The sequence below is a fragment of the Marinitoga aeolica genome, assembly GCF_029910535.1.
Taxonomy (GTDB): Bacteria; Thermotogota; Thermotogae; order Petrotogales; family Petrotogaceae; genus Marinitoga; species Marinitoga aeolica.
The window spans coordinates 634388-692058 of the sequence record NZ_CP069362.1; the positions used below are offsets into that span (position 1 = coordinate 634388).

The following is a 57671-nucleotide window of genomic DNA, read 5'->3' on the forward strand; positions in this document are numbered from 1 at the left end:
ACATTCGCAACACCTGAAATACCAAATTTATCTGAAATATATTCTACCATTTCTGGATCAACAAATTCTTTTAAGAATTTTTTACCTTCTTCGTCTGTTAAAACTTGAAGCATTTTTTTACTGTCAATGTCATCTACTAACACAACCGCATCATTATTCATAACGTTATGAATCCATGTAACGTGTTTATCTCCAATTCCTTGAATATCATGTCCTCCATAACCATTTAATGAAATTGTTGGACATTGAACTGGTTCCATAGCTACAACCTTAGTCTCAGGAAATTCTTGTTTTACTCTATCTCCACTTGCAATTGTTCCTGCAGACCCTACACCCAACACTATTGCAGCGATTCTTTCATTACCAATATGATATCTTTTAACAGTTTCTATCATTGTGTTTCCAGTTACATAATAATGGAATCTATAATTTCCAAAAGCTTCGAATTGATTCAAAATCCTTATGTGTTCCGGATCTGATTCATATAGTTCTTTTGATTTATCATAAATTTCTTTTACATTTGATTCACAACCAGGTGTTGGAATAACCTCTGATCCATACTTTCTTATTATTTCAAATCTTTCTTTACTCATTTCTTCTGGCAATAATACAAGAGAATCATAATTCATTCTTGAACTAACAAATGCACCACCTATACCATAATTTCCTGTTGACGGCCATACTAATTTGTGAATAGATGGATCAACTTCGTGTGTAATAGTCTTTTCCATTAATACAGAATATGTTGCTCCCACTTTATGACTTCCAGATGGAAAATCTTTTGCATATAACACGATAATATTTGCCTCTACACCTGTTAATTCCTTAGGCATAACAAAATACCTTATTTCATTATTCTCATCCTTCCAGGATATGTTAAATAAATTAATTGGATGAAGAGGATCTTTCTCTTTCATTTCAATAGCTCTTTGTCTGATTTCTGGATCAATTTTTTCTGGATGTAACATCTCTTCATAAGTTGGTCCTACTATTGGCACTCTTTTCATTCTATCAATACCCCCCTGAGTTTAGATTTTTATATTATGTCTTCCATGGAAATTGGAATCTTTATTATCCTCTTTTTTATAGCATTAGAAACAGCATTTGCTATAGATGGCGGAGCAGTCATTAAAGATGGTTCTCCTATTCCTTTTGCACCAAAAGGTCCATATGGAAATTCTTCTTCAACAACATCAGGAATTATTTCTGGAACATCTTTTATTGTTGGAATTATATAATTGTTGAAATTATCTGTAATTATCTTCCCATTTTTCTGTTTTATTTCTTCCATTATGGCATGGCCCATTCCCTGAACAGCACCACCCTGTATCTGTCCTATAACTCCATCATAATTTATTGCTTTACCTATATCATGCGATATCCACATTTTTTTCACATCAACCTTGCCTGTTAAAGTATCTACTTCAACTAAAGTTAATTGAGTCGAATATGTATAAGTTACATATGCTTCTCCAACACCATTTTCCATATCAAAATGCAATTTAGGAGATCTATACCATCCTGATTCATTTAACTTTACATTTGAATCATTACACATTTTCGCAATTTCATCAAATGAATATTCTTTATCATTTATTTTGTATACTCCTAAATTTATTTTTATATCTTCTGGTTTAACTTTAAATTTATTACATAAAAACTCTATAATATTATTTTTAATTTTTTCAGCTGCATCTTTAGCAGCATTTCCACTAAATACTGTAGTTCTTGAAGCAACTGTTGGGCCACTATCCTGAACTATAAATGTGTCTGTTTGCAATACATTTATTTTATCTAGTTTCTGACCTAATATTTCAGAAACTATCATTGAAATCGCAGTTTTTGAACCCTGACCTATTTCTGTTCCACCAAACATAACGTTTATTGTACCATCTGGGAACACATGAACCTCAGAATTAGAAGCATCCAAATGTTGCCCACCTGCCCCTAAACTTACTCCATATATTATATGTGACCATCCCAAACCTCGTTTTTTTATATTATTATTTTTATTAAATTCCTCGACTTCTTTTTTCAACTGTTCATAATTTGATAATTTTTTTATATTTTCAAGTGTTTTTTTAGCCCCAACAGAAAATTCTAATTTATGTCCTGTTGCTGTTTCGCCGCCAACTTCAAGTGCATTTTTATATCGAATTTCCCATGGATCAATGCCTAATTTTTCCGCAGCTTCATCCATTACAGATTCAATAGCAAATAATACCTGTGGTGATCCAAATCCTCTAAATGCACCACATGGAACTTTATTTGTATATACACCATATACATCAACATACACATTTGGAACTTTATATGCACCAGCAGAATGCGTGAGAGTTCTATACATAACTATTGGTGACAATGTTGAGTATGCTCCCATATCAAGATATGTTTCGCTTTTTAACCCTATTATTGTTCCATCTTTTTTAAAAGCTACTTTATATTTCGATTTTGAAGGATGTCTTTTACTTGTTTCCTTTATATCATCTTCTCTTTTATATATAATTTTTACAGGTCTTTTTGTCAAATAAGACAATAATGCTGCTTTTGATGCAATATAAGATGGAACATCTTCTTTACCTCCAAATCCCCCTCCCGTTTCCATCTGTATTACATCAACTTTATTAAATGGAATATCTAAAATTTCAGATACATCTTCCTGAACATAAAATGGGCATTGCATTGATCCATAAATTCTCATGATTTCTCCATCAAAATTTGCAACTGCACCCTGAGTTTCAAGATATGCCTGCTCTTGATAATCTGTTCTAAATTCTCTTTCTATTATCAAATCAGCTATTTCAAAACTATTTTCTACTTCTCCTCTTCTGATTTTTTTATGAAATGCTATATTAGTTTCTTCATTATTTACCTTTATTTCATCTTTTATAGCTTCCTCTATAGTTAATACAGCAGGCAATTCCTCAACTTCAAACTTTACTTTTGATATAGCTTCTTCTACAGCTTCTTTAGTTTCACCAGCAATTAATGCTATCGCATCGTGCTCAAATCTAATTTTTTCTCCTACTGGAATTAAAAACCACATATCTTTCGTTAATACCCCAAATTTATTTGTTCCAGGAACATCTTCATATGTAGCCACTTTTACAATTCCCGGAACTTTCTCTGCTTCAGATATATCTATGCTCTTTAAAATACCGTGTGATATATTTGAATATACCACTCCTGCATATAGCATTCTATCAAAATATATATCAGGCGTATATTTGGCTTCACCATAAGCCTTTTCTTTCCCTTCTATTCTCTTTACAATTTTTCCTACAACTTTCATTTTATCCCCCCAATTATTGACTTATTATAAATTCTATTTTAAATTTTACCTTATTTTAGCCTTTTTTTAATAACTCGTTTTAAAAAGAAATATAATCTTTTTTAGATATAACTCGTTATAAATACCTCAAATCACTTTTTTTCAAGAACATATAATAACACATCATTTTCTTCTTTATCCTCTTCTATAAATCCTTTGTTTAAAACAATTCTTTTATCTATTTGTCTTTTAGGAATCATATATGTCATATATATTTTTTTCAGTCTTACTGAATAAATTTATAGAAAAGTCTAAAGCTTTTTCATAATTTCCAGAAATAAATGAGATAGAATTTGTATTATATTTTCTCATATAGTTACTTAAAATTATTAAAGACTCAATATTTTGTCTGCTTTCAACATTTTTATAATATTAGGAATATAATCATCTTCCCATGCATATTTAGATATTTCAATTAAATCTTTTTTATCTTCCTTTTTTGCTTTCCTAATGATCATGTTATCTCCCCCTTAAATTTTTTCATTGTTCTCACAATATATTCGTTATTATATTTAATTATTGAAAATAATTTTTATTTATGGTAAAATATCTCTGCTTATCTCAAAAATTTATATGAAAGAGGTGTATTATGGAAGCAAAAATTGGATATCAAATTTTTCCAGATAGGTTTTATTCATATTATAACAGAGGAAATGTAAAGTGGAATACTCCTATTACGGCTAAGAATTATTCTGCTCATACAATGTATGGTGGAGATCTAAAAGGAATACAGGAAAAGATTGATTATCTTAAAGAATTAAATGTGGATTTTTTATACTTAACACCCATTTTTGAATCTAATAGTAATCATAGATATGATGCGAAAGACTACTTTAAAATAGATCCTATACTCGGAGATGAAAATGACTTAAAAAATCTAATAACTGTATTACATAAGAATAATATAGAATTATGTTTGGATATAGCATTAAATCATATGAGCAATGAAAGCATATGGTTCAAAAATGCCTTAAATAATGAAAAGGAAAAAGAATTTTTCAGATATGAAAATGGAGATTTTACATATTGGCGAGATCATAAATCTTTGGTAGAACTTAATTTAGAAAGTAAAAATCTTCGAAAAATATTGTGGCAAGATGAAAATTCTGCAATGAAAAAGTGGACAAAATTAGGCGTTGATCATTGGAGACTTGATTGTGCATATGATTTGGGTTTTGATATTTTAAAAGATATTGTTAAACATATAAAATCTCTCGGCGAAAACCACGATATAATCGGTGAGGTTTGGGCTTATCCAAAAGAATGGATTCAGATTATGGATGGTATAATGAATTATTATTATACAGTAATAATAAGAAACATGCTAAATGGTTCATTAAAACCCAAAATTGCTGCAGAAATACTTAAAAATACTATAAAAGATAGTGGTATGAAAATTTTAAAATCATGGAATATGCTTTCGTCTCATGATTCACCAAGAATTAAAAACACCTTTGGAAACAAATGGAAGTTAGCAGTAATAATGCAATTCACACTACCTGGAAGTCCTTTGATATATTATGGTGAAGAATTAGGTATGGAAGGTGATCATGATCCATTCTGTCGTGGAGTCATGGAATGGGACAAGGTAAATGAAAATAATGAAACACTTAAGTTCTATATGAAATTAATAGATTTATTCAATAATTCAATAGCTTTGAAAAAGGGGAAATATTATGAAGTTATATCAAACGACGAGAATATTTTAGCTTATTATAGGAAATATAATAGTATCAGAGATGGAAAATTAGTTGTCATTAATCCAACAAATGAAGATAAAGAAATTCAACTTTATTTTGAAGAATCATTATTATTGGATGCCATGCATCTTTTTGACCATTTTAGCGATAATGAACTTTACATAGAAATGGGAAGTGTGAAAGGAAAAATACCTGCTAATTCATTTGGTATTTTTCATATGAAACCACGAGAATATAAAACTTATTCCGCTTATAAAAGATTATAAATAGAAATAGAAGCTATCGCTGAAGCATAAAAAATCCCTCCTAGTAGTTCAGTGTTTTTTTATTAATTACACTGTCTACTTTGGAGGGAGCATTTCATTTTTTTTGGAGCTATTTTTTTATCCTATTTTCAGCTGCTATTATTCCTTTTTCTGTTATTTCAACTAATTTTTTCAAATCAAGGTTTGGATCAGCTTTTAATTGCTTATACATGTATCCTATCGCTTGCATATCCAATTTTGCGTAAAATAAAGGAGAACCTTCTTTTTCACTTCTATTTCTTAATAAATAACTTGGATGAAATGTTGGAAAAATATATATCCCTCCATACCATTCTTTAAACTTTCCTCTATGTCTGGTAATTGGAACAACTTGTTTTAAAAAATAATTCAATGCCGTGGAACCTAAAGCCACTATTATTTTTGGTTTTATCACTGAAATTTGAGCCATTAAAAAATGACTGCATTTTTCCATTTCTTCAGATGTTGGTACTCTATTTTTTGGCGGTCTACATTTAACAACATTTGTAATATATAATTTTTCTCTTTCAACCTTTGCTACTTCTTTTAATAGCTTATCAAGCAAATTTCCCGCTCTGCCAACAAAAGGTCTTCCCTGTAAATCTTCATTTGCTCCTGGCCCTTCACCTACTAACATTATTGGAGAATCCGGATTTCCTTCGCCAATTACAACATTTGTTCTTGATAAGCTCAAAGAACAACTATCACATTTTTTTATTTTTTCACCAATTAATTCTAAATCTTCAATTTTAGACATATTATTCCTCCTCAGAAAATATTAATATCCACACCTTTCTCTTCTGTATAACCAAAAGACTTCTCAGGAATATCGGTTATAAAAAATTTTAATTCAAAACTCTTTAATGAAAACTCAGGTAATAGTTTTACATCACCTTTGAAATAAATAGACCAACATACAAGTTGTTTATTTATTTCAAATTGTGTAAAATTCCATACATTATTTTTTATATCATATATAAAAGAAATTTTAGCCCAATCGTATTTAGTCGAGGTATCATAACCCAAACCTGTTTTCAAATATTCATTTTTTATATCATAATCAAGATTTAAAACTAATGATTTTTTTGCTCCTTTTGATTTATATTTTAGATCATAGTGTATATTTTCATAATTATTAAATAAATTAAGATTTCCTTCATATTTTCCACCTTTTGAATCATAAAGCAAATATTTAGATTTTATTTGAGGTATAGTTTCCTTAAATGTTGTTTTCTTCAAATAATAATCATAATTTATTTCTATTTTATTTTTACCAAATATTATTTCATCTTTATTATTTACGAATGAAATATGTTCATCTTCAGCTTTATGATTATAATCAAATTTATAATTATGTTTTAAAATAGCTATTTTCAAAAAACCTGTAAAATTAGTATTTATAAATTCAAATTTTTTTTGTTCTAGTGTTGTCTTAGTATTATTTTCTAAACTTAAAATACCATAATTAAATGTATACTTTGAAGTTAATGAATGACCAACAAACTGTTCTTCAAGCTTTTCCTTCATAAAATCATATGTCCTATTATATCTTAAATCAAAATAATTCTTCGTTTTTAATAAGTTTAAATTAAATTCCATACCTGCAAAATCAGTTAATTTGTTTGTATGTGTTGCAGGATTTGATATCCATTTTGGTTCATTTACTAAAACTCTATAATATTGATAATCAGAAACTCCATATTGAAAAATTAAAAACTTACTTTTGAAATTAGCTTTTAACCCATAAGCATAATAATTGTATATTTTATCAGGAAATCTATTTCTAAAAGCAAATTTTAATTCTGGTGTAATTGATGTATCTAGATACAATGAATTTTTATTATATTTTATAGGCTTATAATTATCCGAGATTTCATTTTTAATATACAAATTGTAATTCTTTAATTCATTTTTTTCATAAAAACTTGAATAACTGAGCTTTATTGTATTTTTTTTATTATTACTATAAATCTTTGAATCTAAAGATGTATTTATTGATATATTTTTTGTATTCCATGATTCAAAAATTTTTGTAGCTGGTCCAGTAATATTTACTCTTGTAGAATTTAATTTGAAAAATGTTTTTTTATACTTCTTGGTTAAAGATGGTGTGGTAAGATTTAAAAAATTTACTTTTATAATTTGTTTATCTTTCCAGGAAAAAGCTGATGAAATAGAGAATTTTCCTAAATCTGTTTTTATATCTTTAAAATTAAGAGAAAAGGTATCACTATTTGATGAAAAATTATGTGATAATGATGAATAAAAATTTAAATACTCTAATTTCTTAGAAAGATTTATTTTCAAATCAGAAAACGTATTATTTTTTATGCTATTTGAAATGGACAATGTTCCTAAAATAAAAGGTATTGAATATGTATAACTCAAAGATTGTGAAAGTGTGTCTTCCTTAACATTTCTTGCATATTCTTGGGAAAAAGATAATGACGATTTATTTGAGAAAGTATGATTAATTTTAATAGAAATGGTTACAGTATCTTCTTTAAAGGCAAATGCTGCAATAAACGGGGCTTCTTTTTCGCCTGAAAGACTTTGGAAATAAAAAGGGAAATAAAATACAGGTATCCCAAAAAATTCAAGCGTAACATCACGTGCCACTAAAAATTCTTCCGGGTATATTGTAACATGCGAAGCTTTAAAATAATATGTTATACATTCTTTACATGTTGTCATTTTAACTTTTTCCGAAAACACTACATCTTCATCAGTTTTTTTTTCAGAAATTTCAGACCAAACTCTTACCTTTACATTTTTTTTCTTTTTATTTTTAAATGACTCAATCGAATATGTATTGTTTAATACAACATCTTTACTTTCAAAATTCACTTCCATCGCAGAAGCCTCTATTGTTCTTTTATTATATATATACGTTACATTTCCAAACAAATTCGCTTTTAATATTTTATTTTCATCATCTAAAACTCCAAATCCCTTATTTGTAGTTATTATAGAATCTTTATATTTAATAGTAGTACTACCTTCAAATGTAATTTTAGTTCCTTCGAGAGTTATGTTTGGAGACTCAATATATACTTTTTCCGAAAATCCATTTGTACTTAAAACAATTAATATAATAATAGCACCCAATACTCTTTTTAATGGTTCTATTAATTTATATGCAGTTCTTGTATCCAACAATCCAAATAATATTATACCAACAAGACCAAAAATAACATTTGGAATCCATGGAGCAAAATATGGATTGATTATTTTTTCTTTACCAAGTGCACTCAACCATGCTCCTGATCCCTGATATAAAACTACAAGAACAAATGTCGATATAACACTCCATGATTTACTTCTAAGATTAATAAAAAGAGATAAAGCTACTCCAAGTAACGCGATAACAATGGGAGCTACTGAATTAGAAAATTTTTCTTGATACCCAACTATTAATGCTGAAGCATCTCCTCCAAGCTTTTGAGTTATCTCTATTTTATGTTTTAATTCTTTTGTTGTCATATCATTTGGACTCTTTGAAAATCTCAAGTATTCTTCAACATTTTTCGAAATATCTAGCTCCAACTTTTTAAAAGTTATATCTAATTTTAATAATCCATCATTTGTTAATCGAAATATACGGCCATTTTCCATATACCATTTATCTTTATCTTTAAATGCTTTTTCAGCATGAAAAACCGTAGTTTTAGAATAGTCTACTTCATACAACAATATGCCATATAATATTCCGGAATCTTTGTCTATTTTTCTAACATAAAGATATTTTTTATTTTTTTCCACTTCAACAAATTTATTCATTTCAATATTGGCTTCAACATTTTTATATACATATTTTGATATTGCTTCTTTTGCTTTCATATTGGATTTAGGAACAATTGTATCATATAATGCAAAAGTTACAACAGAAAGAATCATAGCCAAAACCAAAAAAGGAATAACTATTCTTTTTGATGGGATTCCAAGAGATTGTAAAGCTATAATTTCGTTATCATTGGATAATCTGGATAATACCCAGAATATAGAAAAAAGTATTCCTACTGGAATACCCATAACTAAAAAATATGGTATGTGATACATAATTAATATAAAAAGTTTATCAATCCCAACTTTATTTCTTACAATTATATCCGAAAGTTGATACAACAATTCAACACTTACAAAAACTATAAACCCCACTAATCCCATAAAAAATGGTGCTGTAAACTCTTTTGAAATATATTTTATTAATTTTAACATTAATTACTCCCCCAAAGAATAAAAAATATTAAATCCCTCTTTATTACATTTATATCTATCTCCCGTAAGGATAAATATTGAATATTCAGCTATATTTGTTGTTAAATCAGAAAATTTCTCTAAATTTGATAAAATTTCTATATTTGCCATAATAGATCGAAAATTATCCTTTGTTACCTTACCCATTAAATTTCTTTTAAATGCACTATATAAACTATCTACTTCTGTATCTGTTTTACATATCCATTTAGCAAGATCTATAGATTCTTTTACTAAATATGAACTTTTACTTTCAGCAATATTTGAATACAACCTTAAAGACTCTCCAAGCATATTTTGTGATATCTCAAATAAATCCTCAAATTGATATGGATTAATTGAATTTGGATAGGATAACAAATCAATATTATTTTTAGCCATTGTTTCACACATATCTGCCATACTTTCTAAAATTCCAATTATCTTATTTCCTAAGAATACTATTTTAAAATATCTACCATACAAATTATTAATAGCCAATATTTCCATAGATTTATACTCCAATCTGGCTTCAATAAAGTCAACTCTCATATCCTGTTGAATTATTTCCTTTGAAAGTTTTACATTTTTTTCAAAAAAAGCGTCTTTAAACTTTAAGAACATCCCCTGAACAAGACGCCCCATTTTCAATATTTCATTATGATAGGATATAACCTGTCTTTTTGTTTCTTCAGATAGTAACTCTATCATATAATTCTCCTTCCAAACCCCAATTTATTATTTAACACTTTAAAAAAAGAATAATCATTCTTTTGAGCTAACGTTACTTTTTTCTCTGAAGAAGAAACAACTACTGCCATTCCCGCTTCTATCCTATGAACAATATCTCCATCTACAGTTACATAAGCATTACCTGCATCTATATGATGAATAACAATTTCAACATAATTATCAGGAGAAATCACAAGCGGTCTTATATTTAATGAATGCGAAGCCAAAGGATTTATAGTTATTAGATTTAATGTTGGTTCAACAATAGGTCCTCCCATTGATAAAGCATATCCCGTTGAGCCTGTAGGTGTAGATAATATTACACCATCTCCAGAATAATTTAATACACTTTCACCTTTTATAAAAATTTCAAGATCAACAGTTCCTATAGGCTGACTTTTTTGAATAGTTATATCATTTAAGGATATTAACTTTTTACCTCCAACATAACATTCCAATAAATATCTATCCGAATAGTGCAAATTATTCGAAGCTATGTCTTTTGCTGCTTGTTCAATTTCTGTACTATCATATGCTGTCATAAAACCTAACGTCCCAAGATTTATTCCTATAATTGGTACAGAATTTTCTGCAGAAAGTTCCGCTACCCTTAACACTGTCCCATCTCCACCAAGAACAATAAAAATATCTGCTTCTTGATATAAAGAATTATCAGCAAGCGCTGATCCTGCAGGCATTATCTTTAATATTTCAATATCATTATTGTGAAAGATATCAAAAAATTGTTCCTGAATTTCATCTTTTCTGGCTTTTAGTGGATTAAAAAATAAAATTGCTTTCATTTTATCACCTCAATACGCGCGCAAGGTCAAACAAGGTGGCAACAAGAAAATTATCCAATAATATCAATAGTAGAATTGCTACAAAAGGTGTAAAATCAAACATTCCAAAAGTAAGATTAAAATACCTTCTTATAGGCCTTTCTATTATGTTAGAAACTGAATCAAAAAATTGCCTAATCGGGTGATGATAATTAAAAGAAATAAAGCTAAAAATTGCCGATATTATTAAAGAAATTTCAAAAAAGTTTATCACAATTCTTAACACCACTGCTAAAGCATAAAATAAATTACCAAGTATAAACAATTTTATCATCCTCCTATATTATAGTTTCTTTTTCCAAAAATACTTGAACCTATTCTTAGCATTGTTGATCCGCATTGAATTGCTACATGATAATCGTTACTCATTCCCATTGATAATTCCTTTAAATCCGGATAATTTTTTACATATTTTTCTTTTATTTCTTTTAAGCCGCAAAATACTTTTTTTATAACTTCTTCATCATCTGTATATGGCGCCATTGTCATAAGACCAGTAACTTTTACATTATCATATTTTTTTGCTATTTCTAACAAATCTTCCAATTCATTTTCTGATATTCCACCTTTTGTTTCCTCGCCAGAAATATTCATTTCAATTAATATTTTTTGTATTTTATTATGTTTTTTTGCTATTTTATCTATCTCTGCTATTTCTTTTTCTCTATAAACTGAATGTATATATTCTGCAATTGGAACTATGTATTTAACTTTATTCGTTTGTATTCTTCCTATAAAATGCCATTTTATATCATATTCTTTCAATTCTTCTGCTTTTTTTCTCAGTTCTTGCGCTTTATTTTCCGCAAAATCTTTAATACCAAAATTATATGCTTCTTTTATATATTCAACCGGGAATGTTTTAGAAACTGCTACTAATAAAACATCTGAATAATTTCTATTCGCCTTTTCTGCATAAATTTTAATTGATTGAGTGATTTCTTCTAAATTTTTTTTGATAAAATCCATCTCAATTCCCCCATAACGAATATAATTTTTTATTATTTTCCCTTGTATATCCCAAATGTTTTAAAGCTTTTTCTGTGACTACTCTACCTCGATGCGTTCTAACTAAAAAACCTTTTTGAAGCAAATATGGTTCATAAACTTCACTAATACTATCTGATTCAATACCAAGAGATGCTGCTAATGCTTTTAATCCTACAGGGCCTCCTTTGTAAAATTCTATAATTGTTTTTAAAATTCTTCTATCCATATCATCAAGACCTTCAGTATCTATTTCAAGTAACGTCATTGTCTTTTCTGCAGATTCTCTATCTATAACACCATCATTATTTATTTGCGCAAAATCTCTTACTCTTTTCAATAATCTATTAGCAATCCTTGGTGTCCCTCTTGAGCGTTCAGCTATTAACAAAGCTGCATCTTCTGTAATTTCTACATTTAACAATTTCGCACTTCTAGTTATAATATCTTTTAATTCTTCTGGTGGATAAAAATTCATTTCCATTATTATTCCGAATCTACTTCTCAACGGAGCTGCTATTAATCCTGTTCTTGTAGTCGCTCCTATTAATGTAAAATGGTTTAAATCAATTCTTATTGATCTGGCTCCTGGTCCCTTACCTATAACAATATCGAGTTGAAAATCTTCCATCGCAGAATATAATATTTCTTCCACAGACCTATTAATTCTATGAATTTCATCAATAAAAAGCACATCCCCATTTTGCAAATTAGTCAAAATGGCTGCTAGATCACCTGCTCTTTCTAAAACAGGACCACTCGTTATTTGAATATTTGCTCCCATTTCATTTGCAATAACATTTGCAAGTGTTGTTTTACCCAAACCAGGAGGACCTGCCAACAAAATATGATCAAGCGGCTCTTTTCTCTTTTTAGCCGCATCAATAGTAATTTTTAATTTTTCTTTTACCTTTTCTTGACCTATATATTCATCTAATTTTTGAGGTCTTAAATTAATTATAGTGCTTTCTTCTGTTCTTTCCGAAGGATCTAAAAGTCTTTCATCCATAAAATACCTCCATTCTACTTATATTATTATAACATATAATTATTTTAAATAGGTAATTATTAAATGACTAAAAATTTTAATTATGGTATAATCAATATACAAATAAAATTGCAACAAACTGGGAGGAACTATATGGAAAATGAAACAAAAGGTACTTTATTATTAAAAGGTGATCCAAAAATCGCAATAAGAAAATTATCATTGCCTATGATTTTAGCAATGTTAGTACAAACATTATACAATTTAGTTGATGGTATTTGGGTTGCTGGTTTGGGATCTAATGCTTTAGCTGCAATAGGATTATTTTTTCCTATATTTATGATAATTATTGCTTTAGCATCTGGTCTTGGTATTGGTGCAAGTTCCGAAATTTCCAGAAAAATAGGTGAAAAAAACAAAGAAGGCGCTGATTCTGCCGCCATCATATCTATATTATTGGCAATAGGTTTAGGATTAACTACTGCAATTATTTTATTAATAACAATAAAACCTATACTACAATCTATAGGTGCTGATGGAAAAACGCTTAAATTAACATTAGATTATGCTTATATTTTAATAATATTTTCTCCATTACTTATGTTTAATAATGTATCGAATGGTATTTTAAGAGGCGAAGGTGATGCTAAAAAAGCTATGTATGCTATTACCGCTGGCTCTCTATTAAATATATTCTTAGACCCTCTATTTATTTATGGATTTAAATTAGGAATAAAAGGTGCAGCTTATGCTACAGTAATATCTTTTAGTATATCATCATTTTTAATAATCTATTGGATGTTTATAAAAAGGAACACATATTTAAATATTACTTTTAAAGATTACACATACGATAATAATATACTAAAAAATATATTAAAAGTTGGTATACCCGCATCATTATCTCAAATTTCAATGTCTATAGCTATATTTGTTCTTAATGTTTTTGCTGTGAAAGCTGGTGGGGATTTAGGAGTTGCTATTTTTACGAGTAGTTGGAGAATTATAAACTTTGGTACTGTCCCATTAATCGGAATAACAATGGCTGTAACCACAGTAACTGGAGCGGCATATGGGCAAAGAAATGGAGAAAAATTATCCACTGCGCATTTATATTCCATAAAATTTGGATTAATAATAAGTTTTATCGTTATGATAACTATTTTTATATTCGCACCTCAAATTGCAAAAATATTTACATACTCAAAAGATGGTTCTCTTATATACAATGACTTAGTAAAAGCGCTAAGAGTAATGAGTCTATTCTTACCCGGAGTTCCATTTGGGATGTTCACATCTTCCATGTTTCAAGGAATAGGCCATGGAGCAAAAAGTCTTATAGTTTCCATTAATAGAACAATAATAATGCAAGTATTGTTTTCTTGGTTATATGTTTTTATATTTAAAATAGGACTTTCTGGTGTTTGGTGGGGAATAGTTACAGGAAATGCGGTGTCATCTGTTATAACATTTACATGGGGAAGAATGACCATTAAAAAGTTAAGACAAATAGAAGGGATATAAAAATCATAATATCATATTATTGACAAACTCTATATTTAAATACAAAAATTTATAAATCCTCGAAAATTCACAAAGATTTTCTCATATTATTTTTTTTATTTTGACAACAGTCTAAAAGGCCATACATTATTAAGGTCTTTTTTGGAATGTATATGTGCTTTTTCAACATTAAGTATCACTACAATTTTATTTTCAGAGTGATTAAAATTCTAAAATTGTTCTTATTCGTCAAAAAGAGAAGTGGAGTTATTATAAATATATTTTGTCATATCAAATTAAAAATAATTTTTAATAGTTAAAATTTATATAAATAAAAATTTATAATGATTTTTTTAATAAAATATTAACCATAATAACTTATCACATGATAATATAATCATGTAAATTTATTAAATTTAAGAAACAATAATTTTACTGTATTTTTACTTTGATGTTATTTTTTTTTTTTTTTTTTTTTGATAAAATTACTATGAATAAGTGAAAATATTAACTTTAAACAATTAATAATAAATGTATAATAAACATGATAACAATAACTTCCATAATTATTTAAATCTCATCATATTTAATGTAAAATGGAATTTATAATTAAAGGAAAAGTTATTAATATTTATAATTTCAGAAATAATAAAATTTCCAATAAACTTTTGAACAGTCTTTTAAATGATATGCCGTCTCTCTATAATAATTTTTATACTAATTAAGAACTTTTTCTGATATTAAAAACATTAGAGGAAGTGAAATTAAAATAATTTATTAAAACATATAATTTAAAGAAAAACAAGAACATTTTAAATATTAAAATTTCATCAAATTATAATGTGAAAGTAGCGCTAATATTTTTGAAAATAAGCAGATTCTTAAACATAATATACTTATAGAAAATGCCTTTAATAGTATCTTCAAAAAACACTAAATTTATTTTATAAATATTGATATAATCAAAAACTAAAAATACAGTTTTTAGATTAAAATTCTAACTGTGAATATATAAAAACTTTTATATTTCTTGAAAACAAAAACACTTTATCTGGTAATATTCAACTTATATGTTAGTTAGTCAATTTTTTTATAATTTTTTACATATAAAATTGACAGAATTTCTATAATTAAACAATAATTTTGGATATATACTTTCTAAAGATCGTTTCATATTATTAATTATACGAGGGGGGTGATTATATGTTAAAAGGGTTCTACTCAATATCAAAAGAACCTATTATTGCTTCAGAATGCTATTTTTGTCAAGGAGCAATTGTTGTATGCGCAGTTACTTGGTAACTATGAAGGAGGGAAGAAGTTATGTTAAAAGGATTTTATTCTGTAAATAAAAGTAACACCCCATTATTGTTATGTGCATTTTGCCAAAGTGCAATAGTTGTTTGTGGTGTTGTATGGTAATAGAGTTTTTAGAAATTTTATATTTTGATTAAAGTAAAATGAAGCACCTTCTAAATATTTATATAAAATGATTTTTTGTGAAGGTGCTTCTATGTATTATAGAAAGCATTTTATAGAATTCTTTAAAATTTGAAAATAATGTTAAAAAGGGGGATATTATGAAAAATGATATATTACTATTATCACCAAAAATTGATTTAATAAAAACTAATAAGGGTGCCATATTAAAGTATATTGGTGGAACTAATTTAATCTTTTTAACCCATACAGAAGCATATTTTTTGTCGTTATGTGATGGAACCAAAAATGTTGAAGAAATAATATTAAATATTTCTGAATTATATGATGTGCCATATAATATAGTTAAAAATGATCTAACCGATTTAATAAATAAATATTTAAAAGCTAATATAATTAGTATTTTACCTCAAAAATTAAATAAGAGATTATCTAGATATAAAAAAGATGAATTTATATTTATCCCTGAAATGGATAATCCTGTAATAATACCTAAAAAAATAAATAGCATAGGTTTTTCATTAACTGATTATTGCCCTTTAAATTGCGACTATTGCTTTGGTAAATTTAATCCAAATACTTCTAGAACATATTTACCTACAGAAAAAGTTATTTCTATAATAAAAGAAGCTGAAGAATTAGGGAAAGTTGAATATGTATCATTATCCGGTGGTGATCCTATTGCGCATCCTGGATTATCTGAAATAATACGTTTTTTAGAAAAAAGAAGAATAAATTACGAACTTTCAACAAAAGGAACATTGTTAACTAAAAATAAAATTATTGAATTAGTTGAAGCTGGTTTAAGAAACATTCAAATTAGTATAGATACATGGGATCCTCAAAAATGGGCGAAATTAACTGGACTAAATAAAGATGAATTTGAAAAAGTAATAGAAGCATTTTATTGGTGCAATGTGTATAATATAAAGACTCGAGGAAGAATAACTTTAACAAAGGAAAATTTATATGATTTAGAAGAACTATTTAAAAATCTTCCAATTTTAGGTGTTGAAGAAATAAGAATTGTTCCTTTATTACCTATTGGAAGGGGAAACGTCTCTGAAACCCTTGAGAAGGACGATTTAAATTATGCTATAACTTTAGGAAAAAAATATGAAAAAATATATAATAAAAATATTAGAGTTGTTTTTGGATTGCAAACATATACTTTAAACATAACTTGTGGTGGAGCAAAAATCTCTATGCAGATTTGTGCCGATGGGGAAGTTGTATTATGTGATGTTGTGGAAGGGATAGACAAAAAGGCTTTTAGTTATGGAAATATATATAAAAATACAATAAAAGAAATATGGTTTTCTCAAAAAGCTAACGAATTTAGATATAATGGGAATATTGAAGATTGCATTGATTGTGAAAAATTTAGTATGTGCAATGGTGGTTGTAGAGCAGTATCATATAAATATTATGATGATTTTTATAAACATGATCCAAGATGCTTAAAGTTTGCGAATAAAAAAGAAGGTGAATTATTCATATGGCAGAAAAAATAAAAAATGAAAAATTAGAAAAAAGAGAAATAAACCATTTTTTGTTTGGATTGTTTAAAAAGTATTGGAAAAGACAGGTAATCGCCATTATTTTTATAAGTTTAATGGCATTATCAATATTGATTTTTCCAATGTTGATAAAATATACAATAGATACAGTAATACCATCTAAAAATATAAATATTTTGTTTAGATACATATTATTGATGATAGCAACTCTTTTTGGAATTTCTTTAATAACATATTTTGGAGAAGTTATTTTTGAATTTAATGCTTTAAAAGCAAAAAAAGATATTAGAAAGGAAATAATTATAAAACTAACAAGATTGCCATATGAATTTTTCATGAAGATAAATTCTGGAGAATTAATTTCAAAATTAATGTCTGATCTTGAAATGGTTGGTGTTGTAGTTTCTCAGGTATTTCCGATTTTTGCATTATCAGTTTTGCAAATAACAGGAATAATAATAATGCTTTTTTATTTAAATTGGAAATTAGCATTAGTACCAATTATTTTAACAACATGTTCTTTGTTAATTTTAAAATTAATTAATAAAAAAGCAGAAAAACTTTCTATTCATGAAAGAGAAGTATTTGGAGAAATATCGAATATGTTAATTGACATTATAAATAACATGAAAACAATTAAATTAATGTCATCTAATATGTGGATATCTAATATGATAGATAATTATCTTGATAATCACTATAAAATAGGCAAAAAATTTACTAAATGGATAAAATTAACAGGTGCATTAGGGAATTCTATAAACGGCATGATAACAGTAGGTGTATTCAGTTATGGCGGTTATTTAATAATAAAAAATGAAATAACATTGGGTACATTAATTGCTTTTTGGACATATATACAGACATTAATGAATCCATTGCAATTATTGATGAAGGTAAATACTGTATTAAGAAGTTCCTGGGGAGGTATTAAAAGAGTTGTTGAAATAACAAAATATGAAGAAGAAAATATTCCAGAACTCAAAGAAGAAAACAATATAAAATCTATAAAACTTGAAAATATTGGATTCAGCTTTGATAATAAAAAGATTTTAGATTCAATAGAATTAAGTTTAGAAAAAGGTAAAATCACAGGAATAATTGGGGAAAACGGTGCTGGAAAGACTACGTTATTTAATATTTTAATGGGTTTATATAAAGCTAATAAAGGAAATATAAAATTTAATGATACTGAAAATGCAAATATAAGCCTTTTAAGAAAAAATATTGGATTTGTTGAACAAGAACCTGAGTTATTTAAAAATTGTACTATAAAAGAAAATATATTAATGGGAAGAAAAATATCAAAAGAAAAATTAAAAGAAATTTTAGAGGTAACCGGAATAAAGAGAATAGCATCAAAATTTGAAAAAGGGATAGATGAAAAAATTAAAGACATAAAATTATCTGGAGGTCAAAAACAAATAATTGCTATAGCCAGAGCTTTAATAGATGATCCACAAATTATATTACTCGATGAGTTTACTTCTGCAATGGATTCAAAAAATGAAGAATTAATTCATAATATTTTGATAAAACTAAAAGAAAAAGGAAAAATAATTGGGATAATAACTCATAAAGATTCTACTCTAAAAATATGTGATGAAATATATGAAATTAAAAAAGGGATATTATTAAAAAATAAAAGCAGAGTTTAAATCTATTATGAAAAATGAAAGAGTCAATATAAAGTTTTATGCAAATAAAAAAATAATCCCCTCTTCTTGGTATGGTAAGCAAAACCAAAAAGAGGGGTATTTTTTTATATTTATATTCAAAATATTTAGATTATTTAATTATGGATATACTCTATATAACGTTCTTGCAAATGGAATTGCTTCCCTAATATGTTTTAAACCACAAATCCATGCAACAGTTCTTTCTATACCAAGTCCAAATCCACTATGAGGAACAGAACCGAATTTTCTTAAATCAAGATACCATTGATATTCCTCAACAGGCAAATTATTTTCTTTTAACCTTTCTATTAATACATCTTCTTGCCAAATTCTTTCTGAAGCTCCTATAATTTCCCCATAACCTTCTGGAGCAATCATATCATCACATAATACTACATCTGGATTTTCTGGGTCTGGTTGCATGTAAAATGCTTTAACAGATTTTGGGTATTTTTCTATTATTACAGGTTTATCAAAATCTTCAGCAACCATTGTTTCATCATCTGCACCAAGATCTTCACCCCATTTAATATCTGATCCTTTTTTATTTAATAATTTGATTGCTTCTGTATATGTAATCCTTGGGAATGGGGCTTCAATTTTTTCCAATTTTGATATATCTCTTCCTAATGCAACTAAATTTTCTGATGCATTTTCTAATACTTTTTTCACTACATAAGATACGAGATTTTCTTGTAATTTCATATTATCTTCGTGTGTATAATATGCGACCTCTGCTTCATTCATCCAGAATTCTATTAAATGCCTTCTGGTTTTTGATTTTTCTGCTCTAAATGTAGGACCCAAATTGTATACTTTGCCTAATGCCATTGCAGCAGCTTCAAGATATAATTGACCAGTTTGAGCTAAATAAACTTTTCCATAGTCAAAGTAATCTATTTCAAATGTATTACCTGCACTTTCTCCAATTGATCCAGTAAATATTGGAGTATCAACCAAAGTAAATCCATTGTTATTATAAAATTCTCTTATTGCTCTAATAATTTCGTGTCTTACTTTTAAGATATGGAATTGTCTTCTTGATCTTAACCATAAGTGTCTATGTTCCATTAAAAAGTCAATACCATGCTCTTTTTTTGATATAGGATAATCTTCTTCTGGATTATGAATAATTTCAACATCATCAATATGCAATTCAAAACCTACTGGTGACCTTTGATCTTCTACAACAGTACCTCTAACAATTAAGGAACTTTCCATTTTTAATTTTTTTACTTTTGCATATTTTTCTTCTCCTAACGTACTTTTTTCAACAACACCTTGAACAAAACCTGTTCCATCTCTTAATTGTAAAAATGCGATTTTCCCACTTGCTCTTTTATTCCATAACCATCCTCTAAATTCAACTTTTTGCCCTATATATTTCTTCATATCTTTAATATACACCCATTCCATAATTCTCCCTCCCAAAATTCAATTTTTATATATTATAACATATTATATGTTATAATTAAATTAAATAATCATTGAAAGGGGGCTTATAATATGGATAAAATTAAAGATAGATTCATCGGTGCAATGTTTGGCTTAATTATTGGAAATACTTTGGGGGCTCCCTATAAAAATATTGAATTTGATGAAATTAAAGATTTTGCAAAAGGCGGTATTTATAATTTAAATACTGGCGAATGGACTGACTCTGCATCAATGGCTCTATGTTTAGCTGAAAGTTTAATAGAAAATGGTTTTGATTTAAATAGTCAGATAAAGTATTATTTAAGATGGATAGATGAAGGGTATTTATCTTCTAAAAATAAAGCATTTGGTATAGATAATCAAACAATGGAAGCATTGATATATTTTGAAAAAAACAACAAATTCGTTGATATTACAGACAAAGATTCAAATAAACCATTAGCAAGATTAGCCCCTGTACCATTATATTTTAAAAACTCTTTTACAGATGCTGTTTATTATTCTGGTCAAAGTGCTTATACTACTCATAATAATATTTATACTATTCATTCATGCAAATTAATAGGCGGCGTTATTCAACAAGCTATTCACGGTGAAAATAAGAAGTTTTTGATAGAAGAAGTTCATAAACATATGGATTTGATATATGATGTTAAGCTAAAAATAGTAGATATTCCATATAAGACAAAAAATGAAATAAAATCTTCTAGTTCTGCTTTAGATTCTTTAGAAATAGCTTTATGGTCTTTATACAATACAGATAATTTTAAAGATGCTGTTTTGACAGCTGTAAATTTTGGTGGAGACACTGATACTATTGGAGCTATTATAGGGCAAATAGCAGGAGCATATTATGGTTTTGATAATATTCCAAAATTATGGACATTAAAAATTGTAAAAAGAGATAAAATAATGGAAATAATTGAAAAATTGTATGAAGTATCTAAAAAATAAAAACAATTACATCTATTAGTGCCTCAGGAAAAGAGGCACTTTTTTATATATTCTTAAAATAAAAAAATATTTTTTTGTAATACAAAAAAAGAAAATTTATTATATAATATAGCATATATAATTTCAAAAAGGAGAGGAGTTATATGAAAATAGGATTAATGCATTTCAGGGTTGGCGAAACAGATGGTGTTTCTTTAGAAATGAAAAAGTGGAAAATTGTTTTAGAAAAACAAGGACATGAAGTACATTTTATAGCTGGTACTTTAGGTAAAGAGGAAGGAATAAAGATTCCATTATTGGCTTATGAAGAACCCAGAAATCTCGAAATAAGGCAACGAGCATTTCAATCTTTAGAAGATTGGGCAAAAGATAAATTAAAAAATGAAATTGATAAATTAGCTGAAGATATTTATATTGAATTAAAAGAAAAAATGGAAGATTTTGATATTGTTGTAGTAAATAATATTTTTTCCTTAGCTCATAATTTATCTGCCGCAATAGCTTTGAATAGATATTTTAAAGAAAATAACACTAAAGTTATAGGACATCATCATGACTTTTATTGGGAAAGAGATTTTTATTCAAACCCTACATCAGAATATGTAAAAGAAATTTTAGAAAATATTATGCCTCCAAGGGAAATTAAACATGTAGTTATTAATTCTCTCGCCCAAGAGAGCTTAAAAAATTTCAAAGGCGTTGATAGCACAATAGTTCCCAATGTTTTCGATTTTGAAGCACATTTATGGGAAAAAGATTCATATAATTCAAAAATATTAGAAAAGACTGGAATAAAAGAAAATGATATAGTATTTTTACAAGCAACAAGAGTTGTTAAAAGAAAAGCAATAGAATTAGCTATAGATACTTTATCTGAATTACAAAAAAATATAAAAAATTATGTTGGGAAAGAAATTTATACTGGCAAGAAGATATCCGAAGATTCTAAAATTATATTATTAATGCCAGGATTAGATGAAGAACCATCATACAAGGAATTATTAATAAAACATACAAAAGACAAACAAGTTAATACAATTTTTTGCAATGAATTATTAGAAGAAATTAGAGATGAAGAAAAAGGAACTTTTTCATTATGGGATTTTTATGCAATTAGCGATTTTATCACCTATCCAAGCGTTTTAGAAGGTTTTGGTAATCAATTTTTAGAAGGTTTATTTGCAAAAAAACCCCTTCTTGTTTATGAATACCCTGTATATGAAAAAGACATTAAAAAAAATGGATTTGATATAGTAAGTTTGGGTAATAATGCAACATATATAAACAATAAGTACGAAATTGATAATTCCATTATTAAAAATGCTGCTAGTAAAATTTTAGAAATATTATTTGATAATGAAAGGGCAAAAAACATTATTGAAAAAAACTTTGAGCTTGGTAAAAAATTTTACTCCTATCAAACATTAGATATAATATTGAAAAAAATATTTGATTTATAAAATATTTAGATTTTTATATCTAATCAAAAATATATACGTAATATGATTTTTAATTAGATATAATATCGAATATTCGAATTGATAAAAATATTTTTTTATAGTATAATTAAAAAGAAAATTTTCTTTTTAATTATTTCAAAAAAAAAGAATTCTCTAAAGGGGGTATTTATATGAAAAAGTTTTTAGTATTGATGTTGGTAGTAGTGCTAGTATCTGCTGCTTTCGCAAAAATTACATTCTGGACAACAGAAGTTGAGTCAGACAGAATGCAAAGGATCAGAGCATTGGCAACAATTTTCAAAGCACAAACCGGTATTGACGTTGAAGTTGTTCCTGTAGAAGAAAATGACTTATTAAAACAAATTCCTATTGCTAAAAACGCTGGAACATTACCTGATCTTTTAGAAGGCGGAATTGAACCAATGTTATTATTAGGTTCTCAAAACTTCTTAGATGAAGATCTAGCTACAAAAATTATAAATGATTTTGGGGATATTTATAACGGTGCTGCAAGAATGTTAAGTAATGGAATGGGAAAATATTATGCAATACCTTTCCACGCATGGGTACAAGGTATATGGTATAGAAAAGACATGTTTGCTTCACAAGATTTAGGAGACCCAGTAACTTGGTATAATATTGCTTTAGCTGCAAAAGTTTTAAATAATCCTAAAAAAGGCGTATACGGTATAATCTTACCTAAAAAAGCCGATGCATATGCAGAACAAGTATTTACAGAAGTTGCTTTAGCAAATGGTGCAAGACCTATTGATGAAAACGGAAATATAACATTCAATACACCAGAAATGATTGAAGCATTTAGATTCTACAAAGAATTAGGAAAATATTCAAAACCTGGATTTACAACTGTTTTAGATGCTTTAAAAGGTTATTTAAATGGTGAAGCAGCAATGATTTTCTACTCAACATACATTATGGATGACATCGCAATTGAAGAAGTTCAAAAAGGAAGAATAAATAAATTTAATCCTGAATTAGTTAAAAACACAGGTTTTGCTAACAAAATGATTAATACAAGACCTACATCATATGGTCAAGTTGTAGCTTTAGGTATTACAAAGAATGCTAACAAAGATGAAGTAGAAAAATTTGTTAAATTCTTAATGACAGATAAAAACTATGTATATTGGGTACATATGGCACCTGGCGGAATGAACCCAACAAGGAAATCTGTAGCTGAAAGTGATGCATTCTTAGACAATCCAGTATTAGAAAGATATGGAAAAGCAAAGATTGCTGAAATCGTAGGTGCTTTAGATTCTGTTGAAAGATTCGAATTCATTCACGGAAAAGTTATTACTGATATGAGCAAATTAAGTGCAAACTTTGTAATTGGTAAAGCAATTAATTATATGTTTGCTAATGATTGGACACCTCAACAAACAGCAATGTGGGCACAAAAAGAAGCAGAAAAAGTTTTAGGTAAATAATTTTATTCTTTTTCATAAAGGGGGATTCCAAATCCCCCTTTTTTTAAAAAGGAGGTTTAAGAATGGCTGTAATGTCTTTAAGAGAAAAAGAAGCAAGATTCGGTTGGAAATTAGTACTACCAACAGTTATAATTATAGCTTTGTTGATTTTATACCCCGTATTCTATAATATATATTTAAGTTTTTTTGAGGTATCTATTTCAGATGCCCCAAATAGATTTGTAGGATTGCAAAATTATAGAGAAATATTGGCAGATTCTTCTTTTTGGAAATCATTCGGAATTACAATATTATTTACTTTTACAACAGTTATCGGAAGCATTCTTTTAGGATTAGGCGTAGCCTTATTAATGAATAGAGAATTTCCTGGAAGAGGTATTGTAAGAGCTTTATTACTACTACCATATGTTACGCCTTTAATAGCTATTGTTTTTGCATGGAAATATATTTTTTTGCCAATAGATGGCCCTTTAATGAAATTTTTAGCAAACTTTGGTATGAATCCTGGAAATGACTTTGTAAATAATCCAAATAATGCTTTCTGGGTTGTTTCAATATTTAATATTTGGAGAAATTTCCCATTTGTCTATTTAATGCTATTATCAAGATTGCAATCAATTAATTCAGATTATTATGAAGCAGCAGAAATAGATGGAGCTAGCGATTGGCAAAAATTTGTTCATATTACTTTACCTGAATTATATTTTGTTATTGCTTCTGTGGCATTATTAAGAGGAATATGGAATTTTTATAAGTTTGATGAGGTTTATCTTATGTCTAAATTTGCCAATACTTTGCCTGTATATATATACGAAAAAGCATTTTCAGGAATTCCTGAACAAGGAGTAGCTGCTGCTATTGCTACTATTTTATTTGTAATAATGATTTCATTAATAGGTGTATATGTAAAGAAGGTGCTAAAATGGTAAAGAAAAAAAGTTTTTTAAGAACTCTTGGATTTTGGACTTTAATTGCTGCTTTAGTTATTTTTGTTACATATCCATTTGCATGGATGGTATCTGTATCTTTTAGATATGATACAGATGCTTTTGAACCTGGTATAATACCCAAAAGACCGACATTAGATACTTATGCTATACTACTTGGCTTTAAAAAATCTGTTCGTGAAGAACTTAGTAATGAGCAGCAACAATTATTAGATCTTGTAAAAACACTTCCAGAAGAGCAACGAAAAGCTGTATTAGCTCAAATAGAATCCCAAAGAAAAAAGGAATCTTTTCCATTTTTAAGATTCTTTAGAAATAGTCTGTTATTAGCAGGATTAAGTGCTTTTGTTAGCTTAATATTATCTATATTTGGTGCATATGCATTTAGTAGAATTGATTTTAAAGGAAGAGGAACTATACAGCGAGGAGTATTGATTGTATATCTTTTTGGTGGTACAATTTTAGCAGTTCCTCTTTATCAAATCTTTGTTAAAATTGGATTGACATCATCTGGAATATCTTCAGCTTTTGCTTTATTTATAATTTATATTGTTCAAACAATACCTGTTTCACTTTATATGCTTGGAAATTATTTTAGAACAATACCAAGATCTATTGAAGAAGCCGCTATTATAGATGGAACAAGTAGAATGGGCGTTATCACAAAAATAATAATTCCTTTATCTTTACCTGCTATAATTACTGTATATATTTATGCATTTATGATTGCATGGAATGAGTTCCTATTTGCATCTATATTTGTAAGACCATTCCCAGAATTTTATACACTACCTCTTGGTTTAAACGAAATATTTAATTCTGAACACGCTATATGGGCAAAAATGATGGCAGCATCTGTTGTTACTGCTGTTCCAGTTGTTGTTATGTTTATGATGATGGAAAAATATTTAACAGGTGGATTAACCGCCGGTGGTGTAAAAGAATAAGAGGTGAATTTTATGATTATTAATAAAATTAAAGGAATTTATAATTCATTAACAAAAAGAGAAAAAAAGGTGGCCGATTATATTATAGAAAGAGCACCCGATGTTATTCACTATAGTATTACTGAATTGGCTAATTGGTCTGAAGTAAGCGAAACTACTGTATATAGAGTAATTAAGAAATTAGGATTTACTGGTTATCAGGATTTTAAAATTGCACTTGCTAAAGAGCTTTCAGAACCATCTTTTAAAGTAACTGGTGAAGAAGATCTTTTCTCTAATTTTCATAATAAAATTTGTAATAGTTTGAATGTCATTTATAAAAATTTAAATAAAGAACTTTTAAATAAAATTGCCGATAAAATTTTACAATCTGAAAAATTAATATTTTTTGCTGTAGGCAGGTCTTTCCCTGTAGCTCTTGATAGTTCATTAAAATTTGCTGCTTTGGGATTACCAGCTGCAGCTTATTCTGACCCACATATGCAAGTAATTGTAGGTGCAAATTTAAGCGAACAAGATACCGTTATATCAATTAGCCACTCTGGATACATTAGAGACGTTTTTAAATCAACACAAATAGCTAAAGATGCTGGTGCTTATACTGTTGCCATAACTTCTGGAGTAGATTCACCATTGAGCATGGTAGTTCATGATGTAATTTATACTACACCAAGTGATCCCTCAGAAAATGAATTTACACATGACAGAATTGGAGAAATGTATATAATTGAATTATTGTATAATATTGTTGTTTCTAAAAAATTTAACGATGAGCATTTTGATAAACTAAAAGATGTTATAAAACCAAAGAAATTTTAGAATAGAGGTGTTTTTTAATGAGCCAAAAAATTTATGAAAAATTAGAGTTCTTGTATCCAAATAATACAAATGAGCTTTATGAAAAATTAATGAAATTAATAGAGCAATATAAAATTTCTGATAAAGACATTGATTTAACAGAAAAAGATGTTATTTTGATAACATATGGTGATTCCATAAAAAAAGATGGAGAAAAGCCTCTTCACACATTACATAAATTTTTAAATGATCATGTTAAAGGCATCATTAATACCGTACATATACTCCCATTTTTCCCATATTCATCAGATGATGGTTTTTCTGTTATTGATTATAAAAAGGTAAATCCTGAATTAGGTGATTGGAAAGATATAGAAAAACTCTCAAAAGATTATAATTTAATGTTTGATGCTGTTATTAATCATATTTCTAAGAAAAGCGAATGGTTCCAAGAATACTTAAAAGGGAATCCAAAATATAAAGATTATTTTATAGAACAAGAACCAGTTGAAGAATTAAAATATGTAACCCGACCAAGGGCCTTACCTTTATTGCATGTTTATGAAACAAAAGATGGCAAAAAACATATATGGACAACATTTAGTGAAGATCAAATTGATTTGAATTATAAGTCAACAGATTTATTTTTGGAAATAGTAGAAATATTATTATTTTATGCAAAAAAAGGCGCAAAATTAATTAGATTAGATGCAATTGGATATTTGTGGAAAGAAGTTGGTACCTCATGTATTCACTTAGAACAAACACATAAAATGATACAATTGTTTAGAGATATATTAGACTTAACTGCTAAAGATGTAATTTTAATAACAGAAACAAATGTGCCTCATAAAGAAAATATATCTTATTTTGGTGATGGATACAATGAAGCACAAATGGTATATAATTTTTCATTACCGCCATTAGTTTTACACTCATTCCTTTCAAAAAATGCTCATTATATTTCACATTGGGCAGATACATTAGAAACACCAAGTGATAAAACTACATTCTTTAATTTTTTAGCTTCGCATGATGGAATAGGATTAATGCCAGCAAAAGGGATTTTAAAAGATGAAGAAATTGATTATTTAGTTGAACATACTTTAAAAAATAAAGGGTTAGTATCTTACAAAAGTAATCCGGATGGTTCTAAATCACCATACGAATTAAATATTAACTATTTTGACGCATTATATGAAGAAAATGAAGATATAGAATTAAATATTAGAAAATTTGTTTCTGCATATGCTATAGCTTCTTCAATGAAAGGTGTTCCTGGAATATATATTCATAGTTTGTTAGGTTCTAGAAATTACTATGAAGGTGTAAAAATAACTGGAATGAATAGGACTATAAACAGAGAAAAATTAAATTACAATCAGTTAGAAAAAGAAATAAATGATCCGAATTCTTTAAGATATAAAATATTTAATGCTATGAAAAATATGTTGAAAATAAGAACTACTCATAAAGTATTTAATCCTAAAGCAAAACAAAAAGTATTATTCTTAGATGATAGAATATTTTCATTTATCAGAGAATTTGAAGATGAAAAGGTTTTAGTTTTAACTAATGTATCAAATGAAGAAATAAACCTTGAGTTAAAAAATAATTTTTCAGAAAATCCTATAGATTTATTATCTAATAAAAATATAGAAATAGAAAATAATAAATTAAAAATTAAATTAAAACCATATGAAACTTTATGGATTAAATAATAGGCCCAAATGGGCCTATTTTGTTTGTGATACAAATAAAATTATGGTAAAATAAAGAAAAGTATATTTGAAAGGATGTTTGTATGTATTATGGTGATAGTTTATTAAGAAAATTTCTAAAATCTATTATAGCACCTTATATTATAAAAAAATATAATATTAAAGTTATTGGAAAAATTCCCAAACCACCATTTTTATTTATAGCAAATCATACGCATATTTTAGATGGTTTTTTTATTCAATCAGTAATTCCATATCCTATTAGTTTTGTAATGGCTGGAGGAACATATTATAATAAATGGGTTTATCCTTTTTTCAAACATTTCAAATTTATTCCAAAACAAAAAGGTGTTCCAGATATAAAAACCGTGAGAGATATTTTTAAAGTTTTAAAAAATGGTGGAATAGTAGGACTTTTTCCAGAAGGTTCTACTACGTGGTCTGGAAATTATCAACCTGTACCGTCTGGAACAGATAAATTATTAGATAAAATAAAGGTACCAATTTTAGCTGCAAGAATTCATGGAGGTTATTTGTCTAAACCAAGATGGGCAAAAAAGGAAAGAAAAGGTAATATAATCATTGAATTAAAAACTTTTAATGATTCAGCAGCTTTAGAATATATTAAATATAATGAATGGGATTGGCAAGAAAAAAATAAATGGAAGTATTCTGGTAATAAAAAAGCGGAAGGTTTAGAAAGAATTATATGGTTTTGCGATAAATGCAATTCATTTAATTCAATAAAAGCTAAAGGTAATGTTGCAAAATGTACTAATTGTTCCAGGGAGTATGCTGTTGATGATTATGGGTATATAAACGGAAAAAGAATAGATAATATTATTTATACTCAAAAAGAAAAATTGATAAATTATATGAATAATAACAAATATATGGTTTTAGATATAGGAACTTTGGAAGAGAGAGACTTATTTAAACCCAAATTGTTGAATAAAGAAAAAGGTAATATAGAAGTTTTCGACTATGGAATAAAATTCAATAAAAATATATTTGAATTTAAAAAAATAAAAAATGGCGTATGTTTTGTATCAACTATTTTTGAGTTTATATATGAAGAAAAGGTCTATAGAATTAAATCGGAAAATTATAGTTACTTGTTATACAATATCTACAAAATAAGGAGTGGAAAAAATGTACATATCGATGGTTGATGATTTCTTTTGGATTTCCCTTTTCTTTGGTATTGCAATATTATTAAAAAGATTTATTCCAGCACTACAAAAATTTGTCATTCCGAATTCAATACTTGCAGGATTTATTGGTTTTTTAATGGGGCCTAACCTTCTCCATTTAATAGATTTAGATATTGATGGATTAGGAAGAATTATTTATCATTTAATGGCAATAGGATTTATAGCTTTAGCTCTTAGAACTGTTAAAAGCAGAGGAAAATATGGAAAAGCTGGATTTATAATTGTTTCTACATATTTATTTCAAGGAATTTTAGGAGTATCTATAGCTAGTTTGTTTTATTTATTTGACAAAAAAACACCTATTCCTATAGGTTATATAGTTCCATTAGGTTTTGGCCAAGGGCCAGGTCAGGCATTTTCTATAGGTTCCCAATGGCAATTATTAGGTTTAAATAACGGAAGTGCTGTTGGATTAGCTATTGCAGCTGCAGGATTTGGCTGGGCAACGATTGGTGGTTTAGTGATATTAAACATATTATTAGCTAAATGGAAAAAAGATAAGTCAAAGGTTATAGTTCACAAAAAGGAATTAGTCGTAAAGGATTACGAATTCTCTGATATGGATGGCTTAACTATACAATTTGTTTTAATTGGTATAGTCTATACAATTACATATTTTTTAATAAAAATACTTACAGAATATTTAAATACGTTAGGTAATATAGGCCATACATTTGGAACAGTTTTATGGGGCTTTCATTTTGTTTTTGGAGCTATTGTAGCTATGATATTTAGAAGTGTATATGTTAAATTAAGAGAAAAAAATATAGCTAAAGAAAATTATATAAATAATTTTTTATTACAAAGAATTTCCGGTGCAGTTTTTGATTTTATGGTTGCAGCATCAATTAGCGCAGTATCTTTAGCAAGAATTAGAGAATATTTTTGGCCAATATTCTTTATCACATTAACTGCTGGCGTATTAACTTATTTCTATGTAATGTTATTAACTAAAAAAGTTATTGTGAAAAATGAAGTAGAGAATAGAATTGCATTTTTTGGAATGTTAACAGGAACAATTTCTACAGCTATGGCGTTATTAAGAGAAGTTGATCCTGCTTTAGAAACAGGAGCTGCAGAAAATTTGATTTTTGGAAGTGGAATCTCTCTAATGATAGGATTTCCATTAATTGCTATATTAAACTTACCAGCTTTGTATTTAACATCTGGAAAAATTATATACAATTTCTATGGTTTAGGATTAATGATAGCCTATAATCTATTATTATTCTTAATTTTCTTTAGAAATCCAAAAAAAGTTTAATGTTCAAAAATTTATATTCAGGGAATGGTGATATAAAATGGAAAATATAAAAAATTTTTTTGAAAAACAAAAACTTAATTTTGATATTAATAGATTATTTAAAAATCATAATCAGAAAATAGCAGTAATTTGTTATGCAGAAAATGAAGAAAAAGAAATTTTAATGCTTGAAAGAATTAAAGAACCATTTTCCGGAAAATTAGTTCCACCTGGCGGAAAGGTTGAAAAGGATGAAGATATAATACATGCTATTAAGAGGGAATTTTCAGAAGAAACAGGTTTTGAATTAAATGATTTAAAATTAAAAGTATTTACTTCAGAAGAAGGTCCTGAACATTATAATTGGATATTATTTATATTTTTGGGTAAGGTAAAAAAACAAGAATTACAATATTGTAATGAAGGAATTTTAAAATGGATAAAAAAAGATAGTTTGTTTGAAGAAAATTTGACAAATATTGATAAGAAAATTATTCCATATTTATATGAAAAGGATGGAATCTTTTATATAGAAATAATTTACGATAAAAATAAAAATGCTGAAATTCTTAATGTCGAAAAAATAGGTAGCGTGTAATTTGGTAGCATGTAATTTTTTGTGTAAATGCCTTTCTTAAATAGTATGGATTAACAATTTTTTTTAATACAAATTTTAACTTATTAAATTTATTTTGATTTTTAGTATCGCTTTTGTATTTTGATAAAAAAATAATCCAGCATTACTGCTGGATTATTTTTATTTAGAAAGTATATTCAGTATCATTTAATGTTACTAATGTTTTTGAAACTGCTACATTATATTCTTTTCCATTTTTCATATATGTTCCTTCAAATACTCCATTACTATATGTTCCTGTAAATACTCCTCCGTCTATTTCTAAATTATTTACATTTACATTTGTTCCATCAAATGTGAATAATACTTTTTCATCATCTAATGATTTTTGTACTTCTGTTTTATTACTATAAGTTAATGTATACCATGGTGCTTGATCTGATTTTACTATGCTTATTTCCCATGTAACTTCTATATTTGTCTCTTTATCAAAACTTGTTCTTGTTCCTGTCCAAGTATCATTAGCTACTTCATCTATTTCTATAGTTTCATTATAATCCCAATTATTTTCTGACATATTATCGCTATCTTTCCATAATATAAATCCTAATTTTTGATAATCTGTTCCATCTCTTTCATCTCTTACATATTCATTTACATATCCTACTCCATCACCTTTTACTTTATCTTTATTATCAACTGTCTTTTCTATTGATATCTCTTTCAATTCTATATAATTTGTTTCTAGTTTATTTCTTTGAACTGTTTTTGTTTGTTTGTAATATTTCCCCTGATCTGGCATTTTTGTATAAATCTTTAAAAATTCTGTTCCTACATTATCTTTTTCAGAATAGAATCTTTCACTATTTTTTTCATAGTTCCCATTTAAATATGATGGATCAAATGTAGATGTTGTATGTATCCAATATACTCCTGTACTTTCTTTTGTTGGCTCATAATCATAATCATATAAATCTAAATGAGAAAGCACATCTGGCACTTCTCCATTTACTGTAAATAATGGATAACCTGGATCATTTTCAATATCCTTCGCAAAATCTACAACTGTTTCTAATTCTTTAATCCAGCCATTTTTACTAATAACCTTTTCTCCTTCAATATAATATACTTCATTATTATCATAATAATTTACTAAATACCATGCATCTTCCCTTACCATATATCTTTCTACACGCTTATATAAATTTACATTCATTTGAACTTTTGGATATATATGCAGTTCTATTTTATATCCTGGAACATCTAATTCATTATCATCTGGATATACATCATCTACTGGTTCCATTGTAAAACCTACCCAATAATTATCGTCTCCATTATACCCTTCTAATAATTCATCGAAATTAGGATTTTCAGGATCAAAGTTTTCTGGAACACTTATTTTATCATTTGTTTGATTTGTTTGTGATTTATAAGTATTATAAAATACTGCTGGTGTTGCGTCTTTAATTAAATCTGAAAATGGCACTGCTTCAAAATTAATTGTTTTAGTAACGTTTTCTTCTTGTGAAATTACAAAATCACTATACATTTTTGCTAATGGTTGTAGTTGATTTAAATCATATACGTTATTAGCTATTTCTTTATTTGCATCAACCTCTGGCTCTGTTTTCACCAAACATCCACTAAGTACAAATACCAATAACAATAATGATGTTAAATATACAATCTTTTTCATATTAATCCCTCCAAGTTTTCTTAATTCATATATGTATTATATCATATTTTTAAATTAATTACAAATTTAAAATAATTAAAAATTAATTATCTTTTTATTCTCTACATTACCTATTGACAATAAATTATTTTTCACATTTCTCTAACTTCTTTAATACCAAATCTAACTGATGCTATAATTAAAGCAGATAATAATACTAAAGCCCCTATTATTTGTTGTGTTGTCATTGTCTCACCTAAGAAAACATATGCAGATAACATAGCAAATATAGGTTCTCCCACAAAAATAAATGCCGTTGTATTTGTTGATACAACTTTTTGATATTTTAATTGAATTAATGTAGCTAATGTCGAAGCAAGAGCTGCTGTGAATATAGCTGTTCCAATCATCGGTAATGTAATATGTACTGGTTTTGTAAATGCTAAAGTACCATTTAAAACAGCTACAACTAAAAATTGGTACCCTAATAATGACGTTTCTTCAACTATTTTAGAATATTTAGTAATATATACCATTGATAATGCAAAAGCTACAGCACATATAAATGTTAAAATATCACCTAAATTTATTCCATTAATTCCACCTGATAAAAAATAGGATCCTATAGCGGCTAAAGGTAATGCAATGATATGGTTTATGTGGGGTTTTTCCTTTTCTACTAAATAAGAAAATAAGGGGGTTAATATTATATATAATGAAGTTATAAATCCACTTTTTGATGCCGTAGTTAATGTTAACCCTATAGTTTGAGTAATAAATCCTAAAGCAATAAATAACCCTATTATTGCACCATACTTAAAGTTTTGTTTCTTCCAAATAAGAAAAGACAAGAATGATGCAATTGCAAATCTTATTGCAAGAAAAATATATACGTCATCTCCACCAACTGTTACTTTTACCAAAGGAAATGTACTTCCCCAAATAAAAGTAACTGACAATAACAAAATATACGCTTTAAACATTTAATCCCCCCAATCAATATTTCGTATTACTAATTATTTTATCATTTTTCTTTTTTATTGTCAAAAAAAATGATATAATAAAAATAAGAGATTATGGAGGTGAAATTATGCCATCAAAGGTTTATTTTACTGATTTAAGAACACGACCAGGAATGAATTTACTTGATAAATTAGAAAGATTAGTTAAAAAAGCTGGTATTGAAAATATTGATTTTAAAGAAAAATTTGTTGCTATAAAGATTCATTTTGGAGAACCTGGTAATTTAGCATATATTAGGCCAAATTACGCTGCGAGATTAGTAGAACTAATTAAAGAATTAGGTGGAAGACCTTTTTTGACTGATGCTAACACTCTTTATAGTGGAAAAAGATCGAATGCTTTAGATCATTTGGAAAGTGCATACGAAAATGGATTTAATCCTTTAGCTGTTGGGTGTCATGTTGTTATTGCTGATGGTTTAAAAGGTACAGATTACACCGAAATACCAATAAACCTCGAATATTGTAAAACTGCAAAAATAGGAACAGCTATTGTTGATAGTGATGTGATTATAGCAATGACTCATTTTAAAGGACATGAACAAGCTGGTTTTGGCGGAACTTTGAAAAATTTAGGTATGGGATGTGCTTCAAGAGGAGGAAAATTAGAATTACATTCTACATCACAACCTAAAATTGTAGAAAAAAATTGTGTAGGGTGTGGCATCTGCGTTAAAAATTGTGCTCATGATGCTATTCACTTAAATGAAAAGAAAATTGCATATATAGATTATGATAAATGTGTGGGTTGTGGTCAGTGTGTTGCTGTTTGTCAATACAATGCTGCACAGGTTGTTTGGAATGAATCATCAGAAATAATGAATAAAAAAATAGCTGAATATACGTATGCAATTGTTAAAGACAAACCTGCATTTTATATTAATTTCATTATGAATGTTTCACCTGATTGTGACTGTTGGTCAAATAATGATTATCCAATAGTTCCAGATATAGGTATTGCTGCATCATTTGATCCTGTTGCTTTAGATATGGCAAGTGTTGATTTAGTTAAAAATGCTCCGATATTACCAGGAAGTAAGATATATAAGGATCACTCTCATGATTTTGTAGGAGAAGATAAATTTAAATTCGTGCATCCTAATGCAGACTGGGAAGCAGGATTAAATCATGCAGAAAAAATAGGCCTTGGAACAAAAAATTATGAATTAATAAAAGTATAGTAAAGGCAGCCATTTTGGCTACCTTTACTATATTAAAACAATTGATGTTCCCCATATAATAATGGTTGATCAAATTTTAATAGTTCTTGATTTACTACCTTACCTATATATACAATATGATCTCCTGCTTCAGCCTTATTTACTATCTTGCACTCAAAAAAAGCAACAATGTTTTTTATCTTTGGAATTCCACTCTTTGTTAATTCAAAATCCACATTTTCAAATTTATTTATATTTCTTCCACTTTTGCTACCAAATATCTTCGCTAAATTTTTTTGTTCTTTTGATAATATACATACACCAAACTTATCTGCACTTTCTAATAATTCATATGAATATCTTTGCTTCCCAATTGATATTGCTATCATAGGTGGTTTTATAGATACTCTTGTTATCCAGGCTACAGTTATACCATTTAATTTATTATTTGAATTTATAGTAACAATAGAAGCAACATTATATATTTTTCCTAAAGCATCCATATTTCCCCTCCTATTAAAAAAGCGCCTTTCGGCGCTTTTTTTAATTGTTATCTCCCATCATATTCTTCAATGTTGTTTTAATTTCATCAATAATTTTTTGTGATTCTGTTTTTATTTTTTCATCATCAGTGGTTGATACTATTTTTTCAAATGCTTGCAACATTTTTTCTAATTCTGGTTGAATAACATCTTTTGGTTGTGAAGCTATATATTGTTTTATATATTGATAATATGTATAATTGTATTCAAAAGAAATTTGAGGATCGTCAGGATTTAATTGATACAATCTTATTAAGGTATCCATATCTTTATTTTTTGTATACATTTCTTTTAAAATATTAAATTCTTTCATTTTTAAATTGTTTATATATTTCTGAGTCTCTTGAATATTTATATTTTTATCAAATAATTCTGGATACATAATCTTTGCATAATACAAATTTTCCAAATCTTTTTTTAATGCTGTTTTTTCCTCTTTCCCTTTTTCATCTTTAATGTTTTTTAATTCTTTTTCTAATTCGTCTATTTTATTGCTTATTTCTTTATCATTCATTTTTACATATTCAGTGTTTTTATATTTAGAAATTGTTTTTTCTAATTCAATCATTTCTGGCAAAGTTTGATTTAATTCTTTCACTAAATTTAAATAGCTCATTTTCCACAACTCTGGCGCTTTTTCATTATCTTTTATAGCATCATATAATTTTCTTTCAACATCCATTTTCTCATCTAACGTTTTTGCTTTTTCAATTTTATCTTCATATATAAGGGGCTCGTACTTTATAGCATAACTAAAATCTTTTGAATAATTAGAATACCATTTATATAGTTTATTATTTTTCAATTCTGATTTTAAATTTTTCATTAATTCACTATCAGATTTTATATCATCAATAGTGTTATATACTTTTTTACCTTCAACTTTTATAATATGATAACCATAATTTGATTTTACTGGTCCTACTATTTCTCCAACTTTCGCTTTAAATGCTGCATTAAAATATTCTGGTACTACTTGATTTTTTGCGACCCAGTCAATACTACCACCATTTTTAGCTGATTGAGTATCAATAGAATATTTTTTTGCTGCATCTTCAAATGTAATTTTCCCACTCTCAATTTCATTTAAAATCTTATTAGCAGTTGCTTCATCTGTAACTAAAATATGTTTTGTTAATACTTTTTCATTTCTTAATTTTATATCTTCAAAATTATTTTTTATATACTCATCTAATTCTTTATCCGTAACATTTCCTATTGTAGAATCTATATATTTATAATATTCCTCCGTAGATAATGCTTCTCTTAAATATTGTTTAAGTCTATCTTCTGATCCAAAGTAGTTGATAATTTGATCTTTAGTTTGCGGATTACTCAAATATTGTGAAGCTAAATCATTCACCTGTTGATTAATCTTGCTTGCATCTGGCGTATAACCGTTTTCTTTTGCATAATATTCAAGTATCTTATAATTCAATATATCTTTTATTGTTGATAACATATAATATGGTTCTTTCATCTTATCATATTGTTGTCCGCTTTGCTGTAAGGAATTGATTCTATTCACATATTCAATTTCAAATCTTTTGTCATCTAAAGAATAATCTTTTAAAACTTTCCCCTCTTTGGTCAAATATCCAATAACTTCTGAAAAAGCAAAAACACTAAACACAACTAATAGTAAAACTAAAACTACTTTTTTCATACTACACCTCCAAATTTAGATATCTATTTTTGACTTAAATTCGTTCTTATTCATTTTTGAAATAGGAACTACATTAAATAAACTTTCATTAAAACACATTGTTAAATCTTTGTCTAACCCCATTTTTTTTAATTTTTGCGCATGAATAGAATATTGTAATATTCTTGCATGTGGAATATTTGCCATATTAAGCGCAATATATGATTCGTCATTAAAATATGTAATATCCTGTTTAGATAATACACTAAGAAGTCTTCCAGCTGTAAATACATCTTCTAAAGAGACATTACCATCCGTTCCACTACAAATTATTCCTATATCATCTATTTTTCTTGTAAGTAAATACTGTAAAACAGCTTTTAGGTTTATTAATGACGCTGCAATAGTTATTCCTTTAGAGTTAGCTAATAATAATGATTTAGAACCATTTGTAGTACACAATATAATTTTCTTATTTTTAAAATGAGCTGCATTTTTTAATATTTCTGAAGGAGAATTAGAATAATCAAAACCCGAGATTTTCATTGCATTTCTTTCCCCTAATAATAACGTATGCTCTCCTTTTAGTTCAAAAGCTTTTTCCGGGTTATTTACTATAGTAATACTATCACATCCAACAGACAATGCCGTAGCTATACTAGAAGTTGCTCTTAGTGTATCAATAACTATATAATATTTATGGGTTTCAATATTTTCTTTTGGTAAAAAATATGTATATAGCCTCATAATTCTTCCTCCACTGTTTTTGGATGAATTATTCTTTCTAAATCAAGATGCCATGTCTCATTTAAATTTAATAATCTTATATTTCCATTTATATATTCTAACGTTGTTACTGAGGCATTATCAAGCATAAAATTTCTATGTTGATTCAATGGTAAATTTAATACCCAACATATTACAGTTCTTAATAATAATCCATGAGAAACAACTACAATATCTTTTTCATTTTCACTAATAATTTTTTTTAAAGCTTTTACTCCTCTTTGCTGAACTTCAGCTAATGATTCAACTCCATTTACAAACGCCCACGGATCTTTTGACCATAACTCAAATTCTTTTGGAAATTTCTTTTTTACGTCATTAATATTATAGCCATTCCACAATGCAACATGTGCTTCTTTCAAATCTTCAATTATTATTGGTTGAGATTTGATGTTTTCTGATATAGGTAAAGCAGTTCTATGCGCTCTCTTCAATGGAGAAGAATAAACTTTTACATAATATTCATTTTTAAATCTTCCTTTTAAATTTTCCGCCTGTTTTATTCCTATTTCATTTAATTCTACATCAACATTTCCCTGCCATTTTCTTTGCAAATTCCAATCAGTCATCCCATGACGTATTAAGTAAATTTTCAATATTTTTCCCCCTTGACCTATTAAATATTCTATCATATTTTTGTAATTTTTGTATACATCTCTTTAATCTTTTTTTCATCATAAACCCCTGGGGTATTTTTTATGTGCGCCGAAGACATTACTTCATTTGTAAATAATTCTAATTCATCATCAGTAAAAGTTATATTAAAATCATATATCCCTAAATCTTTTAAGAATTTAAAGAAATTATCTAATGTTCCAAATATATCTTTAATTATTTTTGTTTTTTCTGGTGAATATTTATCAACTTCTTCCGCCACTAAAGGTAAGAAAATAGCAGTTGCCTGACCATGTCTTATTCCTTTGTGAATAGTAATTCTATACCCTAAAGAGTGAGGCAATATTGTTCCAGTTTGAGCAATTACCATCCCCGCTAAATTTGAAGCAATTGCAAGTTTTTCTCTATATTCAACATTATCCAAATTAACTAATGTTTTTGGCAAGTATTCATATATAAGTCTAATTGATTCCCTGGCAAGTATATCAGACATAACTGTGGCCCTTTTGGAAAGTATCCCTTCAACCGCATGAGACAAAGCATCAACTGCTGTTGTAAGAGTTAATTCTTTATTCATTTTAACCATATATCTTGGATCTAAATAAGATACATCTGGGAATATTAAATCGCTTTTAAATCCAGATTTTCTCCCATTTGGTTTTGTTAAAACTGCAAAAGGAGTTACCTCACTACCTGTTCCTGAAGTTGTAGGTACTGTTACTATAGGCAAAGCAACATCATAATTTTCCATATCAAACAAATCATCTGGAGTTAAATCTGAATTAGCAGTTAATACTGCAATAGCTTTTCCAGCATCCATAGGACTACCGCCACCAATAGCTATTACAAAATCACATTCTTCTTTTAAAGCTATTTCTTTCCCTTTTATTACCATTTCATATGTGGGATTTTCTCCGATTTCGTTATAGTGAATATATGGGATTCTATATTCCTTAAGAACAGAAATAACATCATCTAATGCTCCTGTTACTTTTGCAGAATTCCTTCCTGTTACTATAATGGCCTTTTCCCCTAATATCATTTCTTCTTTATTTTCAAAAATACACTTCTGACCATAATACAATTTTGTTGGCATGTAATATAGCATTTTCACTCACCCCTTATACAATATTTTTTCCAAAAATCATATAAAAAATCCGGACCTTTTTTAAATATATCTTTTAATGAATTAATATCATTATTATTATAATAAAAAAAATCTGAAATAGCAAACATTCCAGAAATTGCTATATACTTATCCCAATAATTGCTTGCAGTTATACCTTTAATTAAAAACTCTTTATCTTTATTTACATTCATTTCGTTTTTCAATATTTTATATGATTTATTTTTCTTTTCCAGTAAACTTTTTTCTTTCCAATTTATTTTTTCAATATTTTCTGAATAAGATAAAAAATGTGCTAATCCTTCATCGAAAAACAGATATTTCATCTGCTTTCCAATTTTATCTGGCCATTTATATTTTTTATGAATAAGAATATGAGCAAGCTCATGGGTTATCAATAATGATATATTTTTTTTTAATTTTGATATTTCCATGGATGAGTTACTCATTTGATAAATATCAAAAATCATAAATGTGTTGTTATTTTCATCATATCTTATCATAGCATCATATGGTGAAGGAGCTCCAACAATAAAATATACTGTAAAATCGAATACATCTCTCTCATAATTCTCAAAAATTGTTTTCCAAATTTTAAAATTACATGGTTTAAAGTTTTTTAATAATGACATAAATAACGAATATGTATATTTTATACGCTCATATGCTTTAACCGGTGGTGCTTCAAATAAAATTTTACCACTTTCTATCATTGAAAATATTTTATGATTGAAAATTCCTTCTACTTTCTTTTCTTTTAAAAAATAATCTATTATTTCTGTGTTAATTTTCAACTTAAAATCACCGTCCTCAAAATAAATATCTAAATAATTATACAACATTTTATTCATTCTTTATTTTTTAGAGAATACGCACTAAATAAACTTAAAGTTGTTTACTTGAAAACATATAACCTTTATGATATAATGGTAACAAAAATTTTTCATAAAAAACAAAAAGTGTACTTGTTTTCGATATGTGAAAAAAATAACCATATTCAAACAGAGGAGGAAATTCATGAATACAAAGACTTCAAGTCCCTGGAGCTTTTTTATTATTGCTCTGGGCATTTCCTGGTTTTTCTGGTTATGGATTATATTACTAAACTGGAATGTCTTTACATTCCCGGCAATAATTTTTGGAGCTATTGGATTATTAGGGCCAACGATTTCAGAAATTCTTTTGATTTTTCACTCTAAAAACAACAAAGAATGGATAGACTATAGGCAAAGAATATTTGATATAAAAAGAATTGGGAAAAAATGGCATTTTGTAATATGGTTTACATTCCCTATTTTAAATATTGTTGCTATCGCTTTAAGTATTTTCACAGGATCGGATTTACCGGATTTTGAAACAGTTAAAAATTTATTAAGTAATCCTTGGCAAATCTTTCCATTTGCTTTTTTTATTTTAATTTATGGGCCACTACCAGAGGAACTTGGATGGCGTGGTTATGCTCTTGATAAATTACAGGAAAGGTATAATGCACTTGTTTCAAGTCTTATACTTGGTGTAATGTGGTCTTTGTGGCATGTTCCACTTTTTTTTATGAAAGGCCAATGGCAACATGATGCTTTAAATTTTGGAACACTGGATTTTTGGATATTTATTTTAAATACAATTGTTTTATCGATTCTATTTACATGGATTTACAATAATACAAACCATAGTACATTATCTGCTATACTTTTTCATTTTATGTGTAATTTTACTGGACAAATTCTCCCTTTAACAATGTTTGCAAGACTTTATAGTTTTATATTGACTATCGTTTTAACAATATCAGTAGTTATTATTTGGGGGCCAAAAACACTAACCCGCCATCAAAATAAAAAAAAGACGAAATCATAAGATAAAAAAGGAGTTCAGAAGAACTCCTTTCAGACTGTTGACAAAGTATTTTCTAAAAAAATAATATGAGCGAATACTTGAAAATTCCCGAAAAAATATGAATGAAGGCGGATAAAATCACATGGATGTGATTTTAAGCGAAACCAATCAGGATGTGCGTTTGAGCGACCGCCGGAAATGAATATTTTTGAGGATTTAGAATTTCCCGTATGAGTGAATATTATTTTTGAAAATACTTTGTATTTAATTTTGAGTTTGTCTACAAACTGAAAGGAGTTCAGAAGAACTCCTTTTTTAATAATAAATTTAGTAATTCCGCATATGAAAATTTCCTGTTATTTAAAATAAAATCTTCATTTTCATGAAATTGTATCTTCGATTTTTCCAATAGTTTTACATTCTTCTTTTTAAAGCCTATAAAATTAGATTTATATTTAATTGGTACAATTAATTCAGGAAATGCTTTTATAATATCTTCTGCTATTTTGGTTCTAACAATATCCCCAAAAGAATCATGATAAGGACCAGCTACAACATTGTCTCTTTCTTTACCATATAAACATATTCCCAATCTTATCACTTTCTTTCCAGCAGCTTCTATTATTTCAGTCATACGAGCAACTTTATTGATTGCATCATCAAGAGTTTCTGGTTTATATTCACCATTTTTATACATTTTTTCTAATGTAGAATTTTTTAATATTACTGTTGGGTGTATCCTTACACTTTTCGCTTTAAAAAGCGTCGTTATAATAGCAGAATTTATATCTTTATTATATGAACTTTTAGGTAATCCTGTCATTAAATGAATTCCATAATCAAAATTATTCTTTTCAAGCAATTCAATTGCATTCCATACGTCATCTAGATTGTGTGGCCTATTTGCAGCTTCTAAAACTTCTTTATAAAACGATTGAACCCCTATTTCAATAAAATTAATTGTATAATTTTTTAATATATCTATTTTTTCTTCTGTTATTTCTTCAGGAGATGTTGAAAATCTTATCCCAAAAGCTTTTTCTTCATATATCTTTTTTTGAGCCCAATCAAGATAATATTTCATTTTTTCATTTTCCATTCCTGTAAAGGTTGCACCATAAAAAGCTATATACGGTTTTACATTTTTAGGAAAATAATTTATATATCTTTCAAATATCTCATTTAATTTTTCGATATCTGGTTTTAATTTTATTCCCGTAGCTGAGTATTCATTACAAAAAACACATATTTTTTTACATCCTGCATGTGGAATAAAAATTGGTATTATATATTCTCTAGACATTTTTCACCTCTATTAAAAAACCGGTGGAAAATTCCACCGGTATGATTTATTTAATTATTTTTCACCAATTAATTTTTTTACAAATGTTGGCAATGCAAAACTTGCAACATGAATTTCTTCATTATAATATTTTAATGTATCTAACTTTTCAAAATTTCTAACTTTTTCTGGATTAAAATCTTTTAATGGATCTAATCCTTTTGATGCGAATGCATAACTCCACATACCTGAAGGATATGTAGTCATAAAGCCCATATATGTTTTAGTTACAGGAAATGCGCTCTTAATTCTGTTATATGCAATTCCTACCCATGCTCTATCATAGAAAGGATCTTCTGTTTCTGCTGAAAATACACCATTTTCTGTTAATGCATTATAACAAGCTTTATAAAAATCTTCTGTAAATAAATGCCCACCTTCTCCAGCTGTCGGATCTGTTGAATCCACAATAATTACGTCAAAATAATTTTCAAATTGTCTTACATATTCAGCACCGTTTTCATTCACTATTTTTAATTTTGGATTATTAAATTCAACACTTGTAGTTGGTAAATAATTTCTTGCAGCCTCAATAACCATAGGGTCTATTTCACATAAAATCACTTCTTCAACTGATGGATGTTTTAAAACTTCTCTTGTTGATCCTCCATCTCCTCCACCAATTACCAATACTCTTTTTGGATTTGGATGAATAAACATTGGAACGTGAACCAACATTTCATGATACATGAATTCATCCACTTCTGTAGTCATTGTGATTCCATCTAAAGAAAATACTCTACCTAATTCTGGGTTTTCAAAAACATCTATTCTTTGGTATTCACTCTGAGCCGAATATAAAACTTTATTCATTTTCATAAATAATCCTACATCTCCACCTGTATACCATTCCATATATAATAAATGTCTTCCTGGTTCCAAATTCTTTTCCATTTCTATCCCTCCTTAAGCTTCCACTTTATGTGGTGAATTTTCATCTATTCCAATTTCTTCATATATTCCTCTTAAATGTTCTATTGTTTGCGCTCTCTGCGAATTAAATGCTTTTTTCAAAAATTCAAAACTTTTCCATGGATCGACATGATCTCCACATGTATAAATATCAACTGATGCATACCCATATTCAGGCCATGTGTGAATAGCAAAGTGAGACTCCGAAACAATAACAGCTCCACTTACCCCATGGGGCAAAAATCTGTGGAAAGTAGATGTTACTATAGTTGCTCCTGATTCTATAGAAGCTTTTTTCATTAACTCTTCTATTTTATCTACATCGTCTAAAATATCTTTATCACATTCATAAAATTCTGCTATAATATGTCTTCCTAATGATTTTGCCATTTACAACCCTCCCCATGGTATTTTTATTTTATTTTTTATTATTGTATTTCAATCCATAAAACCTTTGCTTTTTTCTTTTTGCTAGAGTTTTTTATATAATGTATCTTATCTGCTTTAAAATAAAATGCATCTCCTGTTTTTGCTTTATATTTAACATCATCTAGCCATAATTCTATATTACCTTCCAATATATACCCAAATTCTGATCCTTCATGATAATTTTCTTCTTCCGTTTGAGCCATTGGTTCAAGTTCAACAATTATTGGTTCAATCTTTTTCACTTCAGTATCAGTCATCAATAATTCTTCTTTTATTCCGTCTGGTGTATCATATATTGGAACTCTTTCACTTTTCTTATATATAATCTTTTTTTCTTCAAAATCAGAAAAAAATTCTTTCAGGTTTGTTCCTAACGCTCTTAAGATCATTTCCAAACTTTCAAGAGTCGGAGAAGTTAGGTCTCTTTCTAATTGCGATATAAATCCTCTTGTCAAATCTGCTCTAACTGCTAATTCTTCCTGTGTTAACCCTCTTGAAAGTCTTAATTTTTTCAACTTTTCCCCTATTTTCATAATATCACCTGTATTTTTAAAGTGTCTTTAATGTATTTTATAATAAACACATAAAAGTATTATTATAAAATATTTTCAGAACTTTATTCTTATTTTAAAGCCTTAAAAAACGCTTTTTTATGTTCTTATATGAATATTATAATAAACAATACGTTTATTATTATAATCTTTTTTTCTTTCATTGTCAACAAAAATTCTTATCAAAAACGTATTTTTAATATTAAAGTTTTTTTACACTTGCATTTTTGTTTTTAAATGAAATTAATGTTATAATTGAATTAGACGATATTAATTAAGAACTATGTCAGGAGGTAATTTTTATGGATAATATAAAAATTAAGGTAATCTACGAATCAGATAATCAAACATTTGAAAGGGAATTCTCAAAAGATCAATTTAATAATTTTAATGAATTGGTTAATTTCTTTCAAACTGAAAAAATTAATTCGGTACTAACTGGAATGAAGATAAACGGAAAAGAAATTCCGATGAAATTTTATGATGAAATTAAAAATGCTTTTTTTGAGGGCGGAGAAGAAATTGTACTAACATTTGATGACTTATATGGGTTGGTAAAAAAACTGCTTTTAGAAGGAGAACAATACATTTCAAAAATAGAAAACTCACTGAGCACTATTTCAAAGGAAGTTATGTTGAATACCAAAGAAGGGCATAAAATGATTAAAGCTTTAGCAGAAGGATTACAAGCAATGAACACTATATTATCACAGGCTTCCAAAGTATTAAATAAAACATTTATAACCGATGAAGAAATGGAAAAACAAAAAAGTATATTAGAAAAAATTACAGAATCTCAAAGCATTTCTGATAATGTGGAAATTTCTGATATAATCGATTATGAATTTACTGAACTTTTGGATATTTTCAAAAAAGCTTTTGAAAGGGCTATAAACGAAATCGATTAAGCGAGGTGGTGAGCTTTATGTATCAACCAAATAATTTTCAAAATGCTAATAATAGATATGTTGAAAGTATGGTAAAAACTGCAAGCCCAGCAAAATTAGTTGAATTGTTATATTTAAATTCAATAGAAAGATTAAATAGAGCTATGAATATGATAAAAAACAAAAAGATAGCTGATGCCCATAATCAAATTGTAAGGGTTGAAGATATAATTATGGAATTAAACTTATCTTTAGATATGGAAAAAGGTGGCGAAATTTCAAAAAATTTGAGAGCTTTATATAACTATATGTATAGGCGCTTATTAGAAGCAAATTTAAACAAAGATATTGAAATATTAGAAGAAATAAAAGTCTTATTGAATACTTTATTAGAAGCATGGAGAGAAGCTATGAAACAGGCAGGGGATGTAATTAAGCAACAAGTTAATCAACCTACAAGAAAAGGATTGGACATTTCCACATAATTTTAACTGGCTTTGTGCCAGTTTTTATTTTTTGTGATATAATTGTAATGAGGAGCAAAAGGGGGGATATTATGAAATTTAAAAAAGCAAGCGAAATTCCTAAGGTTGCTATCGTGGATTTAGTCAATCAAACTTTTAAAGACTATACTGTGCCAATTAATTGGACAATAACATCTTTTGAATATGATGTAAGAGAAAATTCAATTTCCTTGGATGATTCATATATTGTTTTTGAAGATGACAAGCCTATCGGTTTTTCTTTAGTCTCTATAAGGGGGGCAAGAGGAAGAATAGATGCTTTTGGTTTTTTAAAAGAATATAGATTAAAGGGATATGGTTCAGAATTACTTTATTACACAATTGAAAAAATGAAATGGAAAGGGATTACAAAGGTAACATTAGAAGTTGTAGATGAAGAACTTAGTGCAAAAAAGTTTTATAAAAAACATGGTTTTAAAGAAAAAAGAATATTGGATAGTTTTATTAAATATTTAGATAAAACTAATGAATCAAAATTCAAATATGTAAAAACTGACTATAAGTGTATTCATGATAGAGCTGTAGAAGCATTGCATTATATTGGAAGAAATCCTAACTGGCAAAGGGAACCAAAAACATTAGAATTATCAAGAGATAGATATCAGATGGAAAGGATTACCCAAAAAGGTTTTACTATTGGATATGTCGTATGGGGAACAACAAAAGAAGGAGCTTTCATAGTCGATGTTTCACCAATTATTGATGCTACAAGATATGATGAAATTTTAGAAGATCTATTAGCTCGATTTGCTGAATTGAATTTCAAAAATGTTACTATCGTTTCTTTACCAGAAGATGATCCATTATATTCGTTAGTAAAAAAATATAACTTTAATTCTTTCTTAAGACAAGTAGAAATGGAAAAAAGAATACACTAATAATAAACCGCGGCCGATTTACTCAACCGCGGTTTTTTTATGCCATTCTCTTCTTAAAATTCCCATTATTATTTCGTCATGATATTTTCCTTCTCTAAATATCTGTTCTCTTAATACTCCTTCAACTTTAAAACCAACCTTTTCATATGATCTTATTGCTCTTTTATTAAAACTAAAAACATGTAACTTTATCTTATTTATATTCATTTCATTAAAAATAAAGCCTACTAATAATTCCATAGCTTCTGTTCCATATCCATTATTTAAAAATGGTTTCCCAAGAAAAATACCAACAGTTGCAACAGAATTTTTCCAATCGACATCATTAATTCCACATCCACCAATATATTTATTATCCTCAATTCTTTCTATAGCAAAACTATATTTACCATTACCCATAGGATTATTACTTTCATACCATTTTTCTTCATCTTCTATTCTAAATGGAAAAGGAATGCCTGGCATCAGATACTTTTTCACCTCATAATCATTGATATATTCTAAAACTTCTTTTAAATCATCTTTAGAATACGCTCTTAATCTTACTTTTTTACCCTCTAACATAAAATCCCTCCCTAAAAAATCAGTTTTTTAAATAGAAGCACAAATATTTGAGAACATTATAACAAATTATAACTCCCATGTCAATTATAAATATTGATTTATTGAAATAAAATGTATTATAAAATTTGCATAATAAATCTCGATCAGACGCTCATTTGCTAATCTGATAAAATCATTCATTTTCAGCTGTCGCTCAGACAACACATCGTGTGTTGCTTCGCTTAAAATCCCATCCTTGGGATTTTAACAGCTACATTCATGATTTTATCAGGCAAATTTCGAGTCTTTTCTCAATTTATTATGAAATTTTATAATAATAGCGAATTATAACCTGAGGTAAGGCTTGAAAATTCCCGAATTAAATATTTGCGTGAGCTGGCAAAAAAACAGGATGTTTTTTTGAGCGAAACCATTGCACGGATGCAATGTTTGAGCGACAGCGGCAAGAAAATATTTAACGAGGAATTAGAATTTTCACCGCCTGAACGAGGGTTATAATTTGTTATTATTAATTCCATATCAACTTCAATAAATCAATATTATTAACAATATGGGATTATAATATTAAAAAATATTGTAGGTTTATATGTTATAATATATCAGAAAAACTTTAGGGAGTGGTTTTATGATTTTTGATACTATTGCCGCCATATCATCACCTTTAGGCACAGGAGCTATATCTGTAATAAGATTAACTGGAAAAAATGTTTTACAGGTTATAGACGATCTTTTTAGCAACAAAAATCCAGAACCCAAGAAGATGTATTATGGCTGGATAAAAGATAAAAATGAAATAATAGATGAAGTAACATGGGTATACCATAAAGGGCCCAAAAGTTATACTGGTGAAGATATGCTAGAAATTTTTGGTCATGGTGGAATTTTAGTTACAAAGAAAATTCTAAATATTATCCTATCAAAAAATATAAGAGAAGCATTACCAGGTGAATTTTCTAAAAGAGCTGTTATGAATAAAAAAATGGATTTAGTAAAGGCCGAAGCTATTAACGAATTAATCCATGCAAATTCCGAATATGCTTTAAAAGCAGCTGCAAATCAAATGGATGGAAAACTTTCAGAAAAAATACAAATTCTAAAAAAAGAATTATTCAATATCGCTGCAAGAATAGAGGTAGAAATGGATTACCCCGACGATTTTGAAGTTGATAACTTTGAATTTCTTAATTCTTTAAACGCCATTAAAGAGGAACTGGAATATCTATATGAAAATGCTGATAACGGCATCTCTGCTATTGAAGGAATTAAAATGGCTATTGTAGGGAAACCAAATGCAGGTAAATCCACCTTATTAAATGCCTTATTAAGAAAAGATAGGGCTATAGTAACAGATATTCCTGGAACAACGCGAGATACTATAGAAGAAAGCTTAAGCATTCGCGGTATATTAATAAAATCTATTGATACTGCTGGGATAAGAAAAACTGATGATATTGTAGAAAAAATTGGGGTAGAAAGATCTTTAAAAGCTATTGAAGAATCTAAACTAATATTATTCGTATTAGATAATTCAACTGGCATAGAAGATTATGACAAAGAAATATATGAAAAAATAAAACAATTTAACAAAGACATCATTATAGTTATTAATAAATCAGATATACATAATAAAGATAACTTTGACATCCCTTGGCAGAATCATGATGTTGTCAGAATTTCGGCAGCTACCGGAAATATTAAAAATCTTGAAGATTTAATCTATAATAAACTAAAAAACACAGTTACCACAAATGAATTCACACTTACAAACGAAAGACAAAAACAAGCTGTTAAAAAAGCTATTGACTCTGTAATAAAAGCTATTGAAGGAATTGAATTAGGTTTGACAAATGATGCTATAATGTTTGATGTAAGAAAAGCCATTGAAGGTTTAAATGAGTTAACGGGAGAAGATTATACAGAAACATTATTAGATAATATATTTGGAAATTTCTGTGTAGGAAAGTAGGTGCTGAAAGTATGAATTACATAGTCCTTTCAATTTTATTTGGATTAACACCTCTTGTTCAATTCTTTATTAAAGGATGGTTGTTCTTCGGAATATCACTAATTGCATTTATTATTTTTTATCAAATACTAAAATCAAAAGGTAAACAGGCCTTTTCATTTTTATCTGCAACAATAATAGGAAGTGAGGCTTTTGCGCTCCTTTTTGGATTTACAAATTTTTTTATTCTCTTTTATCTTTTAGTAGTTTCTGGTATTTTTTTAGTTGCAGCCAATGAAGAAAAGAAAGTGGATATACTAAGGGATTATCTAAAAATTAATAACTTTAATTCTAAAAAATGGGATTATTATCATTTATTTTTTGGTCGAGGAGAAATTTCTTCTATAGAAGAAGTTGGGAAATTAATTCCTTCAATTTTTGCTATAGGTGAAGGAAAAATTGCGTATTCTGTAAAAATGCCTAACGGTGATTACTACAATCAGATCATTCCAATTGAAAATGTAAATTCATATGATCTTTATGACATTAAAGGTAACCAAGAATTATATTATGTAAAAATACAGGACTTATTTTTACCTAATAGAAGATTGAGAACTTTACATAAACCTTATTTAGAAAGTTTTTGTTTAACTATTTCTACTAAAGACGGAGAACTTATTTCCTTTTATGAAGAACCTGATATCCTTCAAAAAATAATAAAAAAATTGGATGAAATATAACTTGTAAAAATCTTGAAATATTTTTTTACTTGACTAGTAATGATTTTTGTGGTATTATAATTCTCGGACATCTGATGAAGATGGATGTGTCGGAGCGTAGCGCAGATGGTAGCGCGCCGGTCTTGGGAACCGGAGGTCGCTGGTTCGATCCCAGTCGCTCCGACCAGAAGGTGGCGACCTTTAAGTGCGGCTGTAGTTCAATTGGTAGAACACTGGCCTTCCAAGCCAGGGGTTGCGAGTTCGAGTCTCGTCGGCCGCTCCAGCGCCCATAGCTCAATAGGATAGAGCATTGGATTTCTAATCCAAGGGTTGGGGGTTCGAGTCCCTCTGGGCGCGCCACCTTTTTTTATTTAGCGATGGTGGCATTAGTTCAGTGGTAGAACGCCTGACTGTGGATCAGGATGTCGTGGGTTCAAATCCCACATGCCACCCCAACAAAAAAGGGAACCTGAATTGGTTCCCTTTTTTGTTATCATAATACTCTTTTATTTTTTAATTTCTTATATAAAAGTGGAAGCTTTTGCTTCCACTTTTTGTTACTTCCAACTATTTAAATATTCTATTTGTTCTGGTGTTAATTCATCTATTTCTATTCCCATAGATTTTAATTTAATTTTAGCTATTTTTAAATCCACTTCATACGGAACAGGTCTAACATCTATATCTATCTTACCTTTATTTTCTTTTAAATATTTTGCCCCTTCTAATTGTAGTGAAAATGAAAGATCCATTATTTCTACTGGATGTCCATCACCATTTACAAGATTTACCAATCTTCCCATACCAAGTAAATATAATTTATTTCCATTTGGCATAGTATATTGAGTTACACCATTTCTAACTTCTTTCTTTTCAACATTTATTCTTTCTAAATCAGCAACTTTTACTTCAATATCAAAATGACCAGCATTAGCTAATACAACCCCATCTTTCATAGACAAGAAATGTCTTTCCACAATTACATCTGTATCACCTGTAACCGTAACAAAGAAATCACCTATTTTTGCTGCTTCATCCATAGGCATTACTTCAAATCCATCCATAACAGCTTCAATTGCCTTTATAGGATCAACCTCTGTAACTATAACTTTTGCGCCTAATCCTTTAGCTCTCATTGCTACGCCTTTACCACACCATCCATATCCTGCAACAACCACATTTTTACCTGCAACTGTTAAATTAGTAGATCTGATTATTCCATCCCATGTAGACTGCCCTGTCCCATATCTATTATCAAATAGATATTTCATATATGAATCATTTACATCTATAACAGGAACCTTTAATTTACCATCTTTTAGCAAAGCTTTATATCTTTTTATTCCTGTTGTAGTTTCTTCATTAATTCCCCAAATATTTTCTAGTAGTTCTGGATATTTCTCTACAATTCTAACTCCTAAATCTGCTCCGTCATCAATGACTATATTCGGCTTAATTGCTAAAACTTTATCAATATTTTTCCAATAAAGTTCTTCGTCTGGTGTTCTTTTAGCATATACATTTACTCCATATGTTTTCAAAGCTTCTGCAACATCATCTTGAGTTGATAATGGATTACTACTTGTTATTGCCACATTTGCACCTAATTCATGTAATACTACAGCTGTATATGCAGTTTTGGCTTCAAGATGAATACTCATAGAAATATTTATTCCTTTAAAGGGTTGTTCATCCATATACATTTCTTTTAATGTATTCAATACCTTCATATGTTGTTTTACCCATTCTATCTTTTTTCTTCCGGATTCCACTAAGTTCATCATATCCCCTCCAATAATAAGTCATATGTTTTCATTATATCATAAGTTATCCAAAAGTCTAAATATCAAAAATTTAGAAATCCCGTTATATGAAGAAATGCTAATTCCTCTAATGAACTAATATTAAATTGAATAGTTTATATATCATATAAAAATAGCTTTGTATAAATTTATTTTTTTATTATTAACCATACAATATGCTTCTAATGGTTCTACATTTACCTTTCTAAATATTTTATTTCCTATATTTTTTATTTCTTTTAAAGAATATCCAGGGCGTGTATCCTTTAAATTTTCTAATATCTCAACATGTTCGTGTTTTAATATATCTATTATTATTACCTTTCCATTTTCTTTTAAAACTTTTTTCATACTTTTCAATGCCTTTTCCGGTTCTAAAAAATGATGGAATGCCAGAGTTGAAATAATTACGTCAAATTTTATAGAATTATGAGTATTATAATAATCATTTGAAACTTTTATTGATTCCTCAATTCTCTCAGCTATTCCCCATACTGCTTTAATATTTCTTTTTTTTAATCTTTTTAACATACTTGGAGTCAAATCCAGGGCATACGGAAAAGTTTCTATATCTCTCTCATTCAGCTTTTTCATAATTTTTTCAGTAAAAAATCCCGATCCTGCTGCAACATCAAGAAATATAACTTTTTTTCTACCTAACTTTTCTGTTTCTGATACTATTTCTTCCACTATTATATTTATACATTTATCTTCTAAATATGATCTTACAATATCATCTCTCATAGGTGCTTCTTCTTCAAAATGTTTTATCTGTTCAAGAAGTTCTTTTTTTGCCAATTCTTTATACCCTAATTTTTCTATAAGCCTTTCTACATCACTTAATGTTGGTATCATTCTTTCACCGCCTTAAATCCTTTTTCAAAATCTTCTATTAAATCTTCTACTTCCTCTATTCCAACAGAGACTCTTATTAAAGAATCTTTTATTCCTGTTTTTTTTCTTTCTTCAACAGAAACAGCTGAATGAGTCATCAGTGAAGGTATTTCTATTAAAGATTCGACTCCTCCAAGACTTTCAGCAAGTGAAAAAATGGTTAATTTTTCCACAAACTTTTTTGCACTTTCTAAATCACCTTTTATTTCAAATGAGAGCATCCCTCCAAATCCTCTCATCTGTTTTTTAGCCAACATATGTTGCGGATGAGATTCCAATCCAGGATAATATACTTTTTCAACATATGGGTGATTCTCTAAGTATTCTGCAATAATCGATGCATTTTTTGCATGTCGTTCCATTCTAATAGATAAAGTCTTTATTCCACGCATAACCAACCATGAATTAAATGGTGACAGTATAGCTCCTATTGAATTCTGATGAAATTTTATTTTTTCATACAATAAATCAGAATTCAACATTACTGCTCCGCCAACAACATCTGAATGACCGTTGATATACTTTGTAATACTGTGTAATACTATATCTGCTCCAAGATCTAGTGGGTTTTGGAAATATGGACTGGCAAACGTATTGTCGACCACAACAATCAAATTTTTTTCTTTAGATAGTATAGAAATTTCTTTAATATCAGCAAGTTTTAATAAAGGATTTGTCGGTGTTTCAATCCATATCATTTTTGTATTACTTTTTATTGCTTTTTTTATATTTTCTATTTCTCTAAAATCTACATAACTCACTTCAATACCAAAATGATTTAAAACTTTGCTAAATAATCTTCGAGTTCCTCCGTATAAATCATCAAATGCTATAATATGTTCTCCTTGCTTTAATAATGACAAAATCACAGTAGTTTCCGCTGCTAATCCAGAGGAAAAAGCAAGACCATATTTTGCATTTTCAAGAGTGGCTAATTTTTTTTCCAAACTGTTTCTTGTTGGATTTCCGCTTCTTGAATATACATATCCTTCTTCCACCTCATCAAGTGATTGTTTTGCAAAAGTCGTTGATAAATGTATAGGATAAATTGCGTCACCATATTCTACATCTTTTGGATTTTCTCCAACATGTATAGATTTTGTTGTAAATTTCACTTTAACACCTCCAATATTTTTTCATCATCAAGTTCAAAACCTTTTTCAATCAACCAACTATCATTAAAAATTTTTGTCAAATAATTTCTTCCTCCATCCGGAAAAATTATTGCAATCTTTTTATTTTTTATCTCTCTTTTTTTAAGATATTTTATCGCTCCAAATAATGCTGCTCCAGAAGAGCCACCAACCAATATACCTTCTCTTTTAGCTAAAAATCTTGTCATAGAAAATGATTCTTGATCACTTACGACGATCATATCATCTATCAAATCAAGCTCTATTGTTTCTGGAATTATATCTTCTCCAATTCCCTCGACGAAATATGATTTTGCTTTCTTTAATGCCTTTTCAAAACTCATACCTTTTTTCACAAAATTATATACAGATCCAACAGGATCAATTCCTATTATTTTTGTATTTCCTTTTTCTTTAAAATATTTTGAAATACCTGTTATTGTACCTCCTGTACCTGCACCAACAAAAATATAATCTAAAATTCCATTAAATTGGTTCCATAATTCTGGAGCTGTTATATTATAATGAGATTCCGGGTTATATTTATTAAAATATTGATTAGGGATATACGCATATATGTTTGGTTTAATATTTTGAGTCAGTATAGATTTTAATTCATTTAATTTATTACTATTCACCAGAGTCTGTACATAATTAACTAATTTTTCTATTTCATCATATTTAAGTTTTTTATTTTCTTTCCAGATTAATTTTGCTATAACTTCTGAAACTTTATAATACGAATTTGGATTATCCGGTTTTACTTCAGTTGGTGTTCTCACAACAAATGCTCCATATGCTTTTAATAGCAATTCTTTTTCAATGCTTATTTTTGAAGGCATTGTAAAAATTAACTTATTTCCTTTTTTAGTACCATAAAGTGCTAACCCAACCCCTGTATTTCCAGATGTAGGCTCCACAATTATAGTATCTTCATTAATTTTACCCTTCTCATTAGCTCTTTCTAACAAATAAACTCCCATTCTATCTTTTATACTTCCTCCAGGATTTAAATATTCTACTTTTGCATATAATTCATTATTTATATTAAAATAAGATTCAATTTTATTTAATCTTAAAATCGGTGTATTTCCTATCATTTCAAAAACATTATTGCAAATTTTTTCTTTTCCCATCACATTATCCTCCTTGTTATTTTTTTAACTTTCTAATTCAGATAAATTTTATCTGTTTTATTTTATCAAATTAGACAAAAAAAGTCAAGATTAAATATGTAACAAATTACTTCTTTAAAAAATTCATAGATATTAATAACTGTTATATAGAAAATTGTTGTAAAATAATCTCAGATCTTCCTTTTAAAGCCTTATTATCAAAATTATCATCCTTTATATTTTTAGTATAGACTTTATCAATACCCTAAAATAACTGCATCCAACTGGATGCAGTTATTGATTTATATCTATTATCTTTTCAATTTTCATTCCTACAAATTGTATTATCTGAGTAATTAAAATTAAAATAATTAAATCATACATTAAAATATCAAATCTAAACCTTTGATATCCATAATTTATTGCCATAGCCCCTAATCCACCTGCTCCAACCGCACCTGCTATGGCAGTATAAGTTATAAGATTTATTAACAATAAAGTTATATTAGCAACTATTTTCGGCAATGTTTCTGGAATAAGAATTTTCACTATAAACTCAAAATTATTCATACCCAATGTATGTGCAGTATCAATCATTTCTTTCGGTAATGAATTAAAAGTACTTTCACTTAATCTTGCCATAAAGGGTATAGCGGCAATAGTTAAAGATACTATTGCTGACTTAGGACCAATTATTGTTCCTACTATTAATTTTGTTAATGGTATAATCAAAACAATTAATATAATAAAAGGTATAGATCGAAATATGTTTATAATTACATCAAAGATCCTATATATAACTTTTGATATTTTAAGTTGACTAATGGATGTTAAATATAGTATTATCCCTAAGGGAATTCCAAAAATAACACTTAAAAAACCAGAAAAAAATGTCATATATACTGTTTCTAATGTTGCTTTAATTAATTCATTTAAAATATTCAAAGTCTTAGCACCTCCAAAGCATAAACATATTCTCTTAAATCATTTATAAACTCACTTGTTTTTTCTCCTTCTATTTCCAAAATTAGTTTACCAAAAGGTGCATTTTTGAAATCTTCTATCTTTCCATATAATATGTTAAATATAATGTCATATTTTTTAGAAATTTTATTTAATATGGGTTTTCCAACACTTTCACCATAAAAAATAACTTTTATTATCTTTCCATTTTTAAATTTTAACTTACTATAATTATAATTGATATCTTTATAAAATTCTTTATTTAATTCTTCTTCAAATTCAGAAAAAAATCTATAAACTTCACCAAAATAATGAACTTTACCATTTTTTAAATATAAAATTTTATCGCAAATTCTCTTTATTACATCCATCTCATGCGTTACTATAATTGTTGAAATTTTCATATCTTGGTTTATTTTTAATATTAATTCAAGAATTTTTTCGGTAGTTTTAGGATCAAGTGCCGATGTTGGTTCATCTAAAAATAAAATATCGGGATTGGAAACTATTGCCCTTGCAATTGAAACTCTCTGTTTTTCACCACCCGACAAATGTGCTGGAAACGCATTTTTTCTATGTTCAAGCCCTACTTTCTTTATAATATTAGATACTTTT

At 27.8% G+C, this 57671-nt stretch carries 51 protein-coding genes and 4 tRNA genes (2 of these 55 running past the window's edge); 25 read left to right on the forward strand and 30 right to left on the reverse strand.

Features of this window, described 5'->3' with window-relative positions; translation table 11 throughout:
- The 3 genes from JRV97_RS03065 to JRV97_RS03075 all read right to left on the reverse strand — a co-directional run.
- Window positions 1-1007, reverse strand: the 5' portion of a protein-coding gene (locus JRV97_RS03065; RefSeq protein WP_281000080.1) for a pyridoxal-phosphate dependent enzyme. It extends 409 nt beyond the left edge of the window; 1007 of the gene's 1416 nt are visible here — the first part of the coding sequence; the start codon lies at window positions 1005-1007; the stop codon falls past the left edge of the window.
- A gap of 29 nt (window positions 1008-1036) precedes the next feature.
- On the reverse strand, window positions 1037-3292 hold the full coding sequence (locus JRV97_RS03070; RefSeq protein WP_281000082.1) for a xanthine dehydrogenase family protein molybdopterin-binding subunit: 2256 nt from the start codon (window positions 3290-3292) through the stop codon (window positions 1037-1039).
- Window positions 3293-3660: 368 nt separating this feature from the next.
- Complete coding sequence (locus JRV97_RS03075; protein WP_281000084.1) at window positions 3661-3789, reverse strand: hypothetical protein; 129 nt, start codon at window positions 3787-3789, stop codon at window positions 3661-3663.
- A gap of 131 nt (window positions 3790-3920) precedes the next feature.
- Between JRV97_RS03075 and JRV97_RS03080 the strand changes: the two genes are divergently transcribed.
- Entirely contained in the window at window positions 3921-5297 is a 1377-nt protein-coding gene (locus JRV97_RS03080; RefSeq protein ID WP_281000086.1) for an alpha-amylase family glycosyl hydrolase, read from the forward strand.
- A gap of 109 nt (window positions 5298-5406) precedes the next feature.
- Here JRV97_RS03080 and JRV97_RS03085 read toward each other — a convergent pair whose 3' ends face one another.
- The 7 genes from JRV97_RS03085 to ruvB are packed head-to-tail and all read right to left on the reverse strand — an operon-like array spanning window position 5407 to window position 13121.
- A complete protein-coding gene (locus JRV97_RS03085; protein ID WP_281000088.1) occupies window positions 5407-6072 on the reverse strand; it encodes a uracil-DNA glycosylase in 666 nt (221 codons plus the stop codon).
- 11 nt (window positions 6073-6083) lie between these two features.
- Entirely contained in the window at window positions 6084-9533 is a 3450-nt protein-coding gene (locus JRV97_RS03090; protein ID WP_281000090.1) for a YjgP/YjgQ family permease, read from the reverse strand.
- Between the two features lie 3 nt (window positions 9534-9536).
- Window positions 9537-10262 carry a phosphate signaling complex PhoU family protein gene (locus tag JRV97_RS03095; RefSeq protein WP_281000092.1) on the reverse strand — a complete coding sequence of 242 codons (726 nt, stop codon included), beginning with the start codon at window positions 10260-10262 and terminating at the stop codon, window positions 9537-9539.
- The gene (locus JRV97_RS03100) at window positions 10259-11086 is read right to left on the reverse strand and encodes an NAD(+)/NADH kinase (RefSeq protein WP_281000094.1); all 828 of its coding nucleotides are present in this window, start codon (window positions 11084-11086) and stop codon (window positions 10259-10261) included. Before JRV97_RS03100 ends, JRV97_RS03095 begins: the two co-directional genes overlap by 4 nt.
- Before the next feature lie 4 nt (window positions 11087-11090).
- Window positions 11091-11390, reverse strand: a complete 300-nt coding sequence (locus JRV97_RS03105) for a YggT family protein (protein WP_281000096.1) — start codon at window positions 11388-11390, stop codon at window positions 11091-11093.
- Window positions 11391-11395: 5 nt separating this feature from the next.
- Window positions 11396-12094 carry a YggS family pyridoxal phosphate-dependent enzyme gene (locus tag JRV97_RS03110; RefSeq protein WP_281000099.1) on the reverse strand — a complete coding sequence of 233 codons (699 nt, stop codon included), beginning with the start codon at window positions 12092-12094 and terminating at the stop codon, window positions 11396-11398.
- A gap of 1 nt (window position 12095) precedes the next feature.
- Entirely contained in the window at window positions 12096-13121 is a 1026-nt protein-coding gene (gene ruvB, locus JRV97_RS03115; RefSeq protein ID WP_281000101.1) for a Holliday junction branch migration DNA helicase RuvB, read from the reverse strand.
- Between the two features lie 132 nt (window positions 13122-13253).
- Here ruvB and JRV97_RS03120 point away from each other — a divergent pair, with 132 nt between their 5' ends.
- From JRV97_RS03120 to JRV97_RS03130, 3 genes are all read left to right on the forward strand, one after another.
- The gene (locus JRV97_RS03120) at window positions 13254-14624 is read left to right on the forward strand and encodes an MATE family efflux transporter (RefSeq protein ID WP_281000103.1); all 1371 of its coding nucleotides are present in this window, start codon (window positions 13254-13256) and stop codon (window positions 14622-14624) included.
- A gap of 1559 nt (window positions 14625-16183) precedes the next feature.
- The gene (locus tag JRV97_RS03125) at window positions 16184-17557 is read left to right on the forward strand and encodes a PqqD family peptide modification chaperone (RefSeq protein WP_281000105.1); all 1374 of its coding nucleotides are present in this window, start codon (window positions 16184-16186) and stop codon (window positions 17555-17557) included.
- A complete protein-coding gene (locus JRV97_RS03130) occupies window positions 17542-19221 on the forward strand; it encodes an ABC transporter ATP-binding protein (RefSeq protein ID WP_281000107.1) in 1680 nt (559 codons plus the stop codon). The genes JRV97_RS03125 and JRV97_RS03130 overlap by 16 nt, the downstream gene beginning before the upstream one ends.
- 138 nt (window positions 19222-19359) lie before the next feature.
- Here the strand turns inward: JRV97_RS03130 and asnS are convergent, their stop codons facing one another.
- Window positions 19360-20658, reverse strand: coding sequence for an asparagine--tRNA ligase (gene asnS / locus JRV97_RS03135; protein WP_281000109.1), 1299 nt, complete (start codon window positions 20656-20658; stop codon window positions 19360-19362).
- 90 nt (window positions 20659-20748) lie between these two features.
- Here asnS and JRV97_RS03140 point away from each other — a divergent pair, with 90 nt between their 5' ends.
- The 10 genes from JRV97_RS03140 (at window position 20749) to JRV97_RS03185 (ending at window position 32012) form a co-directional block, all read left to right on the forward strand.
- Window positions 20749-21633, forward strand: coding sequence for an ADP-ribosylglycohydrolase family protein (locus JRV97_RS03140; RefSeq protein ID WP_281000112.1), 885 nt, complete (start codon window positions 20749-20751; stop codon window positions 21631-21633).
- Window positions 21634-21776: 143 nt separating this feature from the next.
- A complete protein-coding gene (locus JRV97_RS03145) occupies window positions 21777-23093 on the forward strand; it encodes a glycosyltransferase family 4 protein (protein WP_281000114.1) in 1317 nt (438 codons plus the stop codon).
- 170 nt (window positions 23094-23263) lie between these two features.
- The gene (locus JRV97_RS03150; RefSeq protein WP_281000116.1) at window positions 23264-24544 is read left to right on the forward strand and encodes an ABC transporter substrate-binding protein; all 1281 of its coding nucleotides are present in this window, start codon (window positions 23264-23266) and stop codon (window positions 24542-24544) included.
- 62 nt (window positions 24545-24606) lie between these two features.
- Window positions 24607-25473, forward strand: coding sequence for a carbohydrate ABC transporter permease (locus JRV97_RS03155; RefSeq protein ID WP_281000118.1), 867 nt, complete (start codon window positions 24607-24609; stop codon window positions 25471-25473).
- Window positions 25467-26438, forward strand: coding sequence for a carbohydrate ABC transporter permease (locus JRV97_RS03160; protein ID WP_281000120.1), 972 nt, complete (start codon window positions 25467-25469; stop codon window positions 26436-26438). The genes JRV97_RS03155 and JRV97_RS03160 overlap by 7 nt, the downstream gene beginning before the upstream one ends.
- A 12-nt stretch (window positions 26439-26450) precedes the next feature.
- On the forward strand, window positions 26451-27257 hold the full coding sequence (locus tag JRV97_RS03165) for a MurR/RpiR family transcriptional regulator (protein WP_281000123.1): 807 nt from the start codon (window positions 26451-26453) through the stop codon (window positions 27255-27257).
- A 17-nt stretch (window positions 27258-27274) separates the two neighbouring features.
- Entirely contained in the window at window positions 27275-28957 is a 1683-nt protein-coding gene (locus JRV97_RS03170) for an alpha-amylase family glycosyl hydrolase (RefSeq protein ID WP_281000125.1), read from the forward strand.
- Window positions 28958-29040: 83 nt separating this feature from the next.
- A complete protein-coding gene (locus JRV97_RS03175; RefSeq protein WP_281000127.1) occupies window positions 29041-30129 on the forward strand; it encodes a lysophospholipid acyltransferase family protein in 1089 nt (362 codons plus the stop codon).
- Entirely contained in the window at window positions 30110-31435 is a 1326-nt protein-coding gene (locus tag JRV97_RS03180) for a sodium/glutamate symporter family protein (protein WP_281000129.1), read from the forward strand. The genes JRV97_RS03175 and JRV97_RS03180 overlap by 20 nt, the downstream gene beginning before the upstream one ends.
- 37 nt (window positions 31436-31472) lie before the next feature.
- Window positions 31473-32012, forward strand: a complete 540-nt coding sequence (locus tag JRV97_RS03185; protein WP_281000131.1) for an NUDIX domain-containing protein — start codon at window positions 31473-31475, stop codon at window positions 32010-32012.
- A gap of 163 nt (window positions 32013-32175) precedes the next feature.
- Here JRV97_RS03185 and JRV97_RS03190 read toward each other — a convergent pair whose 3' ends face one another.
- Window positions 32176-33690, reverse strand: a complete 1515-nt coding sequence (locus tag JRV97_RS03190) for a hypothetical protein (protein ID WP_281000133.1) — start codon at window positions 33688-33690, stop codon at window positions 32176-32178.
- Window positions 33691-33821: 131 nt separating this feature from the next.
- On the reverse strand, window positions 33822-34652 hold the full coding sequence (locus tag JRV97_RS03195) for a DMT family transporter (RefSeq protein ID WP_281000134.1): 831 nt from the start codon (window positions 34650-34652) through the stop codon (window positions 33822-33824).
- A 104-nt stretch (window positions 34653-34756) separates the two neighbouring features.
- Between JRV97_RS03195 and JRV97_RS03200 the strand changes: the two genes are divergently transcribed.
- The gene (locus JRV97_RS03200) at window positions 34757-35872 is read left to right on the forward strand and encodes a DUF362 domain-containing protein (protein WP_407081567.1); all 1116 of its coding nucleotides are present in this window, start codon (window positions 34757-34759) and stop codon (window positions 35870-35872) included.
- Between the two features lie 32 nt (window positions 35873-35904).
- Here the strand turns inward: JRV97_RS03200 and JRV97_RS03205 are convergent, their stop codons facing one another.
- The 6 genes from JRV97_RS03205 to JRV97_RS03230 are packed head-to-tail and all read right to left on the reverse strand — an operon-like array spanning window position 35905 to window position 41359.
- Window positions 35905-36354, reverse strand: coding sequence for a flavin reductase family protein (locus JRV97_RS03205; protein WP_281000136.1), 450 nt, complete (start codon window positions 36352-36354; stop codon window positions 35905-35907).
- A gap of 40 nt (window positions 36355-36394) precedes the next feature.
- Complete coding sequence (locus JRV97_RS03210) at window positions 36395-38059, reverse strand: foldase protein PrsA (RefSeq protein ID WP_281000137.1); 1665 nt, start codon at window positions 38057-38059, stop codon at window positions 36395-36397.
- Between the two features lie 15 nt (window positions 38060-38074).
- Window positions 38075-38785 carry a 2-phosphosulfolactate phosphatase gene (locus JRV97_RS03215; protein ID WP_281000138.1) on the reverse strand — a complete coding sequence of 237 codons (711 nt, stop codon included), beginning with the start codon at window positions 38783-38785 and terminating at the stop codon, window positions 38075-38077.
- Window positions 38782-39420, reverse strand: a complete 639-nt coding sequence (locus JRV97_RS03220; RefSeq protein ID WP_281000141.1) for a histidine phosphatase family protein — start codon at window positions 39418-39420, stop codon at window positions 38782-38784. Before JRV97_RS03220 ends, JRV97_RS03215 begins: the two co-directional genes overlap by 4 nt.
- A 32-nt stretch (window positions 39421-39452) precedes the next feature.
- Window positions 39453-40547 carry an iron-containing alcohol dehydrogenase family protein gene (locus JRV97_RS03225; RefSeq protein ID WP_281000143.1) on the reverse strand — a complete coding sequence of 365 codons (1095 nt, stop codon included), beginning with the start codon at window positions 40545-40547 and terminating at the stop codon, window positions 39453-39455.
- 2 nt (window positions 40548-40549) lie between these two features.
- Window positions 40550-41359, reverse strand: a complete 810-nt coding sequence (locus JRV97_RS03230) for a hypothetical protein (RefSeq protein ID WP_281000145.1) — start codon at window positions 41357-41359, stop codon at window positions 40550-40552.
- Between the two features lie 223 nt (window positions 41360-41582).
- Between JRV97_RS03230 and JRV97_RS03235 the strand changes: the two genes are divergently transcribed.
- The gene (locus JRV97_RS03235; RefSeq protein ID WP_281000147.1) at window positions 41583-42419 is read left to right on the forward strand and encodes a type II CAAX endopeptidase family protein; all 837 of its coding nucleotides are present in this window, start codon (window positions 41583-41585) and stop codon (window positions 42417-42419) included.
- A 277-nt stretch (window positions 42420-42696) separates the two neighbouring features.
- On the opposite strand, the gene JRV97_RS03240 is transcribed toward JRV97_RS03235, so the two are convergent.
- From JRV97_RS03240 to JRV97_RS03255, 4 genes are read right to left on the reverse strand one after another with little or no spacing between them, the layout of a single operon-like run.
- A complete protein-coding gene (locus JRV97_RS03240) occupies window positions 42697-43701 on the reverse strand; it encodes an elongator complex protein 3 (protein ID WP_281000150.1) in 1005 nt (334 codons plus the stop codon).
- A gap of 54 nt (window positions 43702-43755) precedes the next feature.
- Entirely contained in the window at window positions 43756-44634 is an 879-nt protein-coding gene (speE, locus tag JRV97_RS03245) for a polyamine aminopropyltransferase (protein WP_281000152.1), read from the reverse strand.
- Window positions 44635-44646: 12 nt separating this feature from the next.
- The gene (speD, locus tag JRV97_RS03250) at window positions 44647-45042 is read right to left on the reverse strand and encodes an adenosylmethionine decarboxylase (protein WP_281000154.1); all 396 of its coding nucleotides are present in this window, start codon (window positions 45040-45042) and stop codon (window positions 44647-44649) included.
- 38 nt (window positions 45043-45080) lie between these two features.
- A complete protein-coding gene (locus JRV97_RS03255) occupies window positions 45081-45614 on the reverse strand; it encodes a helix-turn-helix domain-containing protein (protein WP_281000156.1) in 534 nt (177 codons plus the stop codon).
- Window positions 45615-45934: 320 nt separating this feature from the next.
- Here JRV97_RS03255 and JRV97_RS03260 point away from each other — a divergent pair, with 320 nt between their 5' ends.
- From JRV97_RS03260 to JRV97_RS03270, 3 genes are all read left to right on the forward strand, one after another.
- The gene (locus JRV97_RS03260) at window positions 45935-46540 is read left to right on the forward strand and encodes a hypothetical protein (RefSeq protein ID WP_281000158.1); all 606 of its coding nucleotides are present in this window, start codon (window positions 45935-45937) and stop codon (window positions 46538-46540) included.
- A gap of 17 nt (window positions 46541-46557) precedes the next feature.
- The gene (gene fliS, locus JRV97_RS03265; RefSeq protein ID WP_281000161.1) at window positions 46558-47004 is read left to right on the forward strand and encodes a flagellar export chaperone FliS; all 447 of its coding nucleotides are present in this window, start codon (window positions 46558-46560) and stop codon (window positions 47002-47004) included.
- A 71-nt stretch (window positions 47005-47075) separates the two neighbouring features.
- Entirely contained in the window at window positions 47076-47921 is an 846-nt protein-coding gene (locus JRV97_RS03270) for a GNAT family N-acetyltransferase (protein ID WP_281000163.1), read from the forward strand.
- A gap of 18 nt (window positions 47922-47939) precedes the next feature.
- On the opposite strand, the gene JRV97_RS03275 is transcribed toward JRV97_RS03270, so the two are convergent.
- The gene (locus JRV97_RS03275) at window positions 47940-48485 is read right to left on the reverse strand and encodes a GNAT family N-acetyltransferase (protein ID WP_281000165.1); all 546 of its coding nucleotides are present in this window, start codon (window positions 48483-48485) and stop codon (window positions 47940-47942) included.
- A 625-nt stretch (window positions 48486-49110) separates the two neighbouring features.
- Between JRV97_RS03275 and mnmE the strand changes: the two genes are divergently transcribed.
- The 6 genes from mnmE to JRV97_RS03305 all read left to right on the forward strand — a co-directional run bounded on the left by mnmE (window position 49111) and on the right by JRV97_RS03305 (window position 51604).
- A complete protein-coding gene (gene mnmE / locus JRV97_RS03280; RefSeq protein WP_281000167.1) occupies window positions 49111-50451 on the forward strand; it encodes a tRNA uridine-5-carboxymethylaminomethyl(34) synthesis GTPase MnmE in 1341 nt (446 codons plus the stop codon).
- 11 nt (window positions 50452-50462) lie between these two features.
- Window positions 50463-51170, forward strand: a complete 708-nt coding sequence (locus JRV97_RS03285) for a hypothetical protein (protein WP_281000169.1) — start codon at window positions 50463-50465, stop codon at window positions 51168-51170.
- Between the two features lie 90 nt (window positions 51171-51260).
- Window positions 51261-51336, forward strand: a tRNA-Pro gene (locus JRV97_RS03290).
- A 20-nt stretch (window positions 51337-51356) separates the two neighbouring features.
- Window positions 51357-51432: transfer RNA gene (locus JRV97_RS03295), tRNA-Gly, on the forward strand.
- Window positions 51433-51509: transfer RNA gene (locus JRV97_RS03300), tRNA-Arg, on the forward strand. It abuts the tRNA gene before it with no gap.
- Window positions 51510-51529: 20 nt separating this feature from the next.
- Window positions 51530-51604: transfer RNA gene (locus JRV97_RS03305), tRNA-His, on the forward strand.
- A gap of 102 nt (window positions 51605-51706) precedes the next feature.
- On the opposite strand, the gene JRV97_RS03310 is transcribed toward JRV97_RS03305, so the two are convergent.
- From JRV97_RS03310 to JRV97_RS03335, 6 genes are all read right to left on the reverse strand, one after another.
- On the reverse strand, window positions 51707-52930 hold the full coding sequence (locus JRV97_RS03310) for an adenosylhomocysteinase (protein WP_281000171.1): 1224 nt from the start codon (window positions 52928-52930) through the stop codon (window positions 51707-51709).
- Window positions 52931-53074: 144 nt separating this feature from the next.
- Complete coding sequence (locus JRV97_RS03315; protein ID WP_281000172.1) at window positions 53075-53806, reverse strand: class I SAM-dependent methyltransferase; 732 nt, start codon at window positions 53804-53806, stop codon at window positions 53075-53077.
- Window positions 53803-54960, reverse strand: coding sequence for a trans-sulfuration enzyme family protein (locus JRV97_RS03320; RefSeq protein WP_281000174.1), 1158 nt, complete (start codon window positions 54958-54960; stop codon window positions 53803-53805). Before JRV97_RS03320 ends, JRV97_RS03315 begins: the two co-directional genes overlap by 4 nt.
- Window positions 54957-56114: a PLP-dependent cysteine synthase family protein gene (locus tag JRV97_RS03325; protein ID WP_281000176.1), complete on the reverse strand. Its 1158-nt coding sequence runs from the start codon at window positions 56112-56114 to the stop codon at window positions 54957-54959. Before JRV97_RS03325 ends, JRV97_RS03320 begins: the two co-directional genes overlap by 4 nt.
- A gap of 273 nt (window positions 56115-56387) precedes the next feature.
- Entirely contained in the window at window positions 56388-57038 is a 651-nt protein-coding gene (locus tag JRV97_RS03330; protein WP_281000178.1) for a methionine ABC transporter permease, read from the reverse strand.
- On the reverse strand, window positions 57035-57671 hold the 3' portion of the coding sequence (locus tag JRV97_RS03335) for a methionine ABC transporter ATP-binding protein (RefSeq protein ID WP_281001028.1). 329 nt of this gene lie beyond the right edge of the window; 637 of the gene's 966 nt are visible here — the last part of the coding sequence; its start codon lies beyond the right edge, outside the window — the gene reads right to left on this strand; its stop codon occupies window positions 57035-57037. The genes JRV97_RS03330 and JRV97_RS03335 overlap by 4 nt, the downstream gene beginning before the upstream one ends.

Bases quoted from the DNA above. Each gene is read 5' to 3' on its own strand.
- JRV97_RS03070 (WP_281000082.1), bottom strand. From the start codon at position 3,292: ATGAAAGTTGTAGGAAAAATTGTAAAGAGAATAGAAGGGAAAGAAAAG.
- JRV97_RS03075 (WP_281000084.1), bottom strand. From the start codon at position 3,789: ATGATCATTAGGAAAGCAAAAAAGGAAGATAAAAAAGATTTAATTGAA.
- JRV97_RS03080 (WP_281000086.1), top strand. From the start codon at position 3,921: ATGGAAGCAAAAATTGGATATCAAATTTTTCCAGATAGGTTTTATTCA.
- JRV97_RS03085 (WP_281000088.1), bottom strand. From the start codon at position 6,072: ATGTCTAAAATTGAAGATTTAGAATTAATTGGTGAAAAAATAAAAAAA.
- JRV97_RS03090 (WP_281000090.1), bottom strand. From the start codon at position 9,533: ATGTTAAAATTAATAAAATATATTTCAAAAGAGTTTACAGCACCATTT.
- JRV97_RS03095 (WP_281000092.1), bottom strand. From the start codon at position 10,262: ATGATAGAGTTACTATCTGAAGAAACAAAAAGACAGGTTATATCCTAT.
- JRV97_RS03100 (WP_281000094.1), bottom strand. From the start codon at position 11,086: ATGAAAGCAATTTTATTTTTTAATCCACTAAAAGCCAGAAAAGATGAA.
- JRV97_RS03110 (WP_281000099.1), bottom strand. From the start codon at position 12,094: ATGGATTTTATCAAAAAAAATTTAGAAGAAATCACTCAATCAATTAAA.
- ruvB (WP_281000101.1), bottom strand. From the start codon at position 13,121: ATGGATGAAAGACTTTTAGATCCTTCGGAAAGAACAGAAGAAAGCACT.
- JRV97_RS03120 (WP_281000103.1), top strand. From the start codon at position 13,254: ATGGAAAATGAAACAAAAGGTACTTTATTATTAAAAGGTGATCCAAAA.
- JRV97_RS03125 (WP_281000105.1), top strand. From the start codon at position 16,184: ATGAAAAATGATATATTACTATTATCACCAAAAATTGATTTAATAAAA.
- JRV97_RS03130 (WP_281000107.1), top strand. From the start codon at position 17,542: ATGGCAGAAAAAATAAAAAATGAAAAATTAGAAAAAAGAGAAATAAAC.
- asnS (WP_281000109.1), bottom strand. From the start codon at position 20,658: ATGGAATGGGTGTATATTAAAGATATGAAGAAATATATAGGGCAAAAA.
- JRV97_RS03140 (WP_281000112.1), top strand. From the start codon at position 20,749: ATGGATAAAATTAAAGATAGATTCATCGGTGCAATGTTTGGCTTAATT.
- JRV97_RS03145 (WP_281000114.1), top strand. From the start codon at position 21,777: ATGAAAATAGGATTAATGCATTTCAGGGTTGGCGAAACAGATGGTGTT.
- JRV97_RS03150 (WP_281000116.1), top strand. From the start codon at position 23,264: ATGAAAAAGTTTTTAGTATTGATGTTGGTAGTAGTGCTAGTATCTGCT.
- JRV97_RS03155 (WP_281000118.1), top strand. From the start codon at position 24,607: ATGGCTGTAATGTCTTTAAGAGAAAAAGAAGCAAGATTCGGTTGGAAA.
- JRV97_RS03160 (WP_281000120.1), top strand. From the start codon at position 25,467: ATGGTAAAGAAAAAAAGTTTTTTAAGAACTCTTGGATTTTGGACTTTA.
- JRV97_RS03165 (WP_281000123.1), top strand. From the start codon at position 26,451: ATGATTATTAATAAAATTAAAGGAATTTATAATTCATTAACAAAAAGA.
- JRV97_RS03170 (WP_281000125.1), top strand. From the start codon at position 27,275: ATGAGCCAAAAAATTTATGAAAAATTAGAGTTCTTGTATCCAAATAAT.
- JRV97_RS03175 (WP_281000127.1), top strand. From the start codon at position 29,041: ATGTATTATGGTGATAGTTTATTAAGAAAATTTCTAAAATCTATTATA.
- JRV97_RS03180 (WP_281000129.1), top strand. From the start codon at position 30,110: ATGTACATATCGATGGTTGATGATTTCTTTTGGATTTCCCTTTTCTTT.
- JRV97_RS03185 (WP_281000131.1), top strand. From the start codon at position 31,473: ATGGAAAATATAAAAAATTTTTTTGAAAAACAAAAACTTAATTTTGAT.
- JRV97_RS03190 (WP_281000133.1), bottom strand. From the start codon at position 33,690: ATGAAAAAGATTGTATATTTAACATCATTATTGTTATTGGTATTTGTA.
- JRV97_RS03195 (WP_281000134.1), bottom strand. From the start codon at position 34,652: ATGTTTAAAGCGTATATTTTGTTATTGTCAGTTACTTTTATTTGGGGA.
- JRV97_RS03205 (WP_281000136.1), bottom strand. From the start codon at position 36,354: ATGGATGCTTTAGGAAAAATATATAATGTTGCTTCTATTGTTACTATA.
- JRV97_RS03210 (WP_281000137.1), bottom strand. From the start codon at position 38,059: ATGAAAAAAGTAGTTTTAGTTTTACTATTAGTTGTGTTTAGTGTTTTT.
- JRV97_RS03215 (WP_281000138.1), bottom strand. From the start codon at position 38,785: ATGAGGCTATATACATATTTTTTACCAAAAGAAAATATTGAAACCCAT.
- JRV97_RS03225 (WP_281000143.1), bottom strand. From the start codon at position 40,547: ATGCTATATTACATGCCAACAAAATTGTATTATGGTCAGAAGTGTATT.
- JRV97_RS03235 (WP_281000147.1), top strand. From the start codon at position 41,583: ATGAATACAAAGACTTCAAGTCCCTGGAGCTTTTTTATTATTGCTCTG.
- JRV97_RS03240 (WP_281000150.1), bottom strand. From the start codon at position 43,701: ATGTCTAGAGAATATATAATACCAATTTTTATTCCACATGCAGGATGT.
- speE (WP_281000152.1), bottom strand. From the start codon at position 44,634: ATGGAAAAGAATTTGGAACCAGGAAGACATTTATTATATATGGAATGG.
- speD (WP_281000154.1), bottom strand. From the start codon at position 45,042: ATGGCAAAATCATTAGGAAGACATATTATAGCAGAATTTTATGAATGT.
- JRV97_RS03255 (WP_281000156.1), bottom strand. From the start codon at position 45,614: ATGAAAATAGGGGAAAAGTTGAAAAAATTAAGACTTTCAAGAGGGTTA.
- JRV97_RS03260 (WP_281000158.1), top strand. From the start codon at position 45,935: ATGGATAATATAAAAATTAAGGTAATCTACGAATCAGATAATCAAACA.
- fliS (WP_281000161.1), top strand. From the start codon at position 46,558: ATGTATCAACCAAATAATTTTCAAAATGCTAATAATAGATATGTTGAA.
- JRV97_RS03270 (WP_281000163.1), top strand. From the start codon at position 47,076: ATGAAATTTAAAAAAGCAAGCGAAATTCCTAAGGTTGCTATCGTGGAT.
- JRV97_RS03275 (WP_281000165.1), bottom strand. From the start codon at position 48,485: ATGTTAGAGGGTAAAAAAGTAAGATTAAGAGCGTATTCTAAAGATGAT.
- mnmE (WP_281000167.1), top strand. From the start codon at position 49,111: ATGATTTTTGATACTATTGCCGCCATATCATCACCTTTAGGCACAGGA.
- JRV97_RS03285 (WP_281000169.1), top strand. From the start codon at position 50,463: ATGAATTACATAGTCCTTTCAATTTTATTTGGATTAACACCTCTTGTT.
- JRV97_RS03310 (WP_281000171.1), bottom strand. From the start codon at position 52,930: ATGAACTTAGTGGAATCCGGAAGAAAAAAGATAGAATGGGTAAAACAA.
- JRV97_RS03315 (WP_281000172.1), bottom strand. From the start codon at position 53,806: ATGATACCAACATTAAGTGATGTAGAAAGGCTTATAGAAAAATTAGGG.
- JRV97_RS03325 (WP_281000176.1), bottom strand. From the start codon at position 56,114: ATGGGAAAAGAAAAAATTTGCAATAATGTTTTTGAAATGATAGGAAAT.